The sequence below is a fragment of the Rickettsia endosymbiont of Oedothorax gibbosus genome (assembly GCF_936269705.1).
GTDB lineage: Bacteria > Pseudomonadota > Alphaproteobacteria > Rickettsiales > Rickettsiaceae > Tisiphia.
On record NZ_OW370493.1, the window covers coordinates 575,712 to 633,382 of the forward strand.

A 57,671-nucleotide genomic window follows, 5' to 3' on the forward strand; every position below is an offset into this window, starting at 1 on the left:
TGTGTAAATACTGCGTTTCTGATCTAAAGCAAATATTACCTATATTTGTATCAGGTTTTTTTACCACTCAACAAAGCTAATTGTATATCAAAAGCAAGGGGGTGTTTCATTGGTTATGACTTTTAAACGACCATGTTACCAATATATTGACGATTCTTGTAGTATTCTTGTGATATTTATGATACAATAAATGAGCTATTTATTAGTTGAGCTGTTAGTTCAATTATTAATATTAAGTCTTACTTAAATACTTATAATCATGACTACTACCAAAAACAAACCGTTACACGTCAATTCGGGATAAGGATATTGTGAACATGTAGATTAAAATCAAATTTTGTTGAAGGTTTATTTTTCTTTAATGAGTAAGCAACAAGAGTAGATAATATATGGACAAAGGCATTTATTGGTGATCTATGTCTAGTATGTTCAAGGTTCATTTTATTTTTTAGATAATCAAAAACTGTTTCAATTAAGTTACGCTTTCGAAGTAAGATTTTTTCTTTCAAATCCATTAATTTATTTTCCATATTCTTCTTAATTCCATGAATCATTTTTAAGCCTCTTTCATATAAATTTAAGAACAAATTTTGCTTAATATAACCTTTATCAGCTGCTATAATTCCAGTTAATCTTTTTGTTAACTCCGGTACTGGAACCCTATCATCTACATTGCCTTTGGTCACTTTTAATGCCATAAACTCCCCTTTATTATTGATTATTACATGTAATTTAAAACCATAAAAATACCCCATAGAGGATTTACTATGTTTGGCTAATCCTTTAAAAACTTTATTGCTATAACGCCTTTTATTGTGACAAGCTTTAATCGTTGTAGAGTCAATAAAATAAATACCTGTTTCCTCACCAAACAACAAATGAATCAACATATTTAGCGGTATGAATAATCGTGCCATTAATTCAACAAATCTATTATAACTCAAGGCTTTGGGAAAATCATCCTTATGCATGCACTCTATATAACTTTTATAGAAAAATTTAAAATTCTTAGCATAGGATGTATGAAACATAATTATTATTGTTAACATTTCACTTAGACTCATGCTACAACAGCGATTTCTTTGCTTATTTGATGGTAATAACTTTCTCTGTTCATACTCCAAATAAATTTTACAAAAATCATCTATAAAACTATATAATTCTGTGATATCTTTTTTCATGCCTGTAGTTTGTTTTTTTGTTTAAAAATATAAATACTGCAGGCACTCCTTTTTGACAATCCTTTTATCTATTACTATTTCATCTATATCTTATCCCGAACTGACGTGAAATAGAAAAACAAGGGTGGAGTTGGGTGTGTCGGGTACGACAAGGAAAAGATTTAAAATTAGCTAAGAATGAGGATTGGATATCAGTTGAAAATTTCATGCCATCAATTGGTTCAAAAACGATGGAATGTGGTACGATTCTGCTAACCAAAGCTCATAAATATTCCTGCAGAATGGTTACAACTTGCTAGCCTGAATATTGCATGAAAGAATAGAGACAAAACCCTTGTAATACTATATAATATCAGTGTTAAAAGAAGATTACATAGAGGGTTTTGCCATGACAAATTGTACAGGATTAATTTACCAATCGAAAGTAAAAAATCGTCAAATAGAAATAAATTTCACAGGAGGTAATATTAGTAGCGATGGAGGTGTATTATTGCTAAGAGAAGCAGATAAAAGACTTGGTCTAACTAATGAACTGGCTAAGATTTTTCCTGATAAGCGAGATTCTGATAAAATTACTCATACTATTTTAACAATGCTCAAACAGCGTATTTATGGTATTGCTCTTGGTTATGAAGATTTAAATGATCACGATAATTTAAGAAAATGTCCAGCTTTGCAAACAAGTATAGACACACTGGACGATATGGCTAGTAGCTCTACTTTATGCCGTTTAGAAAATAAAGCAGATCGTGGATTTGCTCTTAAAGCTCATAAGGTGATGATTGACAAGTTTGTCGAATCTCATAAAACCGTGCCGAAACAATTAATACTTGATTTTGATGCCACTGATGATGAAATTTATGGCAATCAAGAGGGGAAGTTTTATCATGGATATTATCGTCATAATTGCTTTCTACCTTTATATGTTTTTTGTGGAAAAAAGCTGTTAGTAAGCAATCTTCGCAGCTCAAAGCTAGATCAAGCAAAGCATAGCTGGGCAATATTATCTCTATTAGTCAAGCGTTTTCGTCAATCGTGGCCTGAAGTAGAGATTATTTTTCGTGGTGATGGTGGATTTTGTCGTCATCAGATGCTGGATTGGTGTGATGAAAATAATGTAAAATATATAGTCGGAATAGCCCAAAATACTAGACTCAACAAGCTGCTTGAGCCATTGATGCAACAATCTAACGAAGCCTTCACAATTAGCAAAGAGAAGCAACGCTTTTTTAGTGAATTTAAATATAAAGCTGATAGCTGGAGTCGTCATCGTAAGATAGTTGGTAAATCAGAAGTAACTAGCCTTGGTGAGAATCTAACACCATAGTACCCTACAATTTTTGTAAAGATGGTATTAGGATAGAAAAAAGTTTTTGTTTGGGAGGTATTAATAATGTGGATATTAGCTGCGTTATGGCTGTTGTAGATTGATAAAAAGCATTTTTGATATGATCAAAGCCATAGGTAAATAATGAAAACAATTGTCTTTCAATGGTTTTGTACCGTTTTATTCGGATGGGATTTAAGGCATTTTGTATTATTCCATTTTTGACTATTAAAGCTGAAGCAATAGCAGTTATCACTAATAATTTTTCAAATCTATCCAATTTTACAATGTGACTTTTTTCAATATCAAAACCACCGCTTTTTAGGTGCAAAAATAGTCGTTCAACACTCCAACGAAATTTATATAAAGCAAAAATATCTTGCTCTATTTCAATTGAAGACACCAGAACCATCAGCTCGCTCTTATCATTTCTATATGCGGTAAAATTAACCTTTCTATTCCATAATATACCACTACAAGCCCTATACTCTAAGGCTTTAACATCACTAAATATTCTTTCAATGGTTAAAGTTCTTAAACCTTTTGTAAGACGAATTTTATGATCCATTTTTAATGGAATAACAAACTTTAGATGGTTATTTATCAGAAAGTCTAACCATTCTTTATTCATAAATTCTCTATCAGCAAGCAAATATTTTATTCTTTCAACGCCAAAATTATTAATAAATTTCTGTAAAAATTCCTTCATAAATTCTGCAGAACACCCGCCACCATGCGACAAAGTCTTCCAGAATATTGGCACCGATATTTTACCAATTACCATTACTAAAAATAAAATATTAATATCGGATTTACCAAATTTCCAACTTGTCCTATCCATTGCTACGACATAATTTTTTGAAGCAAAAAAGCTTAATAGCAAATAGCCAACCTTCATATAATCAAAATTAAAATCTTTTAAAAAACGATAAATTCTATGAGTTTTTGACGTCGCTTTAGCATCACCTAAAATACCAAGTGCTAAACCTTTTTGATAAATTGAGCTGCCCGTCAGCAAACTAATTACCATACCAACCAAATATTTTAATCTTGATTTATTTCCGTCTATATATAAAATCAATTCTTGAAGTATTATATTATGCATTTTGTTATAAAAATACCTACCTTATACTACTTCACACCACTCTAAATCAACCATTCTTCTTCATCTTCTCAAAATTGTAGGGTACTATATATAGGACTCTCAGAGATTATTACTATTATAGTAATGTTTCACTTGAGTCACTACCGTACCTTTAAAGATTTTTATTTATGCTGCCTATGTCAAAGTTATAGAAAGGAATTTCCAAAACTTGTGAGCTATAGTCGTTTTGTTCAGTTAATGCCAATGAGCTTCATGCCCATGGTATTACTGCTAAAAAGCCTATCAGGAAAACAAACTGGTCAATATTATATCGACTCTACTAAACTTCCTGCTTGCCATAATTTAAGAATTAATAGACATAAAGTATTCAAAGACATAGCAAAAAGAGGTAAGACTTCCACTGGGTGGTTCTTTGGTTGTAAGCTACATATTGTCATTAACAGTTGCGGAGAGATTATGAGTTTTTCTTTAACTCCAGGAAATGTTGATGATAGAGCAGTGGTAGAAAATTTAGTAGATAAATTACAAGGCTGGCTTTTTGGTGATCGTGGGTATATCAGTAAAAAACTCACTCAATCCCTTGCTAATCAAGCTTTAGAACTAATAACAAAAATTAAAAGTAATATGAAAGAAAGAATAATAGATCCTATTAAAAAGCGGTTTTTAAATAAAAGGTATATTATTGAAACCATTAACGATCAACTAAAAAACCTTTGTCATATAGACCATACAAGCCATAGATCTGTTATGAATTTTCAAACTAACGTATTAGCTGGACTGCTTGCCTATGTTTTTAAGCCTAATAAAATTTCTGTAGCTTTTGGAAAATTAAACAATCTCAACCTTCCTCTTACATCAAACTGAGGTTATAGTAGGAAGAATTGGGAAATTTGCTATTAATTCTCAAAATGACCATCTTTCATTTCTCTCCAAGCTTCAAGAATCTCTTTTAACACCTCTTTATTTGTTTCAATTTCGTGGTCATCAAAATCACTCAATGATTTTATTAAGTCCTCAAGATCTTTTAGTGTTAATTCAGATATATCTTCATCTGGATAATTTTCTTCTAAACTCATAGCAATTTCGTCAACATCATTCCAATGCATTATTTTCCCCTATATTATTTTTATAGCCAATTACTATTACCATTTAATCAACTCTACCAATAAATAATATATTAGTGCATGTTTATAATAGTATATTATTAAAGAGGGTGAGATTATTATACAACTAATATGCTGTTTTGCTTTGAAGAATTGACCTTGCTTGTTTTTTAGTTTAAACTGACAGCCATTGGATATTATAGTTAATTAGAGGTACATATGTCATTAGCAAAGGAAGGAGAAAATAATGTAGTGTTATTTAATATTGGCGGTAGCCATGAAAGCCAAGAAATTCAGCATAGTACCAATATGTCTAAAATTAGCTCAGCAATATCAACTATTGAGCTTAAACCCCACATGCAAGATGGTAAACTAGATAAGGAAAATATAGTAAGTGAAATATTTGATAAAGCTGAGAATCTAGGAAAAACACCCATACTTAATATACAATTTAATTCAAATATGGAAAAACCGTTATTTGATGAAGATGATTTAACGAATTTAAAAAACTTAGGGGTCAAGGTTTGTTTAACCTTTAGCAATTATAACTCACAAGCTCAAAATCTACAATCTAGTTGGCAACCTCTTCTTACCGGGGTCAATCATGTGTTTTTTGCCAATGATAATGACCAAATTAGGGCTGTGGCTGAAAAGCATGTAGCAAAAGAAAAAACTTCGCACATCCAATCTATGCCAGTTAGCAATTTAATAGAGTCAGAGATTCTAAACAGACCTCCTAATATATTATTGTCAGGGGGATTACCTAATAAAGAGAGATTAACTGAGGTAGTAAAAGCAGCAAAAGACTTAGGTAATACTAGGGTAATTATAGCCAGCAATCCTTCATCTATCGATGATGTAGCTAATATTATTGCAAACAAATTTGATATCATTAACGAAGATCAACAATTAGGTATTAAGTTAGAAGTTGAAGAAATTTTAAAAGATAAAGTTGGTGGAGCTAAAAAACTGGAAAATTATATATCACAATTATCTCAACAATTCCAAAAAGATATTGGTAGAACAGAAATAAATCCTATTGATATATATTTTGACCTATCTGAGCCGCAAAAACTTCAGAATCTTGCCAAGCAAGCTAAATATACTGTACCGCTTCAACAGGGATACACCATTGAAAATTTCACTAATGGTTGCATCCCATTAGGTCAAGGTCAGGGAAGAAGTTCTGATATTACTGCTGAAGTTAAACAAAGGGAAGCTGTTCCTGGCATTAACAGCGTAACTGTTCATGATATGCAAGAAAATCTAAATGAATATAAACCAGAGAATGTCCTTAAGAGAGTTATCAATGCTTTTAAACAAATGGCAAATGAAGGGAGAAAAGCTATACCGATACCAACAAAACAAAACAAGGTAGAATCCTCTCAGGAAAATAATCTAACAAAAGAGAATTATTGGTATAATGATTTGGATATATCCAATTTACTAAAAGCCTCATTAAACGAAAATGTTTCTATCCAACCAGCTGTATCCCTAGCTTTTGATCAGTATAACAATGAAATATTACGACATGTTATGCTTGAAGCTATAGCATCAGTAAATAATAGTGGAAAAGACTCTGCTGTTATGCCAATTAATACGGGACATGAACACTGGGTTAGTTTAGCAATTACTAAGGATAAGGATGATAAAACAGTATTTACCTATAATGATCCTATGGGAACGGAGATAGAGCAAAGATCAAAGTTAGTAGAGGTGATTAAAGAAATTTGCCCTGATAATGCTAAAATCGTTGATTTAAAGACTAAACAACAAGAAAACGATAAAGATTGTGGACCTTTCATTGTAGATAATTTAATTAAAATGGCAAAAGGCAAGAAGATTCTTACTACTGAACAATCTCAAGATATGGGAGCAAAATTACGTGAGGGGCAAGCAGAAACAATAAACATCGAAAAAATCAAGCAAAAAGCTCGTAGTATGAGAGAAATAATTGGTAGCACATCTACAACTCTTTCCACTACATCTTGTCGTCCTTCTACATCTCTTGCTATTAAAAGCAATAGCCGCCCTAGAGGGAATAGTATATAGTCAACTGATGAGAAGTTGGTGACGTTGTCGCTCAATGCTCGCCTATTACTTATAGGCATTGCTCCATCGCATAAGCGTCAGTTTAAGAAAACAATAATTGAGAACCCGTCATTGCGAGCCACCGTAGGTGGCGTGGCAATCCATTTCTATAGTCAATTCAGGAGAATTTGAGGCTAGGAGCGATGGAGCGACGCCTATAAGTAATAGGCAAGCATTGAGCGACAACGTCCCCAACTTCTCATCAATTGACTATAATCACTTTTCTGGATTGCTGTTGACCTTACGGTCTCCTCGCAATGACGGTTTCTCAATTATTGTTTTCTTAAACTGACGCTTATGTACTCCATCGCTTCTGCTACCCAATTCTCCTGAATTGACTATAATACTTCATATTGGTAGTTCCTCCTAAGAAAATTTATTGTTTTTAGGGAATCCACTAGGAGGAATCTTGCCAACAGAGCCTCGTCGTCCACGAAATGGTAAAAGATCTTTCTCTACCCTAGTCTTTTCTCCTATTTTCCAGCTTAATCCTAAACTACTATCAAATATCTTAACATCCATCAGTTTGGCTTCTTTAAATTTTTGCAGAATTACGCCTTGTCCTCGTTTCATTATTGGTACTTCATTGAGATTAAATACTAATAATTTCCGGTTCTCACCTATACAAGCAAGACAATCACCATCTACCGGTAAGCAAGTAATACAATAATGATTTTCAGGAACTTGCATAATTTGCCTACCAAGTTTAGTTTGGGCTACTACTTCATCTGAATCAATAATAAATCCTTTGCCAATACTACTGGCTAGTAAAAGTTTTTGAGCGGGCTGATAAACAAACATACTCACTATTTCTTCATTACCAATATCTATAATCAGCTTTATCGATTCTCCATTGCCTTTCCCTCTAAATATATTATCACCGAGAATAGTGAAAAAACGCCCCGATGCACTAAATATAAGGATTTTGTCAGTAGTATAAGCCTCAAGAATAAAATTTTCTGCATCGCCTTCTTTGTATTTTACAGTTGATAAATCATTATTATGACCTTTCAAAGAACGAATCCATCCCATTTTGGAACATATTATGGTGATAGGTTCTTTGGTTATGAAGGCTGAAATATCAACAATCTGAGCGACAATATTAGCCTCTTCAAAACTAGTTCGACGCATGCCTAATTTAGTAGTAAAACCAAACTTTGTTTGCACCATTTTTACTTCTTTCTTAACTATTTTCTTTAATTCATTCGGATCCTGTAAAATTTTCTGCAGATTTGCATGTTCTTTTTCCAGCGAAGTATGTTCGTTAATAATTTCTTGTTCTTCCAATTTTCTTAAAGACCTTAACCTTGTATTGAGAATTGCTTCAACTTGCAGATCAGTTAAACTAAATTTAGTGATCATTATTTGTTTAGCTTCATCTTCTTCACGAATAATTTTGATTATTTCATCCAAGTTTAGGTAAGCTATTCTTAAACCTTTAAGAATTTCCAATCTATGTTCAATTTTGCCAATAAGAAATTTGGATCTACGAGTAATAATATTTTGTCGGTGTAATAAAAATTCCTGCAATATTTCCAGTATATTAGCTACTTTAGGAATATTATTTGAACCTATAACATTCATATTAAGCTGGATTCTATTTTCTAGAACAGTTAATTTGAATAATGACTCCATAATTACATTAGGGTCACAATTACGATCTCTAGGTTCAATAATTAACCTTATATCTTCTGTCGATTCGTCCCTGATATTACCGATCAAAGGAATTTTTTTGTCTTTTAACAAACCAGCTACTTGTTCGATAAGTTTAGATTTTTGTACTTGATAAGGTATTTCAGTAATTACTATCTGATATAAACCATAACTTAAATCCTCTTTGACCCATCTTGCCCTTACTCTAAAACTACCACGTCCTATACTATAGGCTTGGTGGATAGAATCGATTCTATCCACAATTATGCCCCCTGTTGGAAAGTCAGGACCTTTGACAAACTGCAAAATATCGTTGACCTTTGATTCAGGATGGTCAATTAAATATAGTAGTGCATCACATAATTCATGTAAATTATGTGGGGGGATACTGGTTGCCATACCAACTGCTATACCTTCTGAGCCATTAGCCAATAAATTAGGAAACATAGCAGGCATAATTACTGGCTCAGTATCTGAATCATCATAGGTAGCACGAAAATCAACAGTATCTTGCTCTATATCTGACATTAATAAGGTACAAATTTCTGTCATTCTTGATTCTGTATAACGCATAGCTGCTGCATTATCGCCATCAATAGAACCAAAATTTCCCTGCCCATCAATTAATGGATATCTGAGAGAAAAACTTTGGGCAAGACGTACCAATGTATCATAGACTGCACCATCACCATGCGGATGATATTTACCGATTACATCACCGACAACTCTTGCACATTTCTTATAGCCTGAGGCTGGTTCTAACCTTAATTGCAGCATAGCATATAATAATCTACGATGGACTGGTTTCAACCCATCACGAACGTCAGGCAAGGATCTTGACATAATTGTTGATAGAGCATAAGAGAGATAACGCTCTGATAGTGCATTACCAAAATCTATATGTTCTATTTTAGCATCATTGGTCATAAAAAACTTTTTCTTATATTTATTTCCGATAGCCTCCTAGGCTCTGTGAACAAAATTTTAATTGTTTAGATTTTGAGTATTTTTAAGCGAAAATTAATAAGATTTTTGCCGGAATAGTTAGTTCTATTTCAAAAAAATCTTATAATTTGCAGCTAAAAAGAGTCGAAATCTAGTAATTTAAATTTTGTTCACAGAGCCTAGGAACGATGGAGCAACGCCTATAAGTAATAGGCGAGCATTGAACGACGACGTTCCCAACTTCTCATCAATTGACTATAATACCCTAAATATATACTCACACTAATACAAAAATAGTATTAAATAGTAAAAATTATACTTTTTATTTTAATGGTTCTATTGTTACTCCCCGTTTCGGTGCATAAGAGTCAGTTTAAGAAAACAATAATTGAGAAACCGTCATTGCGAGCTGATGTATCCCCACGAAATTAAGCACGACAAAGCTCCGTCTTTATAATAGATGCCAGGGGTTCTACCAATGGTTTTATGGCATGCAAATAATTAAATTCAATAATAAATTTCCCAAGGGTAAAATACGAATAAATCTTTTTATCTTTTACTGTGTTAGGTTGGAAAATTCTTTGCATACCTTGGCTATAGCCTACCACACCTATAACCCAATATGTTATAATAACAATGGCAGATAGTAACATTAAAACTCCCCATCTATTCACATCTAAAGTTCGAATATATCTTCCAGCAAGACCAAATTGATGACTTTTTATCACTCGAAACGTCTCCTCTATTTGCATACGTTTGCTATATAACCTCACTATTTCCGCTCCCTTATATTCATCAGAACTTAAGTTAGTTACCAATATCCAAGGTTCTTTTGCAGCTTTGTTATATGAACCATTTGCTGTTTTACTGCTAGTACGATTCCTGCTAACCTTCTGCACTCGACCCTTAGGGACTTTGCAAGTTGTAACCATTCTGCAGGAATATTTATGAGCTTTGGTTAGCAGAATCGTACCACATTCCATCGTTTTTGAACCAATTGATGGCATGAAATTTTCAACTGATATCCAATCCTCATTCTTAGCTAATTTTAAATCTTTTCCTTGTCGTACCCGACACACCCAACTCCACCCTTGTTTTTCTATTTCCTTAAACCATTCAATATGAAAGCCAGCGTCCATAATCACAATAACCCTTTTTCCATCAGGTATTATACTCTTTAATTTATTTAGAAATTCTACCGTTCTGCCCTTTAATTCACCTTCTTCAAACACATCTTGATACAAAGGTAAACTCATCCCTCTTGTACAAAATTGAGCACTTAGCATTTGTACCATGCGATCATCTTTAAGATAACATAAATCAATCACAACACTGTCATCATTAGAATGCTTGATAAACTCAAATATGAAATATGATAAAGCACTATAGAGATTATCAACCTCGTTATATAAATGTTTGTTACCTATACATCTATCAACTTTTTTTATTTTATGTTTTACTTTACTATCACCACTCAAGTTCCTGCCAATTGCACTCAAAGACAAATTCTGACTATATCGCAAGCCTTCTGCAACATCAAGTAACGCATTTAAACGATTGTTATGTATAAAAGGACAATGTTCTTTTATTACTTCATTTAATACTGTTTTTACATCCATAACCTACTATCTCCATCATCATTAAATAATGAAGATATTCTATCAATTCTTGCTATTTTGCAACAATTTCGTGGGGATACATCAGATTGCGAGGAGACCGTAAGGTCAACGAAGCAAGCCAGAAAAGTGATTAGAAATGGATTGCTACGCCACCTACGGTGGCTCGCTAATAGACGACTTTTCTACTTTATTTTCTTAAACTGATGCCTATGCGTCGCTCTTAGCCCCAAATTCTCCTGAATTGACGATAGCAACAACGGGTATATGATCAGAAGGTTTAACTTTAGCTCGTAAATTATAATACATGTAGCAATTATCTAAATAATCTGCAACATTGCTCGAGGCAAGTATCATATCAATACGCATACCTTTATTTTGCTCAAAACAACCTGCTCTATAATCCCACCAAGAAAATTCTTGTTTAGTAGGGTTTGATAATCTATATAAATCTTCAAACCCAGAATTTAAAATAATTCTCAATCGTTGTTTTTCTTCATTAGTAAAACAAGTAGTATTTTGTAACTCCTTTGCTGAGTATACATCAATATCAAAAGGAGCAATGTTAAAATCTCCTCCAATTATTATCTTAGTATCAAGAGATTTCTTAGCTTGTAAATAATTAGTTAAATCGTCATAAAATCTTAATTTCATTTCAAATTTATCACTACCTACCAATGAACCGTTAGGGGCATATAATGAAGTAATGCTACAAAAACCTATTGGGGTTTGTACAGTGATTTCTATCAGTCGTGCTTGATCTAGACAATTAATGGTAGGGAAGTCTTTTATTACTTCATCAGCTGGAAATTTTGATAAAATAGCAACGCCATTATAGGATTTTTGACCATGCACATAGAAGTTATATGCCAAATCCGATAGCTCATCAAAAGGAAATTTTTCAGTCCCACACTTTATTTCTTGTAGTAAAACAATGTCGGGATCTACTTCTGTTAAAAAATCACGTAAATGTTGTAGTCTCATTCTTATCGAATTAATATTCCAAGTCGCTATTTTCATTGAAGATTCTTCATTTAGATTTTGTTCACAGTGTCCAACAAGATTAATTTTATAGTCTGGTACTTTTTATGTTTTCAAGAGCTTTTTTTATTATCATATTCAATCCACTTCTTGTATAGGCAGAAACTACAAAAATTTCTTCACTAGTAATTTTTTGTAATTCGGTAATTTTCTCCTGAACTTCTTCCGCTGACAAAACGTCGCACTTATTTAAACAGATTATTTCTGTCTTATTTTTTAATAAGTTTGAATATGATTCAAGCTCATTCCTAATAGTTTGATAATCAGCCAACAAATTATCACTTGTTGCTGATATCAGATGAATCAATAAATTACACCTCTCAATATGTTTTAGGAACTTATCACCAAGCCCATGTCCCAAATGGGCTCCTTCTATTAAACCTGGGATATCAGCTATCACAAATTCTTCATCATCCACATAAACAACCCCAAGATTTGGGCTTAGTGTAGTAAATGGATAATCAGCAATTTTAGGCTTTGCTGATGTTGTTGCTGCAAGAAAAGTTGACTTTCCTGCATTAGGTAAACCTATAAGACCAACATCTGAAAGTAGTTTGAGCTGTAAATTTACCCACATTTCTTCTCCTACGATACCTTCAGTTCTACGTCGCGGAGCTTGATTGATGGATGACTTAAAATGGCTATTACCAAGCCCTCTTCTTCCACCCTTAATTATTTCAAAAATTTGTTCATCTGCAGTAAAATCATATAGCAGAATATCATTATGTTCAGTAAATATTTGCGTTCCAACTGGTACTTGTAAGAGTAAAGCTGGTTTAGATTTACCAGTTCGGTTTGACCCTTTACCATTTTCACCATTATCTGCTTTAAAATGTAGTTTATACCTAAAATTTACTAAAGTATTAAGGTGAGAATTGCTCTTGAAAATAATGCTACCACCACGACCACCATCTCCACCGTCAGGTCCTCCCATATCAATATATTTCTCTCGATGGAAACTAACTGCTCCATCACCACCATTACCCGCTTTTAAATATATTTTAGCTTCATCAATAAAATTCATAATTTATTATTTTACGTTATTAAGAGTTGAGTATCATACTCTACATTTTTTACTATTTTCTTATGATCAATAATTTACTATGTGGAAAAATAATAGCATTTCTGGAAGACGATACTATGTAGTGTAATGTCAAGCCACCAAGGTTAGAGTGAAACTATAGTCAATTGATGAGAAGTTGGTGACGTCGTCGCTCAATGCTCGCCTATTACTTATAGGCATCGCTCCATCGCTCCTAGCCCCAAATTCTCCTGAATTGACTATAGTTTCACTCTAACCTCAGGGGCTTTCCGAAAAACAAAAAACAGACTCTAACTCTATGCCTTCCTTGATTAAAAATCAATAAAAAACTACTTAATATACAATAAAAAATACCAATAACACAATCAGTGACAACACTGATGAAACTAATAACATAATTGAGGTATAGTCAATTGATGAGAAGTTGGTGACGTTGTCACTCGTCGCTCGCCTATTACTTATAGGCGTCGCTCCATCGCTCCTAGCATCAACTTCTCCTGAATTAACTATAGGAGCGATGGAACACATAAGCGTCAGTTTAAGAAAACAATAATTGAAAAACCGTCATTGCGAGGAGGTCGCCAGACCGACGAAGCAATCCTTTCTATTCACTTTTTCTTGGATTGCCGCGTCGCCGCTTTTAGCTGCTCCTCGCAATGATGGCTTGAGGACATATTTATGTTCATACAATCTTTAGTTGTAATTTTCTAACTTTCAACAGTTGTGCCTAAGAGACCTGAGCTATTTGATATTCTAGTGCCACTTCCTTACCGCGAAACGCTATAGCAATTTTGATGATTTTCTGAACATGGGAGTATTCTTTTATTTTAGCCTCATATTGTTTTTTTGCTATTTGATCTAGCCCTTCTTTGGCAACAGATTCTAAAATATCAGCAGACTTGCATATTTTATATTCAATAATAATGGCATTGTCTTGCTTTCCAGCTCTAGGTATCAACATAATATCAGCCCTACTGCTACCAGTCTCTCTTTCGCTGTCTATTATGTAGTCGGAAGCTAAAGTATTAATCAAACCTAGCATAAAACCACTATAAAATAGCTCGGCTTTTTTCTCGCCAGTTTGGTAAAAACTAGTAGCATTGAGTAATAATTCTTGCAATCTTTCTTTAAATTGTTCTATTTTACCTGCCGGCAGCAAAGTAGCAAAAGAATAATATCGAGAGTGATCGATTTGTAACTGATCAGTTACCCATTGGAGCATTCTGGCATTATATATATATCGTACCTCTTTATTTGGTACCGACAATTCGTAAATATCTTCTTCTGGTTTTTTAGCAACAGGGTTTAAATAACCGCTAAATAACAACAAGCTAAATAATCCTACTGGTTTGTTGATATCAGCAAAACTAATTTGTTTGACAATCGGTGAGATAATAGCCTTTCCGGCAGCTAAGCTCTGTAAATCTTCCTGCATTCCATCTGACAATAATGCTTTATCAACAAGACCCGTCCCCCCACTATCAAGCCAATAATGGTCAAGCTTGCCTTTATGAGCCAAACATTGCATAATCGACCATGGATTATAGATGATCTCCCCACCAAAATTATAACCATTATACCAAGCTTTAATTTGTTCAGGATTAGTTGCTGTTGGCACTTTAGTTAATAACTCATCAACTTCTGCTTGAGTAAAACCATAGAACTTAGAATATTTTTCATCAAGCAAGCTATACTCACTAACATTATTCAAATCCGAAAATAAATTAGCTTTAGCAACTCGTAATATGCCGGTTATTACCCCTTTCTCTAAATAAGGATTAGTTTTTAAACTACTGCCAAACATTCCGCGAAACATTTCAAGTACCTGTTCAAACTCTTCTGGCTTGTTACCAAATTTAATATACGAACTATTGATCGGCGTATCGTATTCATCGATCAATATGTAAACTTTTTGACCAAAATGTTTGTACAGTACTTCACTCAAAACCCGTAAACTATCTTTTAAATCGTTCTTCTCAAGTTTCCCATCAAAATATCTCCTTAGTTTTTCTTTTTGGGCATTATTTAATAGTCCTGTATCTTCTGTTACATGATGATTTAAGTAATGATGTAAGGTGGTCCCCTTTGTCTAGACAAAAATTTAGATAAATAGAGATATAATTCACAAAAATTAAATTGTTGTTTTTATACAATATTTTTTTCAAAATATACACATTCTGGAGTTTTATAATCCAAAGCTTGATGCATCCTTTGTCTATTATAAAAGTCCATATATTCGTTAATTGCTGTCTTTGCCTCCTTTACTGTTGTTAAAATAATCCGATAAATTTTTTCCTGTTTTAATGATCGCCAAAAACGTTCAATAAAAATATTATCTAAGGCTCGTCCCTTACCATCCATACTAATCAAGATATTATGTAGCTTTAGCATACTAATAAAATTCTCCGAGGTAAATTGTACTCCTTGATCAGTATTAAATATTTTTGGCATACCATATTTTTCTATAGCGTCTTCAAGGGCTGTTACACAAAATTCACTTTCCAAACTAATGGAGATTCGCCAACTTAGAATATAACGACTATACCAGTCAATAATAGCTACTAAATATACGAACCCTTGGCTCAGTCTTATATACGTTATATCTGCACTCCAAACCTGGTTTGGCAATACTATTTCTAATCCTTTTAGTAAATAAGGATATATTTTATGCGCTTGATTCCTCTTGCTTAAATTTATTTTAGGATAAACAGCTTCAAGACCCATTATCTTGTAGTAACGTCTAACAGCTTTACTACCTACCGAAAAACCTTGGGCTTGTAAATATTTAGCCATCCGCCGCATACCATAATATGGATGCATAGTATAGGTCTCATCAATTATTGCCATAATCTTGATATCTTGTTCACTAATACCAGTAGGTTGATAGTAATAGGTTGACCTGCTAATATCCAATAACTTACACTGTTGTACAATTGTTAACTTATTATGATTAGGCTCTATCATATTACACCTAACCTTTAATTCCAAACAATGCAGATTTTTTTTTGAGCCAGTCACACTCAACGCTTAACTGACCAATTTGCTCATATAGATTCTTGATTAACCCCTGCTGATTTGGATCAGCACTCTGTGTTTTATTCTTAAAACCTTGTACTAACAACTCAAGACCTTGTTTTTTCCAGTTACTGATCTGTGTTGCATGAACACCATACTTACTGGTTATCTGGGCTATTGTTAGCTCTCCCTTAATTGCTTCTATGACAATTTTGGCTTTCTCCTCAGCACTATATTGCCTTACTTGTTTTTTCATCTCTAGCTCTCCTTGTTTGCTAAAGAATTCTATCTCATTTTTCTTATTTTTCTGTCCAAAATATTGGGACCATTATACTTTTTGATAACCTATTTTTTTGCCATTTTGATCGACTTGCACCAAGTGCATACTATTTTTTGCTAAATCTATTCCTATTATAGTATTTTTTATGCTATTATTTATCATGGTATGGACCTATTAATTAAATTATTATTTAATTTGGAGCAGCTGAAAACTATTTTTCAGCTGACTCCGTACAAGTAAAGCATATTTCGCTTCACTCGTCCATACCATCATTCCCGCCTACTATTGTCATATATGGACGAGTGAATTTGTCAACAAAGAAAATAAAAAAATAGAGCCACAAAGGAAGCGGTCATATATTCGGCATCGAGTGCCATAATGGTTTCTGCATTCTTATAAATATCCTTGAGTGACCTCTCATTCCCACGGCTTCTAGAGCCTCGACATAATTACGGATTTATTCAGAATACTTATTCATTAACTCTTTAACTTTCGTTCTCTTTATTGTTACTATTCTTTACTCGCAATATTTATCAATTACCAATTTTTATTTAGTTGACATAGTTTCTTCTTTTTTCTCAACTAAACTAATTTGCAACATATTCGCTACCATTGGTGACTACTGCATAAGCAATCCTTGCTAACTTATTTGCTAAACCAACACATATAATATTATATGATTTATTTTCAGCAAATTTCTTCACTGCCCACTGCACTAGTTTATCTTTCGATTCCTTACCACTTTTTGCTCTTATTGCTATTGTCCTTGCAGCTTGAATCAACATAGTTCTGGCATATCTATCTCCCTGTTTGGTAATCCCTCCTAAAACTATCTTATCTCCTGAGCTATGTTGCTTTGGTACCAAACCAAGCGAAGCAGCAAAATCCCTCGGGGTTGGATAACTTTCCATTGGGGCTACACTCAAACAACTAGCATTGATTGCTCCAATGCCAAAAATTGTCTGCAACCTAGTAGCTTTCTCACTTTGCTTATTATTGCTGATAATCAGCTTTTCTAAAGTTTTCTCTTTGTCACATAAATCCTCAATTTCTTTACATTCTAAAAGTAAAATTGACCGTATCCCAGAATTTATATAACCTTTACTATACGCTAACTCTACCTCCAGCCTACATGATTTGCAAAATTTATTTTTACTTAATTTTGTATTATAGCCATATTCACATAAACTTGATATTGTAGAATTAGTTTTTTGCACACGATCTCTGATCGTATTACTTCTAATTTTATGCAAAAATTTTATATCTTGTTCCTCTTTGCTTTTTGGAAGCACAGTTTTTAATTCTGGATCACGAGCCGCTTTGCATATTGCTAACGCATCGTTATAATCATTTTTCTGTTTCGATGTAGCATAAACTTTTACATCTTTTGTTTTCATTAGTTTGACTTGCAAACCAAGCTTAGCAATTTCCTATGACCAATAATTAGCTCCTCCACATGCTTCCATAGCTACCAATGAACTTTTATCGAGATTGCTTAAATAGGCTATTAACTCATCTCTTGTAACTTTTTGATAACCTATTTTTTTGCCATTTTGATCGACTTGCACCAAGTGCATACTATTTTTTGCTAAATCTATTCCTATTATAGTATTTTTTATGCTATTATTTATCATGGTATGGACCTATTAATTAAATTATTATTTAATTTGGAGCAGCTGAAAACTATTTTTCAGCTGACTCCGTACAAGTAAAGCATATTTCGCTTCACTCGTCCATACCATCATTCCCGCGTAGGCGGGAATCTAGACACCGCACCAAAGCAGGGGTGACACTAAGGTAAGCAGGTATATACATAAGGTGATTTAATTATATAAGTAGAGTTTAAAAAATAAAAACTGTAAAATTGTTAGATGTATAGCATAGATATATAAAGCATTATGACTGATAATCCGTAAATTTACAGCAATTTTCTGCTCAAAATTTCTTGCGACCATAAATATATATCCTAAAACCCCGAATATAATGACTATAAATACGTAAATATACGAAAACTGAAAAATAGCTATGGTATGCATTACGGACAAAATTATAGATATTGCAATGGTAAGCCTAAGACTACCTAGATCATGCTTAGCAATATAGCCAAGTAGCATGATAGCCATAGATAAGGTTCCGTAATCAATAAGGAACCAACTACAGAACCAAAGAGAGCCAAGGAAAACAACATGACAATAGCCTTTATAGAAAAAATTATTTAAGCTATTACGAAAATAATAAAGATAGCATTGTCCTAAAAAAATAGGGATAAGTATATTAGTTACAGTAAATTCCCTAAATAATATGGTAGTAAAAGTATATAGCAGAACTCCAACTACCAAAATTCTAATTTTTGGTTTTGTATGAAAATTATAGCCAGCAAAAAAGCAAAAAATCGGCATAGTAGTACGACCAATAACTCGCATTATTTCGTACTCAGGAAAAAAATATAACCCCAAATGATCTATTACCATAGTTATCATGGCTATAGTCTTCAAAAAATCTTGATAATTAGACTCAGTTTTCATCATTAATACATTTCTTTGGATAAAGCTTAAAACAAAAAACCATTAAAAAAAATGTTGCTACTCCAACTATAATTGTTGCTGCTAGCATAAAAGCTTTTACTAATAAGAATTCGGCATAATAATATTGGGCATAATAATGTTTAATTACCCAAATTACTAGCGTCATTATTACGCAGCTTAATAAAATCTTGCCACAAAATGTGTATATACAAAATGAGTATAATTTTGCATCAATAAAAGAAAGACCATATTTCTTTGTGTGTACGTATAACAACCAAACATTATACCAAGCGGTAATAGAACAGGCAAGAGCTATACCAAGGTGACCAAACTGCCTCATCATAATAATATTTAATATAGTATTCACCGTAAGGGAATATAAGGTTATTTTTAAAGGAGTTTTTGTATCATGATTAGCATAAAAAATCGGGGTCAAAATTTTGGCAAGTATAAAAGCTGGCAAACCAAGAGCAAAAGCCGAAATAGCCTCAGCAGTTTTAATGGTATCAGCATAGGTAAAAGCCCCCCGCTGATATATTATATGAATGATTGGTTCTGATAGCACAATAATACCAAAGGTAGCTGGTAAAGATAATAACAGCCCAACTTTAATAGCATTATTTTGGATTTTTGCTGCTTTCTCTAAATCATTCATTTGGTAGGTTTTCGATAATTCTGGTAATAATATAGTACCAAAAGTCACCCCTATTATTGATAAAGGAAATTGGTATATTCTATCTGCATAAGATAATATTGAAATCGCCCCTTCGATGAAGCTAGCTATTGATTGCGAGATAAATAAGCTAAGCTGCTGAAATCCTGAGCTAACAACTGCTGGCCCCATATTGGACAAAAACTTTTTTACATCTCTATTATATGGATCAAAAACTAGCGGAAACGATAAACCAACTCTAATGACACAATAAAACATAAAAATGATTTGTAATAAGCCAGCAATCACCAGAGATAAACTAATCGATATAGGGGCAGATATACGTTCTTGTAATGCTACCGTTGTAATAATCACAAGAATATTTAAAATAATCGGAGAAAAAGCAAAAGCTGCGAACCTCTTTACTGAATTTAGAATACCCCCAAGCATCGCCGCTATCGAAATAAAAACCAAATATGGCATAGTGATACGGCACAGAGCAATTGTTAAATTAAATTTCTCTGGATCTTCATGAAAACCAGGAGCAATAATAAACATTAAGGAAGGCATCATAAGTTGCATTAGTACTACTACCATTACTAAAGTAATTAGTAAAATAGTAAATATAACGCCGGTGAAATGGCGTGCTGCCTCACGAGATTCTATGATTTTTGTATTAAAAATAGGTACAAAAACGACTGATAGAGCCCCTTCGCCAAAAATACGCCTAAATAGGTTGGGTAATTTAAAAGCAACATTAACGCTATCAGCAACACTACCAGCTCCAAATAATGAAGCGACAAATAATTCTCTAGCAAGACCAGATATACGAGAAATTAAGGTAAATAAAGCTATTATAATTCCAGAACGAAATAATGTATATCCCTCGCCTTTCATTTGTTATTCCAATTTTGAGTATATGCCACTATATCAAAGCTAACTCTTTGCCCTTGATATACCTGTATCAATTAACTCTTTGGCTTTTTGAGCATTTTCCCAGCCAATTACCTTCACCCATTTACCTTTTTCTATATCTTTATAATGTTCAAAGAAATGTACTATTCGTTGTCTTAACATTGGGCAAAGATCATCTAAATCTTTTGTTGAATCAAAAGTAATATCTAGCTTAGAGCTAGGCACAGCAATAATTTTTTCATCCAATCCAGATTCATCTTCCATCATTAAAACCCCAATGGGGCGTGATCTAATTACGCAACCAGGTACAACAGGATAATGTGCTATGACCAATACATCTACTGGGTCACCATCTTCTGACAGAGTATGTGGGATAAATCCATAATTACCAGGGTAAAACATGGCAGTTTGCATGAATCTATCAACAAATATCGCTCCTGACTCCTTATCCATCTCATATTTTACCGGATTACTTTGCATCGGAATCTCGATAATTACATTTATCTCTTCAGAATTATTAGCTAGGGTAGTAATTTTTTCAACTAACATTATTTTATCCAATTAATAAATAATTCATTTTGCATTTTTGTAAGCAAACATTTACACAATGGGTAATATATGGCTTTACAAGCTGTTCGTCACTTACTATACCATTTTTATCAGACGCCACTAATAGTCCAGCAGTAAATTTTTCAAATATTTTTTCTTCAATCTGCTGGATAGAATTTGTACCATCTAATAATTCAATAATATATTTTTCATGTAACTGCAATGGAACAAAATGGTTAATCCGATTTGTCACAAACAAATTAGTTTCACCTAATTTTTGAGCCTGATATCTTACAAAGTCACTTACTTTTGGTTTTGATGAAATGTTATATATTGAAATAGGTTTTGTTGCAAATATTTGTACGTATCCTTGTAGTACCAGTTGAATAATTACAGAATCTAATTCTTCTTTAAAATTTTTAAGCTGCAATTTTTCTAACTTTTTCATAGCCAATGTAGTAATTTGATCTAAAGTCAAAGGATTACCAATATTATCAGCATAGGTATAGAAAACTGCTTTCATTATAGGGGAAGACGTTGAAATATCAGGAGATTCTGAATTGCTACAGTAAAACCCCAATTCTACTGCATTACTAATATTTGCCTCATTTTCCGGTGTGGCTGGTCTGATATCAAGAGTAGTATGAAAGTCTGATAATTTACTTGGTTCAATTGCCCTATTGAGCCTGACATTATCGTGACATAGTAAAGTAGTTCTAAATTTACGATTACTAATAAAGTCCATATATTGTTCAGTTCTTACAATATCATTTATCGATTGTAATTTTTCTGCAGTCTTTTCCGGCAAATTACCGACAAACATAGCAGAAAGTGATGAATCTCCAAGATAATTTAAATTATGCTTTCTAGCGTTACTTATAAATTCTTGGAAGTAAAAAGCTATATTTTCTTCTCCAAGATATTCATGTAACAAATATGAATTAGATAATTTTTTAAGAGCGTTAGTTTCATGGTGTAAAAACTTAGAATAATGAGTCTCTTTTTCTTTTAGAGAATCACTAACAAAATCTAATAATAATTTAGCTTGTTGTAGTTTATCATGCTTATCAGTAAAGATAGCACTATGAAACATCATCATATCTCTAATAGTTTTTTGCATATTCCAGCCTGGTAGAGTATTATAGCTGATAAAGGCAATACCGTTAGGATTTAATAATTTACTAGACATGGCAAAAATCTTTTCACGAACCTCGTCCGGTACCCAAGAGATTACCCCATGACAGATTATATAATCAAATTTACCAAATGATTCATCAAGATCCAATATCGATAAGTGTTTTAGCTCAATATTCTTTAGACCTAAACTATTTACTACTTTTAGTCCATTATCAATTTGTGTTTTTGACAAATCAATACCTAAAGAATAAGATTGTGGGTAACTTTCGGCAAAATTGATCATATTACCGCCTTCAGCACAACCAATATCAAGTATCCTAGCATTCTCTATCATAGGAGGTTGCATGCCAAATACTAGACCTATAGTTCTTAAATGTTCCGGTCTTGTATAAGTAAAAGGAAAGCTTTCGTAAGGAAAATCATCATAGTTAATATTATTTGTTTGCTTCTCTGCTAAACTATTAGGATTGTTTTTTTGACCCATAATTTGTTCCAACTAAATTAATATTAAAATAATGATTCTTAGTTGATTTAGTGCTTTTAAGCAAGATGTTTTTATATTATTTTAGGATAGATATTAATTAGTTGTCTTCATGGAGTAATACTAATCGGGTTAGCTATAGGTTTTGTAAATAAAATTTAAAATTAAATTTTTTTTGATGCTATTTCTTCTTGATATTTTTATAGTATCTCCTATATTTAGGACTTGTTTTTTGTGCAAGTGAGCCTTTTTACATCAATTTGGGATAAGAATAATTGTTTTTATTCACAATTTGTAGTGTGTTAAAAGCGGGTGTAGCTCAGGGGTAGAGTGCTACCTTGCCAAGGTCGAAGTCGAGGGTTCGAATCCCTTCACCCGCTCCAGTACAAAAATTGTCCTAATTAGTAATACATATTCTCTCTACGGAGACGACACTAATAATATGTCTGGAATAGAGTTAAATAAAATTGCTGCTTCTATTTTATTAGCCAGTTTAATTGCAATGATGGTAGGGTTTATAACAGATATTCTGTATAAGCCAGTTTTACATCCTGAATCTCGAGGCTACAAAGTAGAAGTAACAGAAGATTCTCCTAATGGTTCTGATGCGAACACGATTGCAGAAGCACCAGTGAATATAGAGGAATTGATGAAAACTGCTAATGCTGAGGCGGGAAGGGAAATAGCAAAAAAATGCTTAATGTGCCATTCCTTTGACAATAGTAAAGCTAATAAGGTTGGACCATATTTATGGAATATCGTTGGGACGGAAAAAGCTAAAGCAGAGAATTATAAATATTCAACTGCTTTATCTAGCAAAGGTGGGATATGGGATGAAGAAAGTTTATTTCATTTCCTGCATAAACCTAACCAATATATACCAGGTACAAAAATGTCTTTTGCTGGTTTAAATAAACCTCAAGATATCGCTAATGTTATAATGTTTTTAAAGACATTTGTGCATGACTAGTAGACTGGTCGGAAATAACTAAAGTAATTCTTAGTCATTGATAAGAAGTTGGTGACTACCGTCTGAGCTGTGCCATCTATCAATCCCTAAAAGTAAGTATGAGACTATATTACTCTGTATGATGTTCTTTAGAGCCTTTACCCAATAAATGGGAATAATTGTCATCGGAAGATATCTTTTTAAGCTCATTAAATGAATAAATGCTATTACTGATTAAATCAACTTTTGCTACCATTTTAGCTTTAGCTTCTGCTATCATTTTAGTTTTTGCTACTTTAAATTCAGCTTCTACTGCCATTTCATCTTTTGCTGCCATTTTAGCTTCTACAAATTCAGCTTCTGCTGTTCTTTTAGCTTCTTCTATTTTAGCTTTTGCTCTTTCAACTTCTGTAGTAATAAATTCTTTATTGTGAAACATATAAATATTCTCCTGAATTGACTATAGGAGTTTACTCTGTAGAATTATGATCCTCAGAATCTTTGCCCAATAAATGGGAAGAATTGTCATCAAAAGATGACTCGCCCTCGGAAGATATCTTTTTAAGCTCATTTAATGGATAAATGCCATTACCTTTTGGCATTTCAGCGTTTAGTACTTTTTCAGCTTCTAATCTTTCAATTTTTAGCATTTCAATTTTAGCTTGTACCAGTTTATCTTCTGCTAGTTTAGCTTTTGTAGGTCTAGATTCTGCTACTATCTCATCTTCTAGTATTCCATTTTTTGTAAAAATAAACCTTGGGTGGTGAAACATATAAAGCTCCTATTAATTGTTACTAACAGGTGCTAATTATATCAAAAGTTAATTAATAAGTCTATAGAGTTATTCTAACCCGCTATACGTTTTTTAGTAGCTTTTACATAATTTTTTGGAGTGACTATCGGCTGAGCTTTACCATCTATCACATCTTTTGAAATATGTACGTGCATTTTTTTCAAATTGGTAACATTATACATACTGTCAAGTAGAAGTGTTTCGATTATAGAACGGAGTCCCCTAGCACCGGTTTTTCGTGTCAGTGCTTTTTCGGCTATTGCTTCTAAAGCATCATTATCAATTGATAGTTCAACATCATCTAATTCAAATAATTTATGATATTGTTTAATAACAGCATTTTTTGGTTGAGTTAAAATTGCTACTAAGGATGCTTTATCTAAGTCATCTAAAGTTGCTACTACTGGAAGCCTACCAATAAATTCAGGAATTAATCCAAATTTTACTAAATCTTCAATTTCTAATGATTTTAGTGTTTCACTGTGGTTTTTTTCTTGTTTTGACTGGACATTTGCTGCAAAACCAATTGAACTTTGAGCAGTACGAGCATTAATGATAGTATCTATTCCCATGAAAGCCCCGCCACATATAAATAAAATATTGGAAGTATCTACTTGCACAAAATCTTGCTGCGGATGTTTTCTCCCTCCTTGTGGTGGTACAGATGCAACAGTTCCTTCCATGATTTTAAGTAACGCTTGTTGCACTCCTTCTCCTGAGACGTCTCTTGTTATAGAAGGGTTTTCGGATTTTCTAGCGATTTTATCTACTTCATCTATATAAACAATGCCTCGTTGGGCTTTAGCTATATTAAAATCTGCTGCTTGTAATAATCTTAGCAAGATATTTTCAACGTCTTCACCAACATAACCAGCTTCGGTTAAAGAAGTGGCGTCTGCCATAGTAAAAGGTACATCAAGAATTTTTGCTAAGGTTTGTGCCAAAAGAGTTTTTCCTGAGCCAGTAGAGCCAATAACCAGGATATTTGATTTATTTAATTCGACATCATTATTACCTGATTCGATATATTCTAATCGTTTATAGTGATTATATACCGCGACTGATAAGACTTTTTTTGCTTGATCCTGACCAATTACGTAATCATTAAGAGTAGAAAAAATCTTTTGTGGTGTTGGGATTGAAGATGAAATTTGTTTAAGTGCTACTTTAGTTTCTTCTTTTATAATATCAAGACAAAGTTCAATACATTCATTACAAATGAATACTGTTGGTCCAGCAATTAATTTTATTACTTCATATTGATTTTTACCACAAAAAGAACAGTTTAATTCTTTTCTTTCGACTTCACCACTTGTCATAATTCTGCTTCTTTAATTTGTGATTTTAATATTATTCATATGTCTAAATATAGATAAGTTATTTAGCTAAGTCTAATATATTTTCAAAATTACCTATATATTATAAAAAAGGATTTTAATTAGTTATCGTAGGTATAGTCAATTCAGGAGAATTTGGGGCTAGGAGCGACGAGGGACGACGTCCCCAACTTCTCATCAATTGACTATAGACTCCTAGCTAATCTGAGTAGCATTACTCCGTCATTGTGCATAAGTGTCAGTTTAAGAAAACAAAGTAGAAAGGTTGTTATTGCGAGCGAATATATGTGAGCGTGGCAATCCCTATATACTCGATAATCAAGTTTTTTTGCAGATTTGAATAAAATATAGGACAATGGTTGTCATCTCTGCGAAAGTAGGGATCTAAAAATGCCCTGAGGTATTATAGATTCCCGCCTACGCGGGAATGATGGTATGGACGAGTGAAGCGAAATATGCTTTACTGGTACGGAGTCAGCTGAAAAATAGTTTTCAGCTGCTCCAAATTAAATAATAATTTAATTAATAGGTCCATACCATGATAAATAATAGCATAAAAAATACTATAATAGGAATAGATTTAGCAAAAAATAGTATGCACTTGGTGCAAGTCGATCAAAATGGCAAAAAAATAGGTTATCAAAAAGTTACAAGAGATGAGTTAATAGCCTATTTAAGCAATCTCGATAAAAGTTCATTGGTAGCTATGGAAGCATGTGGAGGAGCTAATTATTGGTCACAGGAAATTGCTAAGCTTGGTTTGCAAGTCAAACTAATGAAAACAAAAGATGTAAAAGTTTATGCTACATCGAAACAGAAAAATGATTATAACGATGCGTTAGCAATATGCAAAGCGGCTCGTGATCCAGAATTAAAAACTGTGCTGCCAAAAAGCAAAGAGGAACAAGATATAAAATTTTTGCATAAAATTAGAAGTAATACGATCAGAGATCGTGTGCAAAAAACTAATTCTACAATATCAAGTTTATGTGAATATGGCTATAATACAAAATTAAGTAAAAATAAATTTTGCAAATCATGTAGGCTGGAGGTAGAGTTAGCGTATAGTAAAGGTTATATAAATTCTGGGATACGGTCAATTTTACTTTTAGAATGTAAAGAAATTGAGGATTTATGTGACAAAGAGAAAACTTTAGAAAAGCTGATTATCAGCAATAATAAGCAAAGTGAGAAAGCTACTAGGTTGCAGACAATTTTTGGCATTGGAGCAATCAATGCTAGTTGTTTGAGTGTAGCCCCAATGGAAAGTTATCCAACCCCGAGGGATTTTGCTGCTTCGCTTGGTTTGGTACCAAAGCAACATAGCTCAGGAGATAAGATAGTTTTAGGAGGGATTACCAAACAGGGGGATAGATATGCCAAAACTATGTTGATTCAAGCCGCAAGGACAATAGCAATAAGAGCAAAAAGTGGTAAGGAATCGAAAGATAAACTAGTGCAGTGGGCAGTGAAGAAATTTGCTGAAAATAAATCATATAATATTATATGTGTTGGTTTAGCAAATAAGTTAGCAAGGATTGCTTATGCAGTAGTCACCAATGGTAGCGAATATGTTGCAAATTAGTTTAGTTGAGAAAAAAGAAGAAACTATGTCAACTAAATAAAAATTGGTAATTGATAAATATTGCGAGTAAAGAATAGTAACAATAAAGAGAACGAAAGTTAAAGAGTTAATGAATAAGTATTCTGAATAAAATCCGTAATTATGTCGAGGCTCTAGAAGCCGTGGGAATGAGAGGTCACTCAAGGATATTTATAAGAATGCAGAAACCATTATGGCACTCGATGCCGAATATATGACCGCTTCCTTTGTGGCTCTATTTTTTTATTTTCTTTGTTGACAAATTCACTCGTCCATATATGACAAATTTTGCGTTTAAAGATAGATGTCGTGACTCGGATATATTCAAATTTCCTTCAAACAACCTACTATTTATAAGCTCTGCAAAAAACTTGATTATCGAGTATATAAGTATCTCAATGACATTGTTGTAAAAAGTTTAATTTTGTAGTATCTTCATTAATAGACTAAGTTCTTCTCGGAATTCTGTATCAATCTCACATAATTCTTCTACCTTTTTGATAGCATGCATTATTGTAGTATGATCTTTTTTACCAAATTTCTTACCGATATCAGTCAGGCTTTTTGGCGTTAATGTTTTACTCAAATACATAGCTACTTGTCTTGGTCTAGCTATTGAGCGAATACGCCTAGGAGAAGACATATCGGAAAATTTAATATTATAACGATCAGCTACTTTTCTTTGAATATCCTCAATGGTGATAATTTTCTCATTGGAACGTAGTAAATCACGTAAGATATTTTGAGTGTTTTCTAAAGTTATTTCCCTACCAACTAAGGTAGAATGAGCGATAACTTTATTAAGAGCTCCCTCTAGCTCTCTGACATTTGATGTTATTTTAGCTGCTAAAAATTCCACAACATTTTTAGGTATATGGATATTCATTTGTTCAAGTTTAGATTCTAAGATTCCTAATCTTAGTTCATAAGTAGTACTGTGGACATCGGCAACCAATCCCCAGCCAAGTCTGGATTTAATTCGATCTTCGATATTATCTAAATCTGACGGTGAACGGTCACACGATATAACCATTTGACGATTATTATCAATTAAAGCATTGAAAGTATGGAAAAACTCTTCTTGGGTGCTATCTTTACCTGATATAAATTGAATATCATCGATCATTAGTACGTCAACTGAACGAAATTCTTCTTTAAAAGACATAACATCTTTATTACGTAGTGCCTTGATGAATTGATACATAAACTTTTCTGCCGACATGTAAATTACCTTACGAGTCGGATTATTATGTTTTATATACCAAGCAATGGCATGCATTAAGTGTGTTTTGCCAAGACCGACCCCTCCGTATAAAAATAAAGGGTTAGATTCGGCTACGGCTCCTTCCGACTCAGCAACTGCTCTAGATGCTGCATAGGCTAATTCATTTGGTCCACCCACCACAAAATTTTCAAAAGTAAATCGTAAGTCTAAGGCTGAAAAAATGCCTTCGGAATTGGTATCCATTCCTTCTTTTATTGATGGAACTTTTGCTAAATATTCAGGTATATTTTGGTTTTGTTCTGATAATTCTTTAGTAATGATCTCAATTGATTTGATATCTTTGTCATAGGACTGCCAAGATTGCAATATAGCCCGTGCATATCTAGATTCCACCCAATCTCGAATAAAATTTGTTGGTGTAGAAAGTATAACAGTATTAGTAGCAGCTTCTAAAAAGTTAATCTTACTGAACCAGCTTTTATATAAGGCATCGCCGTAATGTTTATTAAGGTCAGAGCAAACTTGTTGCCAAATATCTCTATGATAAGTCACTTCCTTTGCTATAGTCAATTGATTATGGTTAGTATTCACAGAATTTGCCATGGTAAATTATTTTGTTTCCAACCAGCTCCATTAGTTCCTCCTTCAAAACCATCAATTATATTATAGCACTCTTTATAACCTAGAGTACTAGCAAATTGTGCAGCTTCATGGGATCTACCCCCGGAGCGACAAAGGAATAATAGTTTATAGTTATAGTCAATTGATGAGAAGTTGGGGACGTCGTCACTTGTCGCTCGCCTATTACTTATAGGCGTCGCTCCATCGCTCCTAGCCCCAAATTCTCCTGAATTGACTATATTACTGATTTTCGACATCAACTGGTTCTTAAATTCGTTATTTAGTGACATATTAGGCAATAAACGCCAACTAATAAAAATTATTTTATCTTTATCAAGCTTTGGAATGCCTACTTGTTGCCATTCTTCAGCAGTCCTAACATCAATTATCATGTTATTATTATCTATTTCTAGCAACTTATAAGCTTTTAAGGAAGATATATTTTTAATGCTCATAAAGTTTAGCGTTTCTTTGATATATTAAATATTATTGAATAAAGAAGATTTGGAGCAATTAAGTTCTAGCACCATTTTATACAGCTTACATTTTATTTTATATTTGGTAATTGTCAAACTATCTGAATTATATTATGATGTTTTTTTGTAAGATTGTAAATATGGATTATTTTAACAAAACATCTTTAACCAAAAAATTGTTATATCAAAGCAAAAATCGTGGTTGCAAAGAAATTGCCTTAATATTGGGTAAATTTGCTGAAAAATTTCTTTCTAACATGGATGCAGCTAATTTAGCAGATTTTGCTTTAATACTTAACCAAAATGATATAGATATTTATGATTGGATTACCAATAAAACGGCTCCTCCTTCTCACTTAAACTCAAAAGTAATGTTACAAATACTTAGTTTTGATATTAACAACATAGAAGCTTAGTAAATAATGATACAACAACCACTCCCTCTCGGTGCAAAAAGTTTTTTTGCTAGTGAGTATTTATCAAATAAACGTACCAAGAATATTTTACTTATCTTTGCCAGTGAAGATGATGCAATCAATAGCCATAAACAATTATTATTTATGGCACAAAATATTAAAACTAGCAACATATTATATTTCCCTAGTTTTGATACTATACCATATGATCGCATTTCGCCAAATCAAAATATTTTATCAGAAAGAGCGAATATATTGAGTTACTTGGCAAGTAATAACGATACAAAATTGGTAGTGACTAGTGCTATAAATTTACTGACAAAATTACCTCCTCCAGAGTTATTGGTTAAGTCTTTTTTGAGATTACATAATAAAATGCAGCTCTCAGCCGATAAATTAGCGGAATTCTTGGTACATAATAGTTTTACTAGGAGTAGCAGTAGTATTGATAGTGGTGAATTTTCTGTAAGAGGAGAGATAGTAGATATAGTCTTGCCTGGTTCTAAAGCTTATCGTATTAATTTTAGTTGGGATCACATAGAATCAATAAAAGAATTTGATATTGACACTCAGATTTCTACCAATAATTGCACGGAGCTAATACTTAATTCTGCTAGTGAGGTGATATTAAATCCAGAAACAATAAAGAATTTTAGAGATAATTATTTAAAAGTTTTTGGAGTTAATTATGTCAATACCCCTTTATATGAATCAGTGATTGAGGGGAAAAAATTCCAAGGATATGAACATTTATCTCCTTTATTTTATAATTCTTTCAGTAGCCTAATTAATTACTTGGATGATCCTGTTATTATTTACGATAATTTATCGTTGCAATCAATTATTGAGCAGGAAAATAATTATACCGATCTTTACAGATCGCGGATTGAGTCTAACAAAATAAAATTAAATACCTTTTATCCTGCATTGCCTCCCGAACAAGTTTATTTTACCAGCCAGGAAATACAAAAGTTCCTGGAACATGATAATAATATTTTAATTACTCCAGAAGATTCGTCTTATGCCCATTCATTAGAAAAAATTACGGTAACTAGTTTTATGGAGGATAAGACAGTTTTTAATAAGCTATTCGAAATTATAGAAAATAATAAAAATAAAATACCGATTATTTTTTGTCATTCTAAAAGTAATTTGCAAAGATTTAAAAGCCTAATAGATAGTTATTCACGAAAATATATCGAGATAGACAATTTACAACAAGCAAAAATTGCAGTTATAAATCTTGCCTATGTTCAACTTAGCCAAGGGTTTTATAGTGATAAATATTTGTTTATTGCCGCTCATGATATTCTAGGAAAAAGTGCAGTGAATTTTCGTCAGCAAGGTGCTAAACGTAAGCTCAAAAACATTTTAATGGAATTAGATAATTTAACTGAAGGAGAGCTAATTGTTCATAAGGATCATGGTATTGGTCAGTTTCTTAACGTTGAAACACTAGATGTTAAAGGCAAAGCTCATGATTTCCTAAAAATTCTATATGAGAATAATGATAAATTATATATTCCTGTTGAAAATATAGAACTAATTAAAAAATATGGCAGTGGTGAAGCACAGCTTGCCAAATTGGGTAGTAGTGCATGGCAAAGAAGTAAAGCCAAGCTTAAAAACCGTATTACAGAAATTGCTGAACAATTATTAAAAATAGCTGCTAAGAGAAAGTTAACTGTAGCAAGTCCAATAGAATTTGATCATGCAGAGTATGAGCAATTTTGTCATAGATTTAAATATACTGAAACTGAAGATCAATTAAATGCCATAAACGACATTAAAAAAGATTTTGACTCTGGTATTTTAATGGATAGATTAATTTGCGGAGATGTTGGTTTTGGGAAAACCGAAGTAGCTATACGAGCAACCTTTATGGTAGCAAAATCAATTACGATGACTTCTCAAGTAGCGATCATCGTACCCACTACTATTCTAGGTAAGCAACATTATTTAAGGTTTATTAAAAGATTTAAGGATTTTGGTTTAAATATAGTACAATTATCCAGTCTGGTTAGCAATAAAGATGCTAAAATTATTAAAGAACAAATCAAAAACGGTACAGCTAATATAATAATTGGCACGCATGCTTTATTAAGTAAAAATATAGAATTTAATAATCTCCGATTATTAATAATTGATGAAGAACAACATTTTGGTGTTGCTCAAAAAGAATATTTAAAGAGTCTCAGAGATACAATGCATGTTCTATCTCTTTCAGCAACACCAATTCCTCGTACAATGCAAATGTCAATGGTCGGGCTTAAAGATCTTAGCATCATTGCTACTCCGCCAATGGATAGGTTAGAAGTTCGAACAACAGTGATGCCATTTGACCAAGTAATTATTAGAGACGCTTTACTTAGAGAACGTTTTCGTGGTGGTAGAAGCTTCTATGTAGTGCCTAGAATTAAGGATATTCCAGATATAGAGAGATATTTACAAACAATTGTACCAGAATTAAAGTATAAAGTTGCTCATGGTCAGATGCCAGCTGGCAAAATAGATGAGATTATGGGTGAATTTTGTGATGGTAAGTTTGATATACTAGTTTCTACTACAATAATTGAGTCTGGTATAGATATTGCTGAAGCTAATACGATGATTATTCATAAATCTGATACTCTTGGTCTAGGTCAGTTATATCAGCTCAGAGGAAGGATAGGTCGAAGTAAATTCAGAGGTTATGCCTATCTAACCTTAGCAAATTATAAAAAAATGACTGCCCATTCAATAAAACGTCTAGAAATAATGCAGAGTAGCTGTACTCTTGGTTCTGGGTTTACTATTGCTAGCCATGATATGGATTTACGTGGTTTTGGTAATTTAGTAGGGGAAGAACAATCAGGCCAGATTAAAGAAGTAGGGGTAGAGCTTTATCAGGAAATGTTAGATGAACAAATAGCAATTTTTAAGGGTGAAGTTACTGAAAATCCAAAATCTTTTGTTCCGACAATTAATTTGGGGTTACCTGTTTTCATTTCTGATAATTATATTGCAGATTCTTCTCTTAAACTAAGTTTGTATAGACGAATTGGCAATTTAACTGACGATACAGATATTGAAAATTTTAAGGATGAAATGGTTGATCGTTTTGGTCTTATTCCATTAGAGTTTAATAATCTACTTGATATAGTGAAAATAAAACATAAATGCAGTAAACTTAATATTGAGAATTTAGACTCTGGTGAACGAGGATTTGTTTTAAAATTTTACAAAGAAGCGGATATAGCTGGTAAGGTTATGAATTTTGTTATAAAACATCCTCAGCAAACCAAAATAAAACCGGATGCTAAATTAATATTTAGCAAAATATTGGTAGGAAAGGATATTATAGAAGAAACAAATAGTTTGTTAGAGCAATTATTAGTAGCGTGAGCAAAATTAAAAAACAATATATATGCACAAATTGTGGTAATAGCTCCCTTAAATGGGCTGGGCAATGTTTTGATTGTGGCTTATGGGGAGGAATTGAAGAAGAGATAATTAGTCAAATACAAGTTAAGTTAGGTAATAAACAAGAAATACAAAAGCTGGATGGGGTGGTAGTGGATTCGTTACGTATCCCTACGCCTATAAAGGAATTAAATAGGGTGCTGGGAGGGGGGTTGGTATGCTCTTCTGCAATTTTAATTGGCGGTGACCCTGGAATTATAATGGTTCCAATATTTTGGACAGAAAAATAAGAAAAATGAGATAGAATTCTTTAGCAAACAAGGAGAGCTAGAGATGAAAAAACAAGTAAGGCAATATAGTGCTGAGGAGAAAGCCAAAATTGTCATAGAAGCAATTAAGGGAGAGCTAACAATAGCCCAGATAACCAGTAAGTATGGTGTTCATGCAACACAGATCAGTAACTGGAAAAAACAAGGTCTTGAGTTGTTAGTACAAGGTTTTAAGAATAAAACACAGAGTGCTGATCCAAATCAGCAGGGGTTAATCAAGAATCTATATGAGCAAATTGGTCAGTTAAGCGTTGAGTGTGACTGGCTCAAAAAAAAATCTGCATTGTTTGGAATTAAAGGTTAGGTGTAATATGATAGAGCCTAATCATAATAAGTTAACAATTGTACAACAGTGTAAGTTATTGGATATTAGCAGGTCAACCTATTACTATCAACCTACTGGTATTAGTGAACAAGATATCAAGATTATGGCAATAATTGATGAGACCTATACTATGCATCCATATTATGGTATGCGGCGGATGGCTAAATATTTACAAGCCCAAGGTTTTTCGGTAGGTCGTAAAGCTGTTAGACGTTACTACAAGATAATGGGTCTTGAAGCTGTTTATCCTAAAATAAATTTAAGCAAGAGGAATCAAGCGCATAAAATATATCCTTATTTACTAAAAGGATTAGAAATAGTATTGCCAAACCAGGTTTGGAGTGCAGATATAACGTATATAAGACTGAGCCAAGGGTTCGTATATTTAGTAGCTATTATTGACTGGTATAGTCGTTATATTCTAAGTTGGCGAATCTCCATTAGTTTGGAAAGTGAATTTTGTGTAACAGCCCTTGAAGACGCTATAGAAAAATATGGTATGCCAAAAATATTTAATACTGATCAAGGAGTACAATTTACCTCGGAGAATTTTATTAGTATGCTAAAGCTACATAATATCTTGATTAGTATGGATGGTAAGGGACGAGCCTTAGATAATATTTTTATTGAACGTTTTTGGCGATCATTAAAACAGGAAAAAATTTATCGGATTATTTTAACAACAGTAAAGGAGGCAAAGACAGCAATTAACGAATATATGGACTTTTATAATAGACAAAGGATGCATCAAGCTTTGGATTATAAAACTCCAGAATGTGTATATTTTGAAAAAAATATTGTATAAAAACAACAATTTAATTTTTGTGAATTATATCTCTATTTATCTAAATTTTTGTCTAGACAAAGGGGACCACCTTAGATGGTAACTCGTACATTATCATCCCCCCCTGGTACTATTTCCCAGATTCGTGCCTGTGCTAATGAATTAGTTAGCTATGCTAAAAATAATAATATTATTATTTTGCTTAGTTGTCATGTGACAAAAGATGGGCAATTAGCTGGTCCTAAGTTACTTGAACATCTCGTTGATACCGTACTATATTTTGAGGGTGATCATAATAGTCATTTTCGGATTTTACGGTCTATTAAAAATAGGTTTGGTGGAGTAGGAGAAATTGGTGTTTTTGAAATGACTGCTAGCGGTCTTATTGAAGTCTCTAGCCCTTCTGAATTATTTCTGATGAAAAGAGACAAAAACGTTAGCGGTACAACAGTATTTGCTGGAATCGAAGGATCAAGACCTTTATTAATCGAAATTCAAGCATTAATTGCTCCGTCAAATATACCAATGCCACGACGTTCAGTTGTAGGCTGGGATTTGAATAGGTTAGCAATGATAATAGCTGTATTAAATGTACGATTTGGTCTTAATTTATCTTCTCATGAGGTATATTTGAGCGTTGCTGGCGGGCTTAAAATTTCAGACCCAGCTTCAGACTTAGCTGTTGCAGCTGCTTTAATTTCTGCCGCAAAAAATAAAGCTGTGCCAGAACATAGTATTTTTTTTGGAGAAATTGGTTTATCTGGTGAAATAAGGAAAGTAACTGCAGCAGAAGTCAGAATAAAAGAAGCAACAAAATTAGGATTCAATAAATTAATTTGCTCCAAACTTGAAAAACTGAGTAGTAACCTAATTTGTCCAATTAGTAATCTAAAGGAATTAAAGGAGTTAATATAACCTGAGTTTGACGTAAGCACCAAACAAAATGCTAAGCATTATGTAATAACATAAACAAACTGTTGGTGGTAAGGTGGTCCCCTTTGTCTAGACAAAAATTTAGATAAATAGAGATATAATTCACAAAAGAGTCAATCATTTAATTTGTGTGTGCGTCAAGATAAGGTGCATTAATCTTACGGGTGAAAGTCCTGTTATGGAAGGAGTAGCTAGCTCCACCATATAGCGAGTCTTGTGCTGCTGAAGGTAACGACAGTAGTAAAGCGTAGACAGCGAAACATCCGAGCCGAAACCAAATGGTGAACGTGATAGCCCTGAAATGATATTGGTAGTGGAAGTCGATGTGCTACACAACGCAGTAGACAAGAGAAAACTAGAGGTCAAACTAGCGAAAATCCGAAAGTTTTCAACCATCGGGGTCTCAGGCGTCAGCGAGTTTGTAGAGATTAATGACACAACTTGAGAAGTCCTTATAACTCTTACTGAGTTAAGTAAGTATTCAAAGTACAAGTGCCGAAACATAAGGCTTTGGAGATGGTGTTAAGGATGGCTGAGTCAGTTGTAGTAGTGATGAAGCTTCGTAATGGGAGTGGAGCGAAGGGCTGACAGAAAGGTAAGAACGTAAGAGGGAAACAATGACCGTACACAGCATAGACGGAAATACATGGTCAACGAAACTTGAGCGTATAAAGTTGCTATCATCACAAAATCAAGACATAAAGTTTAATAATCTTGGACATATTATTGATTTAAAGATGTTAGAAGAACAATATAAGGAACTTGATAGCAAGAAAGCTGTAGGAATAGATGGTATAACCAAAGCGGTTTATGGTAAGAAGTTGGAAGCAAATTTGCTCTCGCTCCTTACTAAAATTCGCAAGGGGCAATATCAAGCTAAACCTGCACGAATTACATTGATTCCAAAAGAAGATGGAGGCAAAAGACCTTTGGTAATATCATGCTTTGAAGACAAGATAATCGAGTCGGCAGTAAGCAAGATATTAAACTCAGTGTTCGAGCCAATATTCTTAAAATGTTCTTACGGGTTTCGACCTAAATTAAACGCCCATGATGCACTTAAGGAGTTGAATAGACTTACGTATAACTTCAATAAAGGAGCTGTAGTTGAAATTGATATAACTAAGTGCTTCAATTCAATCAAACATTCTGAGTTGATGGGATTCCTAAGAAAGAGAATATCTGACAAAAGATTCCTAAGACTAGTTATGAAACTGATGGAAACACCAATTATAGAAAACGGCATTACAGTTACTAACAAGGAAGGATGCCGCCAAGGGTCTAAAACATCACCAATTTTGGCAAATGTCTTCCTACATTATGTTATTGACTGTTGGTTTGCTAAAATCAGCAAGGAAAACATAAGAGGGCAAACTGGAATGGTGAGGTATTGTGACGATATGGTGTTCGTCTTTGAGAATGAAGAAGACGCGAGGAAGTTTTATGAGGTTTTGCCCAAAAGATTAAACAAGTATGGCTTGAACATCAATGAAGCTAAATCGCAGATGATTCAGTCCGGTAGATACCATGCTGAGGACTTAGCTAAGCAAGGTAAGAAGATCAAGAGTTATAATTTTCTTGGCTTTACTTGCTATTGGGGTAAATCAAGGTTTGGTAACATATGGAGATTAAAATATACCACAAGGAAAGATCGATTTACCGAGAAGCTTAAAGGGCTAAGAGAATATCTACGAAGTCACCTTAATGAGAGGGGCAAAGAACAGATATTATTGCAAGTCATTAGAGCTACAAAGGGGTGGATCAATTATCATGGTATATCAGATAATCAAAGACGAGTAAGTTCATTTATTCACCAAACTAGGCGAGCAATATATGGGTGGTTTAATAGAATGGGTGGGAAGCGTAAGATGAATTGGCAAAGATTAGCTGAAATACTCAAAAGGGTCGACTTTCCAAATAAGTGGAAGACCATTTCAATGTTCTAAAACCAACAAAAAAAAAATAGGGTACAAGCCTATCTTACCTTTCGGGAGCCGGATGCGGTAGCTCTGCATGTCCGGTTCTGAGGAGGGGCTTAACCAAGCAATTGGTTAGGTCTACTCACAAAGTTCATTTTTTATTTTCCAATAAATCATATTTAAAATCTCCACAAAGTATTTCAAATTGATTTAAAGCTAAAGACCAATCTTTAATAGGCATGGTCCATTTTTTGGCTGCATTTTGTAGGGATAAAAATATTATTTTTTGAATTGACTTATCATCTGGAAACACCCCCTTATTTTTGATAATTTTTCTAATTTGACGATTTACAGATTCTATAGTGTTAGTAGTATAAATTACCTTTCTGTTCTCTTCAGGAAAGGCAAAAAACGGTATTATCCCAGACCAATTACGTTGCCAAATATCAGAAATTACCGGATATTTTTTATCCCATTTTACACCAAATTGCTGAAGTTTTAAACGTGCCATTTCGTCATTATTAGCTGTATAAATTTGTTTTAGATCTGATGTGACCTCTTTTAAATCTTTATATGACACATACTTTACTGAATTGCGAACCATATGTACAATACATAATTGTACTATAGTACTCGGGAATACACTGCTTATAGCTTCTGGAAAGCCCTTTAAACCATCCACACAAGCAACATAAATTTGTTCAATTCCTCGATTCTTTAACTCAGTAACTACTTGCATCCAAAATTTAGCACCTTCATTTTTGCCTATCCAAATGCCAAGTAACTCCTTTTTCCCTTCTATATTTACAGCAAGTGCTAAATATACTGCTTTATTTATTACTATGTGATTGTCTCTAGATTTTACATAGATACAGTCCAAGTATAATATTGGATACACCCTATCTAAACAACGATTTTGCCACCTAGTTACTTCTTCTATTACCCCATCTGTTATGGTGGATATCAAGTCACCAGATACATCAGTTTGATATATTTCTTCTAAATGCCCTCGGATCTCGCTGACTGTCATACCGCGACCATAAAGGGATATCACTTTCTCATCAAATCCATTAAATCTCCTCAGCCCTTTTGGTATTAATTGAGGATTATACTATAGTACCCTACAATTTTGAGAAGATGAAGAAGAATGGTTGATTTAGAGTGGTGTGAAGTAGTATAAGGTAGGTATTTTTATAACAAAATGCATAATATAATACTTCAAGAATTGATTTTATATATAGACGGAAATAAATCAAGATTAAAATGTTTGGTTGGTATGGTAATTAGTTTGCTGACGGGCAGCTCAATTTATCAAAAAGGTTTAGCACTTGGTATTTTAGGTGATGCTAAAGCGACGTCAAAAACTCATAGAATTTATCGTTTTTTAAAAGATTTTAATTTTGATTATATGAAGGTTGGCTATTTGCTATTAAGCTTTTTTGCTTCAAAAAATTATGTCGTAGCAATGGATAGGACAAGTTGGAAATTTGGTAAATCCGATATTAATATTTTATTTTTAGTAATGGTAATTGGTAAAATATCGGTGCCAATATTCTGGAAGACTTTGTCGCATGGTGGCGGGTGTTCTGCAGAATTTATGAAGGAATTTTTACAGAAATTTATTAATAATTTTGGCGTTGAAAGAATAAAATATTTGCTTGCTGATAGAGAATTTATGAATAAAGAATGGTTAGACTTTCTGATAAATAACCATCTAAAGTTTGTTATTCCATTAAAAATGGATCATAAAATTCGTCTTACAAAAGGTTTAAGAACTTTAACCATTGAAAGAATATTTAGTGATGTTAAAGCCTTAGAGTATAGGGCTTGTAGTGGTATATTATGGAATAGAAAGGTTAATTTTACCGCATATAGAAATGATAAGAGCGAGCTGATGGTTCTGGTGTCTTCAATTGAAATAGAGCAAGATATTTTTGCTTTATATAAATTTCGTTGGAGTGTTGAACGACTATTTTTGCACCTAAAAAGCGGTGGTTTTGATATTGAAAAAAGTCACATTGTAAAATTGGATAGATTTGAAAAATTATTAGTGATAACTGCTATTGCTTCAGCTTTAATAGTCAAAAATGGAATAATACAAAATGCCTTAAATCCCATCCGAATAAAACGGTACAAAACCATTGAAAGACAATTGTTTTCATTATTTACCTATGGCTTTGATCATATCAAAAATGCTTTTTATCAATCTACAACAGCCATAACGCAGCTAATATCCACATTATTAATACCTCCCAAACAAAAACTTTTTTCTATCCTAATACCATCTTTACAAAAATTGTAGGGTACTTATATCTTTAAATTATGATATAAGTAATGGTAAGAGGGTGATTTGAGGGGTACTTGATTGAGATAATCGAGCATAGAATAAGTACCCTCTTACAAAGTTTGCTTTGAACAAATTGCAGAAGGTGTTGGAAGTAGCAGCCTTGCACAATAAGACGAAGGAGATTATATCATGAGTAAAATAATAGGTCTAGATGTAAGTAAACAATGGCTTGATATATGTGTATATAATACAAGCGATAAACCTAAATATCATCGTTTTGCCAATGATGCAGCTGGTCATGAAGAGGTGATTAAATTAGCAAAAGAGCAAGAGATTAAGCTAATAATATGTGAACCCACTGGAGGATACGAAGCTGAGATTTGTCAAAAGCTGTATAATAATAAGCAACAAATACATAAGGTCAATACATATAGTTTTAATTCTTTTAGTAAATCGGTAAATTTGTGTAAAACTGATAGGAAGGATGCATTTAAATTAGCATATTATGGTGATAAGATGCAGCTTTCAGCGAATTATATATATCAAGTTGAATCAGAGAATTTGAAGAGATATAAGCAAAGACGAGAAGATTTAGTATTAATGCTTAGCAATGAAAAGAAAAGACTACATCATAGTATTGATGGTATTGATAAAGATAGTATAGAAAAACACATTAAATTCTTACAAAATGAAATAGCTGAGCTTGATAAGAAGTTAAACAAAACAATAGATGGTAAGCGTATGGTAAAGGTGGTCTAGAAATATTATTTATTCTAGTATAATATTCCAAGGGAGGAGGTCTGCAATTTTATTGGCTTTATAATCCTGAATTGTTGCAAGCACTTTTTGCAGATATTTCCAAGGATTGATGTTATTTAATTTAGCAGTTTCGATAATGGAATAGATAATAGCGGCAGTATGACCACCATTGTCTGATCCAGCAAAAAGCCAATTTTTTCGTCCTATGGCAATTGATCTCATTGCACGCTCTGCAGCGTTGTTGTCAATTTCTATTTTACCATCATCCAAAAATTTCATCAGTGCGTTCTGATTGTTTAAAGCATAAGAAATAGCTTTTGCCGTACTGCTTTTTTTAGGCAGTTGATCATATGCTTTCCTAAAACCTGCAAACAATTTTTCCACCAGTACTTTAGATTTTTTCTGTCGTTCCTCTAGCCTCTTATCAGCTTCTAATCCTCTTATGTCAGCTTCGATGCCATAAATTTTACCAATCTGCTCCAATATAGCAATAGCAATATTGGCTTTATCATTTGCTATTGTTACTTCGTAAAACTTACGGCGTACATGAGCCCAACATGCTGCTTCCTTTATCTTAGCAGCTGATTTTTCATCATCGATATATAGTTGGTTATAACCAGCATAAGCGTCAGCATGCAGCACTCCTGTAAAATCTTTGAGATGCTCAAGCGGTCTTGTCCCTTTCCGATCAGGGCTATAAAAATAGCAAACTGCAACTGGAGACTGATCCCCATGAGGTCTACCATCTGATACATAGGTCCATATTCTACCGATCTTGGTTTTACCAATCCCAGGAGCTAGAACCCTCACAGGTGTATCATCACCATGTATCTGTTTACCCGAAAAGATACATTGTTGAATTGCTTTGGCTATTGGCTCTAGCAATCTAGCACACTGACCCGCCCAACTCGCCATTGTTGTCCTCGAAATCTCCACTCCTTCTCTCTCGTAAATTTGCGACTGACGATATAGTGGTAGATGATTGCAATATTTCTGAATTAATATATGTGCCAGTAACCCAGACCCCGGCTTACCTTTATCAATGGCTTTTGACGGTGCGTAGGCTTGTACTATCTTCTCACAGTGGGTGCAGGCACAGCGTGGCCTTACATGCCGTATCACCTTAAATGATGATGGAACATATTCTAATGTTTCTGAGATATCATCACTTATCTTACGAAATTCCACTCCACCACATGCAGGACATTGATCAACAGGTTTTAATACCGCAGCTTCTCTTGGTAAATGCTCCGGTAATTTTTGTCGTTTTGGCTTCTGCTTACTATCATCGACAGTAGCTATACTCTTATCAGAATTAACATTATCTTGCTCAGTTTTAAATCCTAAAATAAGCTCATTTTCTTCTATTTTAAGCTCAATCTGCTCTATTTGTTTATCTAGCTTTTCTGATGATTTCCCATAACGCTTTGCTTTTAGTAATGCCAGCTGTTCTCTTAATGATTGATTCTCAGTGGTTAATGACTGGTTTTCTGTAGTTAGCGATTGATTCTCTGTAATTAGTGACTGTATATTATTATTTAATGCCGCAAGCATCTTATGCAACACTGGTATATCACTAGGTAAATTGTTTAAATCAAAAACCATAACTGTTATATATAATATATACTTTTACATCAAATTTTTATCCAGCATATTGAGGTCTATTAAACCACTTCGGATTACGCCAGTCAATAGCTTCTATCAACATTGCTAACTGGGCTTTAGTAATTCCAACAGATTGCTTCTCGTCAACCTTAGGCCATATAAATTTACCGCTATCAAGACATTTGTAATATAAACAAAAACCTTGTCCGTCCCACCACAATATTTTTATCCGGTCAGCCTTTTTACCCCTAAATACAAATAAGGCACTCTTGTGAAATTGATCTGACAATATTGATTGTGCCAGTATTGATAAACCGTTAATCCCCTTACGCATGTCAGTACAACCGGTACAAAGATATATCTTGCTATCATACCCTATATCTAGCATGATCTATCCAATATTTTAACTATCTCTAATAATTTACTACTACTAACATTACCTTCAATTGATAAAGAAAAATCATTAAATGTCAATTCAGCTTTTTTTAATATTATACATTTTGTCTCCTGTAATGTTGTTTTCTGTATTGATAATTCTACAAATTTGTTGCCTGAATTATTTACTGCTGCCTCTTCACCTCTTATTCTCCTTTCCCTACTACGCCATCCGTATAATGTCTCCTTTGAAATTCCATAAGACTGAGCAACTTGTGATATAACACACCCGGACACATATGACTCTGAAATTATTTGCCTCTTTTGTTCAGATGTAATATCCCTCCTACTCTTATTCATACTATTATTCCTTTGTTATTTCTACCACAGAACAATACTTCAATCTTCCTTCTTTTATAAGACCACCTTTACCATACGCTTACAATAGATGAGTCAGAAGAGTTAAAAGAGAAGGTAAAAATATTAGAGACTGTACCTGGTATTGGTAAATGTTTGGCTACAAAACTAATTAGTTTTGTACCTGAATTAGGGGATAAAAATTATAGTAGTAATGAATTGTCAGCAATTGTGGGGATAGCTCCGTACGCCCGTGATAGTGGTAATAAGCAAGGACGAAGATTTATTAGGGGAGGCAGAAAAATACCACGGGATGCTTTATACATGGCGGTATTAACTGGCAAAAATGGTTTTCAATATTTAAAAACTTTATACAATAGGCTTGTTAATAATTTTAAACCTAAGAAAGTTGCGATAGTTGCTTGTATGCGTAAGCTACTTGAAGTTTGCCATAAACTTATTCAACAAAAACGTTGTTTTATTATTTAGATAAATATTTTTTTGAAAATTTAGATAAAAGATAATTGCTATGGGATTATACTCTCCTTCCCGATCTCTTGGTACTTCTACTGTCAGCTTACGACCATCCCCATCAATTACTGTCTTCTCATAGCTACCATTACGACGATTATTATCTACTTTTGGCATCTTGCTATGTTTTGAATATCCTAATTCATGATCCAACTCACTTGCTAATATTTTCTCAACTATTTGCTTCTTTAGCTGTTGAAATAAACCATCTCGACCAAATAACTCCGATGGATCTGCTTTTGATAATAATTCTTCTACTAGCTGATTACTGATGTTTAATGTATCTTTATCTGTATCTAATTTTTTAGCCATAATTCCTCCTTGCTTGCTTAAGTTACTTTTTTTACAGTAATCTCTTACTGCTTTCTTTGCAACTTACACAAACTATAGGACAGACTCACATTCTGGAGTTTTATAATCCAAAGCTTGATGCATCCTTTGTCTATTATAAAAGTCCATATATTCGTTAATTGCTGTCTTTGCCTCCTTTACTGTTGTTAAAATAATCCGATAAATTTTTTCCTGTTTTAATGATCGCCAAAAACGTTCAATAAAAATATTATCTAAGGCTCGTCCCTTACCATCCATACTAATCAAGATATTATGTAGCTTTAGCATACTAATAAAATTCTCCGAGGTAAATTGTACTCCTTGATCAGTATTAAATATTTTTGGCATACCATATTTTTCTATAGCGTCTTCAAGGGCTGTTACACAAAATTCACTTTCCAAACTAATGGAGATTCGCCAACTTAGAATATAACGACTATACCAGTCAATAATAGCTACTAAATATACGAACCCTTGGCTCAGTCTTATATACGTTATATCTGCACTCCAAACCTGGTTTGGCAATACTATTTCTAATCCTTTTAGTAAATAAGGATATATTTTATGCGCTTGATTCCTCTTGCTTAAATTTATTTTAGGATAAACAGCTTCAAGACCCATTATCTTGTAGTAACGTCTAACAGCTTTACGACCTACCGAAAAACCTTGGGCTTGTAAATATTTAGCCATCCGCCGCATACCATAATATGGATGCATAGTATAGGTCTCATCAATTATTGCCATAATCTTGATATCTTGTTCACTAATACCAGTAGGTTGATAGTAATAGGTTGACCTGCTAATATCCAATAACTTACACTGTTGTACAATTGTTAACTTATTATGATTAGGCTCTATCATATTACACCTAACCTTTAATTCCAAACAATGCAGATTTTTTTTTGAGCCAGTCACACTCAACGCTTAACTGACCAATTTGCTCATATAGATTCTTGATTAACCCCTGCTGATTTGGATCAGCACTCTGTGTTTTATTCTTAAAACCTTGTACTAACAACTCAAGACCTTGTTTTTTCCAGTTACTGATCTGTGTTGCATGAACACCATACTTACTGGTTATCTGGGCTATTGTTAGCTCTCCCTTAATTGCTTCTATGACAATTTTGGCTTTCTCCTCAGCACTATATTGCCTTACTTGTTTTTTCATCTCTAGCTCTCCTTGTTTGCTAAAGAATTCTATCTCATTTTTCTTATTTTTCTGTCCAAAATATTGGAACCATTATAGTGGTGAGCTATGGTAAAAATAAAACCTTCTTTCAAACCAGTTTGTTAGGAGAAAGAATATTTGAAAAGTAAGAAGGGAGGGATTATAAAGTTCTCGAATAATAACAACAAAATTGGAGAATATATTATGATCCCTCTTACGGAGATTTTCTGCTTAATTGATGATTTTTGCAAGCATTTTGATACGGAGCAAAATAAATATATATTACCAAATCCTAACCGTAAGCGTAAAGTAGTTTGCAGTATAGGACTCTCAGAGATTATTACTATTATAGTAATGTTTCACTTGAGTCACTACCGTACCTTTAAAGATTTTTATTTATGCTGCCTATGTCAAAGTTATAGAAAGGAATTTCCAAAACTTGTGAGCTATAGTCGTTTTGTTCAGTTAATGCCAATGAGCTTCATGCCCATGGTATTACTGCTAAAAAGCCTATCAGGAAAACAAACTGGTCAATATTATATCGACTCTACTAAACTTCCTGCTTGCCATAATTTAAGAATTAATAGACATAAAGTATTCAAAGACATAGCAAAAAGAGGTAAGACTTCCACTGGGTGGTTCTTTGGTTGTAAGCTACATATTGTCATTAACAGTTGCGGAGAGATTATGAGTTTTTCTTTAACTCCAGGAAATGTTGATGATAGAGCAGTGGTGGAAAATTTAGTAGATAAATTACAAGGCTGGCTTTTTGGTGATCGTGGGTATATCAGTAAAAAACTCACTCAATCCCTTGCTAATCAAGGTTTAGAACTAATAACAAAAATTAAAAGTAATATGAAAGAAAAAATAATAGATCCTATTAAAAAGCGGTTTTTAAATAAAAGGTATATTATTGAAACCATTAACGATCAACTAAAAAACCTTTGTCATATAGACCATACAAGGCACAGATCTGTTATGAATTTTCAAACTAACGTATTAGCTGGACTGCTTGCCTATGTTTTTAAGCCTAATAAAATTTCTGTAGCTTTTGGAAAATTAAACAATCTCAACCTTCCTCTTACATCAAACTGAGGTTAATATAATTAAAATTCAGAGTAGGGGGGGGTATCTATGGTTAATTTAGATATAGTTAATTCACTCATCTTACACATAAACCCCATGACAATTCAAAAATTCCAGAAAAGTGTAAGAGGTTATTGCAATCGAACGTATGTGAGCGTGGCAATCCACATTCATTAAATTGTTTAAATAGGCTATTAATACCAATTGCAATAATTAACACGGTGTGTTTATCCAGTCTCTATACATAATTGATTTTACTAAATCTACATTATGAGCAAATTGATTCCAAGCGTAACAAGCCATAGTGACGATATCTTCATATACACCATAACATTGGTTAGACAAGAAATGATTTTTGATCCATTCCCAAACTTGTTCCATTGCATTAAGTTCCGGTGCATAGGGCGGAAGCGGTATCAAAGTGATATTGCTTGGCACAGTTAGTTTTTTGGCTGTGTGCCAACCTGCATTATCCGTTAGTAAAGCTATATGTCGGTTGCCTTGAATACTGCGAGAAAGCTCTTCTAAGAATTTATTCATTGCCTGTGTGTTTGCATATGGTAAAATTAATGCAAAAGCTTCTCCTGTATCATGGCAAGCAGCTCCATAAATATATGTTGAAATGAATTGCTGTTGCCGAACTTTACGGGGTCTAGTGCCACGCTTAGCCCATATACGAGTTAAGCTACCTTGTTGCCCAACTCGAGTTTCATCCTGAGACCATATATCAACTTTACATCTATCGATATTTTTTGGTAATAATTTTGTTAACATGTCTGGGAAGTTTTTTTATATGTATTTTGAGTCTCTTGATTTGACTTTGGATGCATTGAACGAGAAGTAATCCAGCTAAAACCAAGGCGGTGCATAGTATTGTAGACTGTTTTTAAAGCGCATTTAGCACCATATTCCTCAAGTAACATGATATGTAGCTCCTTTCCAGTTATATACCCACCAGTTTTACTTTCACTGAGCGTATTGATTTTATCAAAAAGAGCAGACTCTTGTATAGTGTTAATCTTCCTAGGGGCGCCGCTTCTTTGTGATTCAAATAATCCTTCAAAACCATGATTCCTAAATCTTCTGAGCCATGATTGCACAGTTTTCCAGTGTGACTTCACTATTTCAGATATGGCTTTTAAAGATTTGCCTAATTGAAGGTGATACATCGCCAATAAACGTATACGATTTCGACCATGCGGCTCATGTTTCATCATTTTTATAAAATCATGACCATGAAAACCTTGTGGTAATATTAACCTAGCCATTTGAGTACCTTTATCAGTTAAAAACCCATTTTACACCACTGCGTTAATTATTGCAATTGGTATAACTTATCTCTTGTAACTTTTTGATAACCGATTTTTTTGCCATTTTGATCGACTTGCACCAAGTGCATAATATTTTTTGCTAAATCTATTTCTATTATAGTATTTTTGTGCTATTATTTATCGTGGTATGGATCTATTAATTAAATTATTATTTACGTTAATTCGGGATAAGGATTAGTAAAAATAGCAGACATATATACACTACGAAGAGCAATTAATGTATGAATTCACAGAAATGCAATTTATACATATCCAAAATCTTGTATTAGTTATAGCTAAAGCATTTTTACTAATCCTTATCCCGAATTAACGTAATATGATAGTGGTTTAAAGAACATAGAAGCACAAAGAGCTAGGCTAGCTTCCTCATCTGAACAACTTAAACAATCTTTTGCAGCATTGCAACAGAAAGCTCCAGCCCTTGAAGCAAGAATGAGCGAGGTGGAACAATTACCAGGTGTCTTTCAAAATCTCTATGAGCAAGTAGCCAAGCAAAAAGAAAGTTTACGAGGCTTAACTGAAGAAGAAGCAGGCAGTACAATTGCCAAACATCAGCAAGACGTTGAATCGTTAAAAAAGCAACGTCAAGAAATGGAAGGCAGAATTCGTCAATCTATGAATGACATTACTAGGGAACATAAAAATCTTAGTATGGAAAAAGCTGATCTTGAGAATCAGTTAGGTAACTATCAAGCAAGTCAAGATCGTCTATTGCAAGATACTAGTAATTTTGATCAGGCAAGACATCAATTAACCAGCATCATTGAACAATATAAACAACAGCAAAGCATAGAAGATAAAATAACTGCTGATTATACTGAACGCCAAAAGCATATTGAGGGTTTACAAAATAAATTAAGGGATTATGGTTCATCTGCACAAAGTCAGTTAGATAGTTATGCTCACGATGTAAAGTGGCGGGCTGAGAAACTTCAGAAATCAGCCAACATTACAGGCTTGGTACAGGGGGCAGGTCTTGGTGCCTTAACCTTTGGAGCTGGAATGGGACTGGGAGCATTAGGAGGAGCAGGAGCAGCAACTGTAGCAGGAGGAACTTCAATACTTGGACAGCTAGGTTTTGGACTAAAATGTTTATCTCCATTAGTTGGTATTGGTCATTATATGAATACATCAAATATTATGCATAACCTTAGAGGGAGGATTGAACAAGTTGATCTTGCTAATAACCATCAATATGATGGTATGTCGGGCAATTTAGAGCAAATGGCAAGATATGGTCGATCAGGATTAGCAAAAACGCCGATAGCTGAGCTTGGTGGTTTAAAACAAGCAGTGGAGCATTTTAACATGCGGTCAGTACCACAATTAAAAGATTTACCGCAATTATCTGAATCTCTTGGCAAGATAGTATCGCTTAAGGATATTGAAGGGTTAACCCTTGGTTTGCCTAGCATGACGGCAGCTAGCGGTAAGAAATATAACTATCAGGTGTTGTATGATAATGACTTTATCAAGAAGCTCAAGAAAGTGTCAAAGAAACTTGGTACGCCATATTTAAACCCAAACTCAACTATAAACTCAAACGTAACAAGGAATATGGTGACAGCTTATGGCTGATAGTGATTTAAACAAAAAAATTGAATATTTTGACAATCTCAAGAGCAAGCGGGAGAAATGGCAGCAAGTATGGGATGAGCTAAAGAAATATGTTTGCCCACAAACTGAGAGTAATAAGGTAATATTTGATTCAACTTCTATTTGGTCAAGAGAGCAATTAGCATCAGGTTTACAAAGCTTGCTGGTAAATCCAGCAATAAATTGGTTTAACCTTACTATAGCTGCTGAAAATAAAGAGCAGCAGGAATATTTAACAACAGCTGAACGCAGCATGCTAGCCCAAATGTTAGAAAAATCTTTAATGGATATATTCAACAATCCGGCTTCTAATTTTTATAATCAGATTCATCAGTTTTTTCTAAATCTCGCTGCCTTTGGTACCGCGATATTCTATGTTGAAGAAGCCCCAGAATTAGAACAAACTCTATTCTTCCGTAACATTAATTTACAAGAATGTTATTGTGAAGAGGATAAGTTTGGTTTTGTTAATACAATGTATCGACTATTTAGTATGCCGATAAAATCTGCGTTAGCTAAATGGTCAGACTTTGCTCCTTTCAATGAAAGATTAGCCAAAAATCCTGATGAAATAGTAGAAATATTACACATAGTTAGCCCGCAAGCTCAAAATCAGAAGAATAAAGGTAGAAAACCAATGGCAACAGCTAGCTCATTAATACTTGATTATAGCTCAGAATATATCTACCTAGCTGAACAAAAAATTATCAATCAATCAGGCTATTCTTATTTCCCATTTTTTGTGACGCGATGGGTAAAAGAAGAAGGTGAAGTATATGGCTATGCTCCGGCTCATCATGTGCTGCCTGATATTAAATTGCTCAATAGTTTAAGGCAAATTACCCTAAAAGTAGCCCAGAAACAGCTAGACCCACCATTATTAGTGCCAAAAGATGGGTATTACTTACCACTATATACTACGCCAGGCAGTGTTAATTTCTACCGTAATGGTATGGCAGATAAAATAATACCGCTAACTGGTATGGAAAATATCCTACCTACTGAAATTGAACAAAATCAATGTCGCGATGCCATATACAAAGCATTCTATATCGATATATTCAGGATGCAAAAGGAAAATAAAGAAATGACTGCCACTGAGGTGCAAATTAGGACGGAGGAACAATACCGTTTAATGTCTCCAATGGTTGGTAGAATTGAGAGTGAGTTGTTAAATCCGTTAATCATGGCAATATATCAAACGCTAATCAAATATAACAGAGTACCGATTTTAGAGGGAGCAAATAGCCCTCCTGAGATAGAGATTGAATATGTTTCACCACTATCCAGGGCACAGAAAACATCAGCAATATCCAGCGTTGAGCAAGTATTAGGTTTTTTTCAACGAAGTGGAATCAGTAACTTTTTTCCTGAGATTTATGATAATATCAACTGGGATGAATGTTTTAAACTATTTTTTGAGCTGCGAGGAGCCCCAAGCTCAATCCTGAAGAACGAGCAAGAAGTATTACAAATCAGACAACAACGTAAGATGATGCAAATGCAACAGCAACAACAACAGATATAAGGGTAAGAAAGAATGAAACTATCAATTAACTCCTCATCCTCATTACCTTTATTAACAAAAGAGCAGTTAAAATCAATTTATTACAAGCTTTTTAGTGGAGAAGATGGTAAAATAGTATTAGAGGATTTAGCACAAATGAGTGGCATATATCGTAGCAATTTCGTTCGGCAAGAAAGTGATTACACAGCCTTTCTTGAAGGGCATCGAGCTTTATTCCTATACATATGCTCACAAGTTTCAGAAGATGATGGAATTGATAATATCGATGGTACTAATGAATCAGATAAATAATGGCGATATTTAGTAACAATTAAGAGGTTATATTATATGTTTTTATCAAAGTTTCTTGACCCTAAAAATGATTTTTGTTTTCGCCAAATTTTTGGTACTGAAAAGAATAAAGATATACTTGTTCATTTTTTAAATGATGTTCTCAAGTGTAAAGGAAATGAGCAAATAATTGAGGTGACATTTTTACCAACTATCCAAGACCCTGATATTGCTATTTACAGAAAGTCCATAGTTGATGTGTTATGTAAAGATCAACACGGTAATCAATTCATAGTAGAGATGCAGGTAAGTAAGCATCCAGGATTTGAGAAGAGAGCCCAATATTATGCAGCTAAAGCATATTCTCAGCAAATACTTGAGGAAGATGAGAAACACAAGAAACTGGCAGTATACGCCAAATTAAAAGGAGTAATATTTTTAGCGATAGCGGATTTTGTGATGTTTAGCGATAAAAAACATTGGAAATCAGAACATCGTCTTTTAGATACAGAGAGCTATGCCCATGATTTAAAAGATTTTTACTTTGTTTTTTTAGAGCTTGAGAAATTTAAAAAAACTATTGATGAGCTAAAGAGTATTGAAGAGAAGTGGATGTATTTTTTCAAGCATGCAGGAGATAGTAAATTAACCTTAACAGAAATAGAGAATTTAATAGGTAAAGATGAAATTATTAGGAGAGCCTTTGGGGCTGTAGACCAAGCTAGCTGGTCAGAAGCAGAGCTTAACACCTATGAGCAAAGAACAAAAGCCTATTTTGATAATTTAGCGGTAGAACAGCAACAAATTGAAGATGCTGAAGCTAGAGGCAAAGCTGAAGGTATTGAAGAAAAAGCTATAGCCATGGCAAAAAAAATGTTGGATAAAAAAAAGCCAATAGATGAAATCATTGAATTTACCGGGCTAATCCTTGAAGAAATAGAGAAGTTAAAAGAAGAAATGGAAACGTTGAAAGAAGAATAAGCAGATGAGTAAAGAATTAATTGCCAATAACTATGAAACTAGCCCTACTTCCTCTGGTAGTGATTGGCTAGCTAACATGCCTGAGGAAATACGTAAAGCTGAGTCACTGGGTAAATTCAAGGATGTCTCATCTTTAGCTCAGAGCTATTTGGAAGCAGAAAAAAGCTTAAATCAGCGAGTTGCTGTGCCAAAAGATGACAGCTCTGATGATGAGTGGCATAAATTCTATTGCCGTTTGGGATTGCCTGAAGATAAGAAATATACTGATAAACGCTCCAAGGAAGATGAGGAGTATTTAACTCGTTATGAAGATATGTTTTACCAAAGCGGATTATCTAAAAGGCAAGGTGAGAAGCTGCTTAATTCTCTGTATGGTTTTTCGCAGGATTTACAAAAACAGCAACAAAATGCTATCGAGCAAACACGTAACTCTCACATTGATTTGCTGAAACGCAATTATGGTGAAGGTTTTGACAGTAAAATGACAGTGATGCAGGCAGCCTTATCTAAGTTTGGTACTAAAGAGCTGGCTGGATTAATTGAAGACTCACATTACGCACCAGCTTTAGTTGATTTATTAGTACGAGTCGGTGAAACTTTAAAATCTGACTCGTTAGTAATTGGCAAAGAGCTACCTGGCATTAACAGCCGAGAGGCGGCATTGTCAGAGATAGATAAACTTGATTCTGACCCCGAGTTTGTGGTAAAATTAAGGAGTAAAGAGCATACGGGACATGAACAAGCTGTTAAACGTATGCAACAATTATACAAGATCGCTTATGATAAGACACAATAAAAAATAACGTAACCAAGCAATCATTAAAGTCATGAAGTAGGTGACAACTCATTTAAGGCTGCAACTTCGCAATAACCTATCATAAAAGAGCCACTAATAACATATATACCCGAAAGGTTGTTGGCTGCATAGAGGACAACGACCAGCTTAAGTTTTTGTTGATTTGAGTATAAATGATATCACACTTTAAATATTGATAGATTATTTGAGGAGAAAAGAAATGGAACAAATAACAGATGGTCTTAAAGAACAATTTGCCAAAAATATCAGCCTAGTTATTCAACAAGAAGGTTGTAAACTAAGAAAATGCGTTACAAATGGTACGCAGGATACTGAGGTAATTAGCTTTGAGTCAATGACTACCCATGAGGTGGAGAGTAGAAATCGACGGGCAATTGATCCTGATGATCATTTACATGGACATTATACTGATGGTGGAGACCCTGGTAGATTAGAACAAATAGAATTTAAAATTCCAACTATTTCAAGAAGGTTTTTGACGGCTTCTGCCTATCATTGGAACGCTACCATGGATAGGAACGATAAGTTGAACCTATTAACTGACCCTACTTCACATTTTCCTAAAATGGCAGGTTGGGCAATGGGTAGACAACAAGATAGAGTAATTATTAGTGCTTTTGCAAGTCCAGTTCGAGCAGGAAGGACAGGCAACAATGTTGTTAACTTTGACGTAGCTAATAATGTGGTACCAGTAGGAATTAGGGTTACTGATGTTAATTTAGGCTTAAATGCTCAAGCTGCAGTTGCCGTCAATAGAGGGGGCATCCAGCAAAAGAGAGCAGGACTGACTGTTGACAAACTAATAAAAGCTCATCATATCTTAAAAAAACGCTTTTTTGGTATGTATGATAAATTATACTTATTGTGCTCAAGCAATCAAATTTCAGACTTACTACGTGATCCACAAATTACCAATTATGACTATAATAACGTTAGAGCCTTAGTAAGTGGTGAAGTTAATAGTTTCTTAGGATTTACTTTTATTACTAGCGAGATGCTGGGTGGTATATTTGATAATACTGGGGATGCTAATCAATCTAGATATGCTGTTAGAGATTGCTATGCCTTTAATGAAGGAGCCATAAGATTTAATACGGTTAGTGGTTCTAACAAGAAGGGTATTGAAGAGCTGGTACAATACCACTATGCCAAGGTATTATATTACAGTGAAGCATTTGGAGCTAGCCGTGATAATGAACAAGCAGTAGTGGTCATTAAATGTTTAGAGGACTATGACTGCACCAGCCATCATGGTGAATTGTGGAAAGCAATAGCTAATGAGAATCACCGGAAAGGCTTACATAGCATAACAATGCCATGGCAGATGTTTGGCAATCAATGCCGGAATAGTGATAATAGTGAGGATATTACTGATAATGATTTAGCAGTAATTGCCAACAATAATTTAGCTACGCAAGTACTGGTCATGAGAAGAGCTGCTACTGTTGATGCTGCTGCCGGTGTTGGTGGTGTTGGTGATAATGTTGTTGAGGATGATGGTGATGGTGGTATTGTTGAGAGTGAGAATGAAGATGGGTAACTACAAAATTGATTCAATAGTGTAATTATTGTGAAATATGAGATTATCAAAAAGGCAGTAGTAGTACTTGGGTCAAATTGTGGTATTAGTAGCATTGGTGGTGGCAGAATATCAAAAGCCGAGGAATTAAGTGAGGAGTTTGTTAATCCTGCTATTGAAGATACTGTACTAATGGTTAAATGGTCATTTGCATTACGGAGAGTTGATAATATCGAAGGTAATAGACAAAACTTTACCGAAATACCGAATATTAATGATTGTATTAAATGTGCTGTAATAGTGCCATCTAACCTACAATTTTATACAGAGACAGGTAAGATTTACTTCAAGGGTGGTAAACTTACCTCACTGTTTTATTACAGCAAAAACATTGTTGATAATTTATTAGAGAATGATCCAACTATTTGGCAACAAGTACCTGCCAGCTTTAAATTACTGGCAGCTTTATCATTAGCCTCACAAGTGTCATTTGCTATGTATTCCGATAGTGTGTTTACTGATGGACTAAAGAAACAATATTTGATCAAATTGGAAGAAACAAGAAGGATTTATGCGGTTGATTATAATCTGATTAATTCCGGTGAAGTATGATATTTGAATAATCAAATTACGTTAAGTTATGCAACAAGAACAATTTGTTTACTCACAAAAAAACAACTTCTCAGGTGGTGAGCTTACTCCGACCATTGAAGGGAGAACTGAGCTGGTATTGTATCAGAATGGTGTTAAGAAGCTGATTAACTTCATGCTGTTACCATCAGGTGGCATTATGCGTAGACATGGGACACAATTTGTCCATTTGTTTAATGATAATGTGCCAAAGAAAATGGCAGCAGTGATGTTCTCAAGGAAGTTATCCTACTTACTAGTTTTTGAATCGCATAAGTTACATACTAATTGCTTATTTTTTGTTGGTGGTGAGTTATTGCTAACCAATAAAATTATTAAGGATGATGGGCAAGATTTTCATTTTCGTCCTAAGGATTTTTCTTATGTAGTGTTCCAAGGGATTGCTTATATTTCCTTCGGTGATAAGAGACCGATCTTTAAATTCTCCGTTGATCCGCAAATTGTTGAGCAATTTTACCAATATATTAGCGAACAGGCAAGCAAAAGACAGGTAGAATATGGTGAAAGAGCTGAGATAGCTTCAAGTAGTAGCTATGAGCTATCCAGTAATTTTCCTGGTAAAGATAGAATGTTTATTATTGAACCACTAAAATGCCAAGTTAATTATTTTACTACAGGACAAACTGGACAAGCTACTAAGATACAGAAACCTTTTAATGAGGTAATTTATGGAGCAGAAGTAGATAAAATTAATGATGAGCTAAAAGCTCTTTATCAGCGAGCAGCAAGTTTATCATATGTTAATCAATCCCCCATCTACCAAGCCCAGCAGGAGAAATTATATTGCACTTCAGTGGTTACTTTTGAAAACCGATTATGGTGTTTTGGGGTTAATAAGAATATTCATGCAATTTGGGCAAGCTATAAGGGAGATTTTAGTGATTTTAGGATGGCATATAGGACTTTACTAGAAGCCCGTAATCCTTTAACTGCTTTTTCGGCAACTTTTTCTTCTGCTACTTTTGATAATGTTCTATGGTCGGTACCTTTTGCTGATGAATTGTTACTCGGTACTAGTGATGGTATTTATTTAGTGAAAGAAGGAGATCGAGCTAAAGGGGAGTTTGTCAAAATCCATAAAGAGATTGAGTTGCCGGTATCACCACTGAAACCAGTAGTGATCGGTAAGACCATCTTTTTTGTTGAAGGTAATGGATGTAAAATCAATAGCTTGTATTATTCACAAGAAAAAGGTGGCTTTCAAATATCAGATATAACTGCCTATGCTGAGCATATATTTGCTGGTGGTATTAGACAAATTGTCGGCTGTAACAGTCCATTTTCGATGATAGTGGCGGTGCTAAAAAATGGCTCTTTTGCAATTTTTATCTATTCGCAAGATTTAAAAATTATGGGCTGGTCACAACATTGGCTGGGTGGTAATGGTCAAGTATTAGGCATTACGCCGATCTATGCTGAAAGTGCTGATATGTTATATTTGCATGTTCGGAGAAGTGATGATACTGGTGTAAGCAGTAAAGAATATCTAGAAGTGCTGCAAACTCGTTATTTTTCTGCCAAGCATTTTGTTACCGATAGAGCAGTTTATGCTGATTGTCATGTAAATATCCTGCAGCCAGGAGAGAATGCTGCTTACCGTTCAATTATGCAAGCGTTAAAGGATGATAGTGCTTATGAGTTTAGAGGTGATATAACCAAGCTAGAGCATATTGTACAGGCTCAAGCAGAAAATATCTTGAGAGTTAAGTTAGATAATGCTGGTGATTCTTTTAAATACAAAAACAGGCACATTGCTAATTATGATGAACATAGACCCGAGATAGAAAGTTTTTTACAAAAATATTATAAAAATTATTTACCTAAGATTATGAATATTTTGGCGATATCTTTTGCCTATCATCGAATATTCTCACGTATTTATGCTGAAATAGATAATCTATTTTCCGGTCATCCTGAAAGTTTAGTGGTAATCGAGCAATTATTATATGATGGTGAGCGTCTTGGTGGTGATATTATTGAAACCACAGAAGCACTAAATAAAATTGATGTACCAGCTATTTTAAGAGATGGTGGCTTAATGGAATATCTGCCTAATAGTGCTTTTTCCTTTCGTCCAACTATTTGTCTGCAAATAAAAAAACTAAATACTGAGCTAATAAGGTTCATCGCTGGCACGGTGCAAGATATTATGGCAAATGCTAAGCAAAATATTAATCTACAGTTTGAAGTAAGTAGAGAAATACAAGAGATGCGGTTAGCGGCTATTCACATCAATAAAAGAATGTTATTATATTATGCTCAGCAGGATAGTGACAATAATAAAGAATTGCTAGTTAACATAAAAAAGTTTTTTACCAAAACTGTAGTGGATTTTTACCAGGAACTGCTAAATATCGCTCATCCAAAACTGACTAAATATATATTTGGTGAAGAGATTAAACAACTAATTAGCCGACAAATAATAGAGTTAGATCAACATACTAGCAAACAACAAATAAATGATAAATTATCAACCATTACTAACCAATTAATTGATAAATTACAACAAATACATAATGACAACAAGATTAATGAGCTAAGCAATTTCAAAAGACGAGAAGAAATAGTTGATTGTTTAAGGAGTATCATACTTGATAAACAATTAAGTAAAGATGTTAGAGAATATATTTTGTCTGATAATTTTAATCAAACTATCGATGAGATGATAGATGAAGTAGCATACAGGCTGGGAAATGCTGAAAGACTGAA

46 protein-coding genes, 1 tRNA gene and 6 pseudogenes (1 of these 53 only partly in view) are annotated in these 57,671 nt (G+C 33.7%); 24 read left to right on the forward strand and 29 right to left on the reverse strand.

The features are described 5' to 3' along the window. Window positions 1-290 precede the first annotated feature (290 nt). Window positions 291-1,181 carry an IS982 family transposase gene (locus tag NBW66_RS03225; RefSeq protein WP_250310582.1) on the reverse strand — a complete coding sequence of 297 codons (891 nt, stop codon included), beginning with the start codon at window positions 1,179-1,181 and terminating at the stop codon, window positions 291-293. A gap of 355 nt (window positions 1,182-1,536) precedes the next feature. On the opposite strand from NBW66_RS03225, the gene NBW66_RS03230 reads away from it, so the two are divergent. Next, window positions 1,537-2,508, forward strand: coding sequence for an IS1380 family transposase (locus tag NBW66_RS03230; RefSeq protein ID WP_250311733.1), 972 nt, complete (start codon window positions 1,537-1,539; stop codon window positions 2,506-2,508). Window positions 2,509-2,512: 4 nt separating this feature from the next. On the opposite strand, the gene NBW66_RS03235 is transcribed toward NBW66_RS03230, so the two are convergent. Next, on the reverse strand, window positions 2,513-3,613 hold the full coding sequence (locus NBW66_RS03235; protein ID WP_250310912.1) for a transposase: 1,101 nt from the start codon (window positions 3,611-3,613) through the stop codon (window positions 2,513-2,515). A gap of 81 nt (window positions 3,614-3,694) precedes the next feature. Here NBW66_RS03235 and NBW66_RS03240 point away from each other — a divergent pair. Beyond that, window positions 3,695-4,477 (forward strand): annotated as a pseudogene (locus NBW66_RS03240) (IS982 family transposase); the annotation flags it as partial. A 32-nt stretch (window positions 4,478-4,509) separates the two neighbouring features. Here NBW66_RS03240 and iscX read toward each other — a convergent pair. Next, a complete protein-coding gene (gene iscX, locus NBW66_RS03245; RefSeq protein ID WP_250311735.1) occupies window positions 4,510-4,719 on the reverse strand; it encodes a Fe-S cluster assembly protein IscX in 210 nt (69 codons plus the stop codon). A 216-nt stretch (window positions 4,720-4,935) separates the two neighbouring features. Between iscX and NBW66_RS03250 the strand changes: the two genes are divergently transcribed. Then, window positions 4,936-6,768 carry a Ulp1 family isopeptidase gene (locus NBW66_RS03250; protein ID WP_250311736.1) on the forward strand — a complete coding sequence of 611 codons (1,833 nt, stop codon included), beginning with the start codon at window positions 4,936-4,938 and terminating at the stop codon, window positions 6,766-6,768. A 405-nt stretch (window positions 6,769-7,173) separates the two neighbouring features. Here NBW66_RS03250 and parC read toward each other — a convergent pair whose 3' ends face one another. The 15 genes and pseudogenes from parC to NBW66_RS03325 all read right to left on the reverse strand — a co-directional run bounded on the left by parC (window position 7,174) and on the right by NBW66_RS03325 (window position 22,661). After that, window positions 7,174-9,387 (reverse strand): DNA topoisomerase IV subunit A, encoded by a 2,214-nt coding sequence (gene parC / locus NBW66_RS03255; RefSeq protein ID WP_250311737.1) that lies wholly within the window; start codon window positions 9,385-9,387, stop codon window positions 7,174-7,176. Window positions 9,388-9,833: 446 nt separating this feature from the next. Next, window positions 9,834-11,024, reverse strand: a complete 1,191-nt coding sequence (locus NBW66_RS03260; RefSeq protein ID WP_250311083.1) for an IS4 family transposase — start codon at window positions 11,022-11,024, stop codon at window positions 9,834-9,836. Between the two features lie 207 nt (window positions 11,025-11,231). After that, entirely contained in the window at window positions 11,232-12,041 is an 810-nt protein-coding gene (xth, locus tag NBW66_RS03265; RefSeq protein ID WP_250311738.1) for an exodeoxyribonuclease III, read from the reverse strand. Window positions 12,042-12,090: 49 nt separating this feature from the next. Next, complete coding sequence (gene cgtA / locus NBW66_RS03270; protein WP_250311739.1) at window positions 12,091-13,086, reverse strand: Obg family GTPase CgtA; 996 nt, start codon at window positions 13,084-13,086, stop codon at window positions 12,091-12,093. Window positions 13,087-13,437: 351 nt separating this feature from the next. Beyond that, complete coding sequence (locus NBW66_RS03275) at window positions 13,438-13,632, reverse strand: palindromic element RPE2 domain-containing protein (RefSeq protein ID WP_250311740.1); 195 nt, start codon at window positions 13,630-13,632, stop codon at window positions 13,438-13,440. A gap of 199 nt (window positions 13,633-13,831) precedes the next feature. Beyond that, window positions 13,832-14,632 carry a PD-(D/E)XK nuclease domain-containing protein gene (locus NBW66_RS14775; RefSeq protein ID WP_348539309.1) on the reverse strand — a complete coding sequence of 267 codons (801 nt, stop codon included), beginning with the start codon at window positions 14,630-14,632 and terminating at the stop codon, window positions 13,832-13,834. A gap of 201 nt (window positions 14,633-14,833) precedes the next feature. Further along, window positions 14,834-15,121: pseudogene (locus tag NBW66_RS15195) on the reverse strand (AAA family ATPase); the annotation flags it as partial. 128 nt (window positions 15,122-15,249) lie between these two features. Next, window positions 15,250-16,068 (reverse strand): IS3 family transposase, encoded by an 819-nt coding sequence (locus tag NBW66_RS03290; protein WP_250310969.1) that lies wholly within the window; start codon window positions 16,066-16,068, stop codon window positions 15,250-15,252. Window positions 16,069-16,075: 7 nt separating this feature from the next. Continuing rightward, on the reverse strand, window positions 16,076-16,375 hold the full coding sequence (locus NBW66_RS03295) for a transposase (protein WP_094649795.1): 300 nt from the start codon (window positions 16,373-16,375) through the stop codon (window positions 16,076-16,078). Between the two features lie 611 nt (window positions 16,376-16,986). Beyond that, complete coding sequence (locus tag NBW66_RS03300) at window positions 16,987-17,811, reverse strand: IS110 family RNA-guided transposase (RefSeq protein ID WP_284346677.1); 825 nt, start codon at window positions 17,809-17,811, stop codon at window positions 16,987-16,989. Window positions 17,812-17,829: 18 nt separating this feature from the next. After that, a complete protein-coding gene (locus NBW66_RS03305) occupies window positions 17,830-18,033 on the reverse strand; it encodes a hypothetical protein (RefSeq protein WP_250310719.1) in 204 nt (67 codons plus the stop codon). A gap of 189 nt (window positions 18,034-18,222) precedes the next feature. Next, on the reverse strand, window positions 18,223-18,927 hold the full coding sequence (locus NBW66_RS03310) for a TraX family protein (protein ID WP_250311741.1): 705 nt from the start codon (window positions 18,925-18,927) through the stop codon (window positions 18,223-18,225). Beyond that, window positions 18,914-20,473 (reverse strand): murein biosynthesis integral membrane protein MurJ, encoded by a 1,560-nt coding sequence (murJ, locus tag NBW66_RS03315; protein ID WP_250311742.1) that lies wholly within the window; start codon window positions 20,471-20,473, stop codon window positions 18,914-18,916. The genes NBW66_RS03310 and murJ overlap by 14 nt, the downstream gene beginning before the upstream one ends. Before the next feature lie 39 nt (window positions 20,474-20,512). After that, window positions 20,513-21,040 (reverse strand): inorganic diphosphatase, encoded by a 528-nt coding sequence (gene ppa, locus NBW66_RS03320; protein WP_250311743.1) that lies wholly within the window; start codon window positions 21,038-21,040, stop codon window positions 20,513-20,515. 4 nt (window positions 21,041-21,044) lie between these two features. Further along, window positions 21,045-22,661 carry a methyltransferase regulatory domain-containing protein gene (locus NBW66_RS03325; RefSeq protein ID WP_250311744.1) on the reverse strand — a complete coding sequence of 539 codons (1,617 nt, stop codon included), beginning with the start codon at window positions 22,659-22,661 and terminating at the stop codon, window positions 21,045-21,047. Window positions 22,662-22,966: 305 nt separating this feature from the next. Here NBW66_RS03325 and NBW66_RS03330 point away from each other — a divergent pair. Both NBW66_RS03330 and NBW66_RS03335 read left to right on the forward strand, forming a co-directional pair. Next, window positions 22,967-23,041: transfer RNA gene (locus NBW66_RS03330), tRNA-Gly, on the forward strand. A gap of 59 nt (window positions 23,042-23,100) precedes the next feature. Continuing rightward, window positions 23,101-23,628, forward strand: coding sequence for a c-type cytochrome (locus tag NBW66_RS03335; RefSeq protein ID WP_250311745.1), 528 nt, complete (start codon window positions 23,101-23,103; stop codon window positions 23,626-23,628). A gap of 109 nt (window positions 23,629-23,737) precedes the next feature. Here NBW66_RS03335 and NBW66_RS03340 read toward each other — a convergent pair whose 3' ends face one another. The 3 genes from NBW66_RS03340 to clpX form a co-directional block, all read right to left on the reverse strand. Next, window positions 23,738-24,046, reverse strand: coding sequence for a hypothetical protein (locus tag NBW66_RS03340; RefSeq protein ID WP_250311746.1), 309 nt, complete (start codon window positions 24,044-24,046; stop codon window positions 23,738-23,740). 31 nt (window positions 24,047-24,077) lie between these two features. Continuing rightward, entirely contained in the window at window positions 24,078-24,380 is a 303-nt protein-coding gene (locus NBW66_RS03345) for a hypothetical protein (RefSeq protein WP_250311747.1), read from the reverse strand. Between the two features lie 74 nt (window positions 24,381-24,454). Continuing rightward, entirely contained in the window at window positions 24,455-25,720 is a 1,266-nt protein-coding gene (gene clpX, locus NBW66_RS03350) for an ATP-dependent Clp protease ATP-binding subunit ClpX (protein ID WP_250311748.1), read from the reverse strand. A gap of 556 nt (window positions 25,721-26,276) precedes the next feature. Here clpX and NBW66_RS03355 point away from each other — a divergent pair. Next, a complete protein-coding gene (locus tag NBW66_RS03355) occupies window positions 26,277-27,323 on the forward strand; it encodes an IS110 family RNA-guided transposase (protein ID WP_250311749.1) in 1,047 nt (348 codons plus the stop codon). A 436-nt stretch (window positions 27,324-27,759) separates the two neighbouring features. On the opposite strand, the gene dnaA is transcribed toward NBW66_RS03355, so the two are convergent. Next, window positions 27,760-29,169, reverse strand: coding sequence for a chromosomal replication initiator protein DnaA (dnaA, locus tag NBW66_RS03360; RefSeq protein ID WP_250311750.1), 1,410 nt, complete (start codon window positions 29,167-29,169; stop codon window positions 27,760-27,762). Further along, window positions 29,154-29,642, reverse strand: coding sequence for a palindromic element RPE2 domain-containing protein (locus tag NBW66_RS03365; protein WP_250311751.1), 489 nt, complete (start codon window positions 29,640-29,642; stop codon window positions 29,154-29,156). The genes dnaA and NBW66_RS03365 overlap by 16 nt, the downstream gene beginning before the upstream one ends. A gap of 161 nt (window positions 29,643-29,803) precedes the next feature. Between NBW66_RS03365 and NBW66_RS03370 the strand changes: the two genes are divergently transcribed. The 7 genes and pseudogenes from NBW66_RS03370 (at window position 29,804) to NBW66_RS03400 (ending at window position 37,798) form a co-directional block, all read left to right on the forward strand. After that, window positions 29,804-30,079 (forward strand): succinate dehydrogenase assembly factor 2, encoded by a 276-nt coding sequence (locus tag NBW66_RS03370; RefSeq protein ID WP_250311752.1) that lies wholly within the window; start codon window positions 29,804-29,806, stop codon window positions 30,077-30,079. Window positions 30,080-30,085: 6 nt separating this feature from the next. Beyond that, window positions 30,086-33,463: a transcription-repair coupling factor gene (gene mfd / locus NBW66_RS03375; RefSeq protein WP_250311753.1), complete on the forward strand. Its 3,378-nt coding sequence runs from the start codon at window positions 30,086-30,088 to the stop codon at window positions 33,461-33,463. Then, window positions 33,460-33,738, forward strand: a pseudogene (locus NBW66_RS03380) (DNA repair protein RadA); the annotation flags it as partial. The gene mfd and the pseudogene NBW66_RS03380, both read left to right, overlap by 4 nt. Before the next feature lie 76 nt (window positions 33,739-33,814). Then, window positions 33,815-34,114, forward strand: a complete 300-nt coding sequence (locus tag NBW66_RS03385) for a transposase (protein WP_094649795.1) — start codon at window positions 33,815-33,817, stop codon at window positions 34,112-34,114. 7 nt (window positions 34,115-34,121) lie between these two features. Beyond that, window positions 34,122-34,940, forward strand: a complete 819-nt coding sequence (locus tag NBW66_RS03390; protein WP_250310664.1) for an IS3 family transposase — start codon at window positions 34,122-34,124, stop codon at window positions 34,938-34,940. A gap of 75 nt (window positions 34,941-35,015) precedes the next feature. Beyond that, window positions 35,016-35,834, forward strand: a pseudogene (locus NBW66_RS03395) (magnesium chelatase domain-containing protein); the annotation flags it as partial. 635 nt (window positions 35,835-36,469) lie between these two features. Then, complete coding sequence (locus tag NBW66_RS03400) at window positions 36,470-37,798, forward strand: reverse transcriptase domain-containing protein (protein ID WP_250310618.1); 1,329 nt, start codon at window positions 36,470-36,472, stop codon at window positions 37,796-37,798. Between the two features lie 124 nt (window positions 37,799-37,922). Here the strand turns inward: NBW66_RS03400 and NBW66_RS03405 are convergent. Further along, window positions 37,923-38,870, reverse strand: a pseudogene (locus NBW66_RS03405) (IS256 family transposase); the annotation flags it as partial. A gap of 102 nt (window positions 38,871-38,972) precedes the next feature. On the opposite strand from NBW66_RS03405, the gene NBW66_RS03410 reads away from it, so the two are divergent. Together NBW66_RS03410 and NBW66_RS03415 are read left to right on the forward strand one after the other, a co-directional pair. Next, window positions 38,973-40,073 (forward strand): transposase, encoded by a 1,101-nt coding sequence (locus NBW66_RS03410; RefSeq protein WP_250310546.1) that lies wholly within the window; start codon window positions 38,973-38,975, stop codon window positions 40,071-40,073. A 174-nt stretch (window positions 40,074-40,247) separates the two neighbouring features. Next, window positions 40,248-40,817, forward strand: a complete 570-nt coding sequence (locus NBW66_RS03415) for an IS110 family transposase (RefSeq protein ID WP_250311755.1) — start codon at window positions 40,248-40,250, stop codon at window positions 40,815-40,817. A gap of 9 nt (window positions 40,818-40,826) precedes the next feature. On the opposite strand, the gene tnpC is transcribed toward NBW66_RS03415, so the two are convergent. Genes tnpC through NBW66_RS03430 form a run of 3 tightly spaced genes read right to left on the reverse strand, consistent with a single transcriptional unit; the run spans window position 40,827 to window position 43,157 of the window. Continuing rightward, window positions 40,827-42,422, reverse strand: a complete 1,596-nt coding sequence (gene tnpC, locus NBW66_RS03420) for an IS66 family transposase (RefSeq protein WP_410525809.1) — start codon at window positions 42,420-42,422, stop codon at window positions 40,827-40,829. 37 nt (window positions 42,423-42,459) lie between these two features. Next, on the reverse strand, window positions 42,460-42,810 hold the full coding sequence (gene tnpB, locus NBW66_RS03425) for an IS66 family insertion sequence element accessory protein TnpB (RefSeq protein ID WP_250311756.1): 351 nt from the start codon (window positions 42,808-42,810) through the stop codon (window positions 42,460-42,462). Then, window positions 42,804-43,157, reverse strand: a complete 354-nt coding sequence (locus NBW66_RS03430) for a transposase (protein ID WP_250311719.1) — start codon at window positions 43,155-43,157, stop codon at window positions 42,804-42,806. Before NBW66_RS03430 ends, tnpB begins: the two co-directional genes overlap by 7 nt. A 120-nt stretch (window positions 43,158-43,277) precedes the next feature. Between NBW66_RS03430 and NBW66_RS03435 the strand changes: the two genes are divergently transcribed. Next, a complete protein-coding gene (locus tag NBW66_RS03435) occupies window positions 43,278-43,643 on the forward strand; it encodes a transposase (RefSeq protein WP_284346809.1) in 366 nt (121 codons plus the stop codon). Here the strand turns inward: NBW66_RS03435 and NBW66_RS03440 are convergent. Together NBW66_RS03440 and NBW66_RS03445 are read right to left on the reverse strand one after the other, a co-directional pair. Next, window positions 43,590-43,997, reverse strand: coding sequence for a transposase (locus NBW66_RS03440; RefSeq protein WP_250311758.1), 408 nt, complete (start codon window positions 43,995-43,997; stop codon window positions 43,590-43,592). The two genes, NBW66_RS03435 and NBW66_RS03440, sit on opposite strands and share 54 nt — an antisense overlap. Window positions 43,998-44,069: 72 nt before the next feature. Then, window positions 44,070-45,183: pseudogene (locus NBW66_RS03445) on the reverse strand (IS3 family transposase). Between the two features lie 2,816 nt (window positions 45,184-47,999). On the opposite strand from NBW66_RS03445, the gene NBW66_RS03465 reads away from it, so the two are divergent. The 8 genes from NBW66_RS03465 to NBW66_RS03500 all read left to right on the forward strand — a co-directional run. Next, the gene (locus NBW66_RS03465) at window positions 48,000-49,178 is read left to right on the forward strand and encodes a hypothetical protein (protein WP_250311760.1); all 1,179 of its coding nucleotides are present in this window, start codon (window positions 48,000-48,002) and stop codon (window positions 49,176-49,178) included. Continuing rightward, complete coding sequence (locus tag NBW66_RS03470; RefSeq protein WP_250311761.1) at window positions 49,171-50,724, forward strand: portal protein; 1,554 nt, start codon at window positions 49,171-49,173, stop codon at window positions 50,722-50,724. Before NBW66_RS03465 ends, NBW66_RS03470 begins: the two co-directional genes overlap by 8 nt. Window positions 50,725-50,736: 12 nt before the next feature. Beyond that, window positions 50,737-51,015, forward strand: a complete 279-nt coding sequence (locus NBW66_RS03475; protein ID WP_250310985.1) for a Bbp19 family protein — start codon at window positions 50,737-50,739, stop codon at window positions 51,013-51,015. Between the two features lie 36 nt (window positions 51,016-51,051). Beyond that, the gene (locus tag NBW66_RS03480) at window positions 51,052-51,975 is read left to right on the forward strand and encodes an Rpn family recombination-promoting nuclease/putative transposase (RefSeq protein ID WP_250310984.1); all 924 of its coding nucleotides are present in this window, start codon (window positions 51,052-51,054) and stop codon (window positions 51,973-51,975) included. 4 nt (window positions 51,976-51,979) lie between these two features. Further along, a complete protein-coding gene (locus tag NBW66_RS03485) occupies window positions 51,980-52,771 on the forward strand; it encodes a hypothetical protein (protein ID WP_250310983.1) in 792 nt (263 codons plus the stop codon). Between the two features lie 220 nt (window positions 52,772-52,991). Then, the gene (locus NBW66_RS03490; protein ID WP_250310982.1) at window positions 52,992-54,332 is read left to right on the forward strand and encodes a phage capsid protein; all 1,341 of its coding nucleotides are present in this window, start codon (window positions 52,992-52,994) and stop codon (window positions 54,330-54,332) included. A gap of 30 nt (window positions 54,333-54,362) precedes the next feature. Further along, the gene (locus tag NBW66_RS03495; protein WP_250310981.1) at window positions 54,363-54,923 is read left to right on the forward strand and encodes a hypothetical protein; all 561 of its coding nucleotides are present in this window, start codon (window positions 54,363-54,365) and stop codon (window positions 54,921-54,923) included. Window positions 54,924-54,951: 28 nt separating this feature from the next. Then, window positions 54,952-57,671: the 5' portion of a phage tail protein gene (locus NBW66_RS03500; RefSeq protein WP_250310980.1), read on the forward strand. Its footprint extends 922 nt past the window's final position; the window shows 2,720 of its 3,642 coding nt (coding positions 1-2,720); it begins with the start codon at window positions 54,952-54,954; the stop codon falls past the right edge of the window.

What these genes read in the sequence shown, in the direction of transcription:
- NBW66_RS03355 (WP_250311749.1), top strand. Translation starts at nt 26,277, where the DNA reads ATGATAAATAATAGCATAAAAAATACTATAATAGGAATAGATTTAGCA.
- NBW66_RS03485 (WP_250310983.1), top strand. Translation starts at nt 51,980, where the DNA reads ATGAGTAAAGAATTAATTGCCAATAACTATGAAACTAGCCCTACTTCC.
- ppa (WP_250311743.1), bottom strand. Translation starts at nt 21,040, where the DNA reads ATGTTAGTTGAAAAAATTACTACCCTAGCTAATAATTCTGAAGAGATA.
- NBW66_RS03305 (WP_250310719.1), bottom strand. Translation starts at nt 18,033, where the DNA reads ATGATAAATAATAGCATAAAAAATACTATAATAGGAATAGATTTAGCA.
- NBW66_RS03475 (WP_250310985.1), top strand. Translation starts at nt 50,737, where the DNA reads ATGAAACTATCAATTAACTCCTCATCCTCATTACCTTTATTAACAAAA.
- NBW66_RS14775 (WP_348539309.1), bottom strand. Translation starts at nt 14,632, where the DNA reads ATGCAATGTTTGGCTCATAAAGGCAAGCTTGACCATTATTGGCTTGAT.
- NBW66_RS03345 (WP_250311747.1), bottom strand. Translation starts at nt 24,380, where the DNA reads ATGTTTCACCACCCAAGGTTTATTTTTACAAAAAATGGAATACTAGAA.
- NBW66_RS03440 (WP_250311758.1), bottom strand. Translation starts at nt 43,997, where the DNA reads ATGGCTAAAAAATTAGATACAGATAAAGATACATTAAACATCAGTAAT.
- tnpC (WP_410525809.1), bottom strand. Translation starts at nt 42,422, where the DNA reads ATGGTTTTTGATTTAAACAATTTACCTAGTGATATACCAGTGTTGCAT.
- xth (WP_250311738.1), bottom strand. Translation starts at nt 12,041, where the DNA reads ATGAAAATAGCGACTTGGAATATTAATTCGATAAGAATGAGACTACAA.
- NBW66_RS03470 (WP_250311761.1), top strand. Translation starts at nt 49,171, where the DNA reads ATGGCTGATAGTGATTTAAACAAAAAAATTGAATATTTTGACAATCTC.
- parC (WP_250311737.1), bottom strand. Translation starts at nt 9,387, where the DNA reads ATGACCAATGATGCTAAAATAGAACATATAGATTTTGGTAATGCACTA.
- NBW66_RS03325 (WP_250311744.1), bottom strand. Translation starts at nt 22,661, where the DNA reads ATGGGTCAAAAAAACAATCCTAATAGTTTAGCAGAGAAGCAAACAAAT.
- NBW66_RS03410 (WP_250310546.1), top strand. Translation starts at nt 38,973, where the DNA reads ATGCATAATATAATACTTCAAGAATTGATTTTATATATAGACGGAAAT.
- murJ (WP_250311742.1), bottom strand. Translation starts at nt 20,473, where the DNA reads ATGAAAGGCGAGGGATATACATTATTTCGTTCTGGAATTATAATAGCT.
- NBW66_RS03340 (WP_250311746.1), bottom strand. Translation starts at nt 24,046, where the DNA reads ATGTTTCACAATAAAGAATTTATTACTACAGAAGTTGAAAGAGCAAAA.
- dnaA (WP_250311750.1), bottom strand. Translation starts at nt 29,169, where the DNA reads ATGGCAAATTCTGTGAATACTAACCATAATCAATTGACTATAGCAAAG.
- NBW66_RS03225 (WP_250310582.1), bottom strand. Translation starts at nt 1,181, where the DNA reads ATGAAAAAAGATATCACAGAATTATATAGTTTTATAGATGATTTTTGT.
- NBW66_RS03370 (WP_250311752.1), top strand. Translation starts at nt 29,804, where the DNA reads ATGGATTATTTTAACAAAACATCTTTAACCAAAAAATTGTTATATCAA.
- cgtA (WP_250311739.1), bottom strand. Translation starts at nt 13,086, where the DNA reads ATGAATTTTATTGATGAAGCTAAAATATATTTAAAAGCGGGTAATGGT.
- NBW66_RS03480 (WP_250310984.1), top strand. Translation starts at nt 51,052, where the DNA reads ATGTTTTTATCAAAGTTTCTTGACCCTAAAAATGATTTTTGTTTTCGC.
- NBW66_RS03335 (WP_250311745.1), top strand. Translation starts at nt 23,101, where the DNA reads ATGTCTGGAATAGAGTTAAATAAAATTGCTGCTTCTATTTTATTAGCC.
- NBW66_RS03250 (WP_250311736.1), top strand. Translation starts at nt 4,936, where the DNA reads ATGTCATTAGCAAAGGAAGGAGAAAATAATGTAGTGTTATTTAATATT.
- NBW66_RS03490 (WP_250310982.1), top strand. Translation starts at nt 52,992, where the DNA reads ATGGAACAAATAACAGATGGTCTTAAAGAACAATTTGCCAAAAATATC.
- iscX (WP_250311735.1), bottom strand. Translation starts at nt 4,719, where the DNA reads ATGCATTGGAATGATGTTGACGAAATTGCTATGAGTTTAGAAGAAAAT.
- NBW66_RS03310 (WP_250311741.1), bottom strand. Translation starts at nt 18,927, where the DNA reads ATGATGAAAACTGAGTCTAATTATCAAGATTTTTTGAAGACTATAGCC.
- NBW66_RS03235 (WP_250310912.1), bottom strand. Translation starts at nt 3,613, where the DNA reads ATGCATAATATAATACTTCAAGAATTGATTTTATATATAGACGGAAAT.
- NBW66_RS03295 (WP_094649795.1), bottom strand. Translation starts at nt 16,375, where the DNA reads ATGAAAAAACAAGTAAGGCAATATAGTGCTGAGGAGAAAGCCAAAATT.
- NBW66_RS03290 (WP_250310969.1), bottom strand. Translation starts at nt 16,068, where the DNA reads ATGATAGAGCCTAATCATAATAAGTTAACAATTGTACAACAGTGTAAG.
- NBW66_RS03385 (WP_094649795.1), top strand. Translation starts at nt 33,815, where the DNA reads ATGAAAAAACAAGTAAGGCAATATAGTGCTGAGGAGAAAGCCAAAATT.
- NBW66_RS03275 (WP_250311740.1), bottom strand. Translation starts at nt 13,632, where the DNA reads ATGTGTTCCATCGCTCCTATAGTTAATTCAGGAGAAGTTGATGCTAGG.
- NBW66_RS03400 (WP_250310618.1), top strand. Translation starts at nt 36,470, where the DNA reads ATGACCGTACACAGCATAGACGGAAATACATGGTCAACGAAACTTGAG.
- NBW66_RS03415 (WP_250311755.1), top strand. Translation starts at nt 40,248, where the DNA reads ATGAGTAAAATAATAGGTCTAGATGTAAGTAAACAATGGCTTGATATA.
- NBW66_RS03365 (WP_250311751.1), bottom strand. Translation starts at nt 29,642, where the DNA reads ATGAGCATTAAAAATATATCTTCCTTAAAAGCTTATAAGTTGCTAGAA.
- clpX (WP_250311748.1), bottom strand. Translation starts at nt 25,720, where the DNA reads ATGACAAGTGGTGAAGTCGAAAGAAAAGAATTAAACTGTTCTTTTTGT.
- mfd (WP_250311753.1), top strand. Translation starts at nt 30,086, where the DNA reads ATGATACAACAACCACTCCCTCTCGGTGCAAAAAGTTTTTTTGCTAGT.
- tnpB (WP_250311756.1), bottom strand. Translation starts at nt 42,810, where the DNA reads ATGCTAGATATAGGGTATGATAGCAAGATATATCTTTGTACCGGTTGT.
- NBW66_RS03430 (WP_250311719.1), bottom strand. Translation starts at nt 43,157, where the DNA reads ATGAATAAGAGTAGGAGGGATATTACATCTGAACAAAAGAGGCAAATA.
- NBW66_RS03260 (WP_250311083.1), bottom strand. Translation starts at nt 11,024, where the DNA reads ATGGATGTAAAAACAGTATTAAATGAAGTAATAAAAGAACATTGTCCT.
- NBW66_RS03390 (WP_250310664.1), top strand. Translation starts at nt 34,122, where the DNA reads ATGATAGAGCCTAATCATAATAAGTTAACAATTGTACAACAGTGTAAG.